This is a genomic window from Pseudomonas sp. SMN11 (assembly GCF_052041945.1).
In the GTDB taxonomy this organism is placed as follows: Bacteria; Pseudomonadota; Gammaproteobacteria; order Pseudomonadales; family Pseudomonadaceae; genus Aquipseudomonas.
On the sequence record NZ_JBKGGW010000008.1, the window covers coordinates 1 to 57,671 of the forward strand.

The window sequence follows — 57,671 nt, forward strand, 5'->3', positions numbered from 1 at the left end:
GATATTTCGATCAAAGCGCCTCCGACCTCATCTTAACTACCTAACTCATTGAATCTCAAGGAGTTTGTCGTTCCGATGTCGCTGGAAGTGGGGCGCATTATAAGGGGATTCGAAAGCGCGTCAACCCCTTTCTTTCAAAAACATTTCAAACCGCCCTCCCCTGCCTCCGGGCAATCCGCGGCAGCACCCGTGAAACCACTGGAACCCGCATCAACATGAGCAGAGCACCAATGGATGCATAAATAGCCCATTCCCTCAGATCCGAGCGAACGATCCACAGGAAGTGCAGCAACCCCAGGCCAAGCACCCCATACACCAGCTTGTGCAACTTCTTCCACCGCGCCCCCAGTCGCCGCTGGCTATACCGATTCGAGGTGACCGCCAGCACCAGCAACCCAAGGAACCCCAGCGCCCCCACAATAATGTAAGGCCGCTTGCGCAGCTCGACCGTCAACTGCCCCCAATCCAGACCAAGAATAAAGAACAGATAGGCCAGGATGTGCAGCACGATATAGACAAACACCCACAACCCCAGCTGCCGCCGCACAACGATCCAGCCCGGCCACCCCGTCAGCTTCTGCAGCGGCGTCATGCCAAGGGTGACAAGTAGAAAGGTCAATGCCCCAAGGCCCAGCCGATCCATGATGATCTTCCCGGGGTCCGGCCCCAGCAGATTCATCGCCGCCTCATACAGCCACCATGCAGGGAACAGACTCCCCACTACAAAGACGGCAAGCCGAAACCAGGGATAGCGCATCAATAGTTCTTCCGCAGATCGAGCCCGGTATACAACGACGCCACTTCATCGGCGTAGCCATTGAACATCTGTGTCTGTCGCACATTGGGGCTGAACAGCCCACTGGGCAAACGCCGTTCGCGAGCCTGAGTCCAACGCGGATGGTCAACAGTCGGATTCACATTGGCGTAGAAGCCATACTCATCCGGAGCCAGCCCTTGCCAGGTGGTCCCTGGCTGCTCCGCCACCAGGCTGATTCGCACGATCGACTTGATGCTTTTGAAGCCGTATTTCCAAGGCACCACCAGACGTAACGGTGCACCATTCTGGTTGGGCAGCTCTCGGCCATACATCCCTACGGCCAGTATCGCCAGCGGATGCATCGCCTCATCCAGGCGCAAGCCTTCTCTATACGGCCAGTCGATCAGGGCAAAGCCCGATCGCTGCCCGGGCATGTGCTGCGGATCCTTCAATGTCTCGAAGCGTACATAGCGCGCTTTCGAAGTCGGCTCGACCTGCTTGAGCACCTGCGCCAAGGGAAAACCCAACCACGGAATGACCATCGACCACGCCTCGACACAACGCAGTCGGTAGATGCGCTCTTCAAGCTGATGAGGTTTGACGAAGTCTTCCAGCGCATAGCGCCCCGGCTTGCCCACCTCGCCATCCACCACGACCGACCAGGGCGCTGTCTTCAGGCTGTCACCATTGGCAACCGGGTCACCCTTGTCGGGCCCGAACTCGTAGAAGTTGTTGTAGTGGGTGGCGTCCTTGAACGGCGTGATCGGCTCATCCTTGACTGTCACCGCCTGCCAGCGTGCAGCAGCGAGCTTGTCGGTGAACCAGCCTGGCGCTGCGCCGGGCGCCACATCGGCATAGCGCGACTCATCAGCCGCACTCGCCCCACCCGGCAGCGCGCCCAGGGCCAGGCCGGCCAGTGAGCTACCGAGCAGGGTACGACGGGAAAGGTAGATGCCTTCGGGGGTGATCTCCGCTGCCTTGCAGTCGGAAGACCTGGGAAGCTTGATGAGCATGGTCGGCTCCACAGCACTGGATAACGGATGTACCAGTAAGACTATGGAGCCGGAGGGTTATTCCAGCATTAAGTGATTTTCACGCTTTGCGCCGGCGAGCCCGCAGCAGGAACTGGATCGGCCCGGATGCCGCGTAGGCGAGGAAGATCAGCAGCAAGATGCGCGGCGGGTCGCTGAACACCACGGCAAACACCAGCACCACCGCGAGGATCGCCACGAACGGCACACGCCCCTTGAGGTCCAGCTCCTTGAAGCTGTTGTACTTGATGTTACTGACCATCAGCATGCCGGCAGCTGCAACCAGCAGGGCCACCAGGAACGATAGCTTGGAGCCCTGGATGCCGTAGTCGCTGAAGGCCCAGACGGTACCGGCGACCACACCGGCGGCGGCCGGGCTGGCCAGGCCGATGAAGTAGCGTTTGTCGGCAGTGCCGACCTGGGTATTGAACCGCGCCAGACGCAACGCAGCACCGGCAACATAGATGAAGGCGACCATCCAGCCGACCTTGCCCATGTCACCCAGCGCCCAGCCAAAGGCCAGCAAGGCCGGGGCCACGCCGAAGGCAACCATGTCCGACAGCGAGTCGTACTCGGCACCGAAGGCACTCTGGGTATTGGTCATGCGCGCCACGCGGCCATCGAGGCCGTCGAGCACCATGGCCACGAAAATCGCAATGGCAGCGAAGGCGAAATACTTGCTCGCCTCGCGTGGGTCGCCAGCGCTCTGCGCACTCATCGAGCTGATGATGGAATAGAAGCCGGCAAACAGGTTGGCGGTAGTGAACAGGTTGGGCAGCAGATAGATGCCGCGATGGCGCACCTTGCGCCCTTCGGCGTCATGCCCTTCTTCAACGTGCTCATCGACAGGTAGCAGGCTTTCGGCGTCGGAGGGCTTGTTCGGCTCTTCGGGACGTTCGCTCATGGAGGGTACCTTGCAACAGGATGGAAAATGTTCGACACGGGCCCGCGAAACAGGTTCTGACGGCGAGCCACTGGTCTGCTTTATACCAGAAGCTGACTGCCAGAACGAAAAAACGCGGCCGAAGCCGCGTTTTTCATCTTTCGATAAGACTTAGTTCTTGGTCTTGTCGACGATTTTGTTAGCCGAGATCCACGGCATCATCGAACGCAGTTGCTCGCCGATGATTTCGATGCCGTGAGCGGCGTTGTTGCGGCGCTTGGCGGTCATCGATGGGTAGTTGGTAGCACCTTCGGAGATGAACATCTTCGCGTACTCGCCGTCCTGGATGCGCTTCAGAGCATTGCGCATGGCCTTGCGGGATTCTTCGTTGATGACTTCCGGACCGGTAACGTACTCACCGTACTCGGCGTTGTTGGAGATCGAGTAGTTCATGTTGGCGATGCCGCCTTCGTACATGAGGTCAACGATCAGCTTCAACTCGTGCAGGCACTCGAAGTAGGCCATTTCTGGCGCGTAGCCAGCTTCGACCAGGGTTTCGAAACCGGCTTTGACCAACTCGACGGTACCACCGCACAGAACAGCCTGCTCACCGAACAGGTCGGTTTCGGTCTCGTCCTTGAAGGTGGTTTCGATGATGCCGGTACGGCCGCCACCGACGCCAGCGGCGTAGGACAGGGCGACGTTCTTGGCATTGCCCGAGGCGTCCTGGTAGATAGCGATCAGGTCAGGGATGCCGCCGCCTTTGACGAACTCGGAGCGAACGGTGTGGCCCGGGGCCTTCGGCGCGATCATGATCACGTCAAGGTCGGCACGCGGAACAACCTGGTTGTAGTGAATCGAGAAGCCGTGGGAGAAGGCCAGGGTGGCGCCCTTCTTGATGTTCGGCTCGATCTCGTTCTTGTACAGCTGGCCCTGGAACTCGTCCGGGGTCAGGATCATCACCAGGTCGGCAGCAGCGACGGCGGAAGCCACGTCGGCAACTTTCAGGCCGTGGGCTTCGGCCTTGGCAACGGTAGCCGAACCTTTACGCAGACCGACGGTAACGTCTACACCGGAGTCCTTCAGGTTGCACGCCTGAGCGTGGCCCTGGGAACCGTAACCGATGATGGCGACTTTCTTACCTTGGATGATGGAAAGGTCGCAGTCTTTATCGTAGAAAACTTTCATGAAAATACCCCTGGTTATATCTCGGCCCCTGCGGAGCCATCGCTAATTTTTGAATTTAGATGCTGAGCACTTTGTCGCCACGGGCAATGCCGGTAACGCCGCTGCGCACGGTTTCGAGAATCGATGCAGTGCCGATCGCCTGGATGAAGCTGTCCAGTTTGTCGCTAGTGCCGCTCAGTTGCACGGTGTACACGCTGGCGGTCACATCGACGATCTGGCCACGGAAGATATCCGTGGTGCGCTTGATCTCGGCGCGTTGGGCACCGGTGGCCTTGACCTTGACCAGCATCAGTTCACGCTCGATGTGAGCGCTTTCCGACAGGTCGACGAGTTTCACCACTTCGACCAGCTTGTTCAGGTTCTTGGTGATCTGTTCGATCACTTCGTCATGGCCAACGGTGGTCAGCGTCAGACGCGACAGGGTCGGGTCTTCGGTCGGCGCCACGGTCAGGCTTTCAATGTTGTAGTTGCGCTGGGAGAACAGGCCGACCACGCGGGACAGAGCACCGGGTTCGTTTTCCAGCAGCAGGGAAATGATGTGCCGCATATCAGGTACGCTCCGTCTTGCTCAGCCACATGTCACGCATCGAGCCATCCTTGATCTGCATCGGATAGACGTGCTCGCTGCGGTCAACCGCGATGTCGATGAACACCAGGCGGTCCTTCATCGCAAACGCTTCTTCCAGCTTCGGCTTGAGGTCCTTCAGGCTGGTGATGCGGATACCCACATGGCCATAAGCCTCGGCCAGCTTGATGAAGTCAGGCAGCGACTCGACGTACGAGTGCGAGTGACGACCGTTGTAGGCCATGTCCTGCCATTGGCGGACCATGCCCAGCACACCGTTGTTCAGGTTGACGATCTTCACCGGCAAGCCGTACTGCATGCAGGTGGACAGTTCCTGGATGTTCATCTGGATGCTGCCTTCGCCCGTCACGCAGGCCACGTCCTGATCCGGGAAGTTGAGCTTGACGCCCATTGCCGCCGGGAAGCCGAAGCCCATGGTGCCCAGGCCACCGGAGTTGATCCAGCGGTTCGGCTTGTTGAAGCGGTAGTACTGCGCCGCGAACATCTGGTGCTGGCCAACGTCGGAGGTGACGAAGGCATCGCCATGGGTCACTTCGCACAGCGTCTCGATGACTTTCTGCGGCTTGATGACGTTGCCGTCGCCCTTGTCGTAAGGGAACAGTTCGCCATCGCCACGCCACTCGTCGATCTGCTTCCACCAGGCATCCAGCGCCGCCTTGTCAGGCTGCTCGCCGATTTCCTTGAGGATGCCGAGCATTTCGCTGAGCACGCTGTCTACCGGGCCGACGATAGGCACGTCAGCCTTGATCATCTTGGAGATCGACGCAGGGTCGATGTCGACATGGATGATCTTGGCGTTCGGGCAGAACTTGGCCGGGCCGTTGACCACGCGGTCATCGAAACGCGCACCAACCGCGAAGATCACGTCGGCATTGTGCATGGCCATGTTGGCGGTGAAGCTACCGTGCATGCCGAGCATGCCGAGGAACTGACGGTCGGTACCCGGAAAGCCACCCAGCCCCATCAGGGTGTTGGTGACGGGCAGGTTCAGCGACTTGGCGATTTCGGTCAGCGCTTCGGAGCCACCGCCGAGGATCACACCACCACCGGCGTAGACGATCGGCCGTTTGGCGGCCAGGAGCATCTCGGCAGCCTTGCGGATCTGGCCGGAGTGACCACGCACAGCCGGGCTGTACGAGCGCAGCTTGACCTTCTTCGGATAGACGTATTCGAACTTCTCGGCCGGATTGGTCATATCTTTTGGAATGTCGACCACGACCGGGCCTGGGCGACCGGATTGCGCCAGGTAGAAGGCTTTCTTGAGTACCTCAGGGATCTCGGTCGGATTCTTGATCATGAAGCTGTGCTTCACGATCGGCCGCGAGATACCGATCATGTCGGTTTCCTGGAAGGCATCGGTACCCACCATGGTGCTAGGCACCTGGCCGGACAGAATGACCATCGGAATCGAATCCATGTAGGCGGTGGCAATACCGGTAATGGCATTGGTCGCGCCCGGGCCGGAGGTTACCAGCACCACACCGGCCTTGCCGGTGGCGCGGGCGTAGCCGTCCGCCATATGGGTTGCCGCTTGTTCGTGGCGAACCAGGATGTGTTCCACTTCCGGCTCTTTGAACAGCGCGTCGTAAACATGAAGGAGAGCACCACCAGGGTACCCGTAGATGTGCTTAACGCCTTCGTCACGCAAGAAGCGGACGACCATTTCAGCGCCAGATAAAAGCTCCACGTTGTTCACCTCTAAAACGCCAGAATACCGCCCCTAGTGGACGGGTCTTAATAGGTTTACTGCCAAGCAGAGCATGAGCGAACGTCAGCACTGACTGAGCAAGTATTGGGAGCTCCCCAGAGTGTTGCGGGGGGTTCCCACCCAGCGCGAGGTAACGCGTTGCGGGGTGTAACAGGCGGCGCGGGTATGCGCCTCATGATCTGCTTAGCGGGTCTGCTTCTGGCAGTCCCTCTACAGCGGAATCTGGATTCTTGTGATTTGGCGCCTACAAGTCAAGAAAAATTATTGCCAATTTTTCCCCAAGATGAATTCCTGCCACCACTAAAAACCGAGTCAGCAGCAGAAAAAATAAGATTTCCACAAAAAAGGGCCACAATCTGCGGCCCTTGAAGGAAAAACTGAAGAAATCAGGCGGAAGGAGCAATCAATTGATCGAATGCTGCCAACAGCCGGCGCAGCTCGCGACTTTCTTCCGGACGATTGGTAAACACGGTTTCTGCCATCACCAAGATGCTCGAGGCATTTGGCAGCGGGTGGCCGAGCTCGATGATGATCTTCATTCGCGGCAGGAAGATCCACTGTAGCCACTGCTCGAAGCTGAGCGTGTCGACCGCGAACGGCACGGTACTGGCCAGCGCTTCGTCGCTGGGCGGCTCGCTATCCCACCAGCCCTGCACCTGCAGCTCACGCTCGATGAGCAGCAGATGGTCGGCGATATCGAGAATGCGTTGTTCGACCATCACGAGTTGACCCGTGCTTTCTGCCGCGCCAGCGCGGCACCGGCGCTGTCACCCTGCTTCTCGCGGGCCTGGGCGATGGTGTTCCACAGTTCGGACTGCAGGTCCGGGCGACCATTGGCGTAAGTCAGCGCACGGCGGGCCAGTTGCTCGGCCTGGGGCGCGTCGCCTTGGGACAGGCGCACCTGGGCCAGGCGGAACAGTACCTGCGGCTCGCGCGGGGCGATGCGCTGGGCGCGCTCCAAGCTCGAGGCGGCACCATTGTAATCACCGCTACCCTGCTGCGACTGGGCAGTGGTGAGCAGTGCCAGCACCGGGCCATCGAGCTGTTCATCGGCTGAGAGGCCACCGGAAGTCGGGTTGCTGCGCGGAATGCCGGTTGGTGCACTGGAAGCCGCTGGAGCGCTGTTCATCGAAGCGATATCGAACGGTTCGTCAGCGATCGGGTTGGGGTTGGTGGTCATCGGTGCCGAACTGACCGGGCCCGAAGTGACAGGGCCCGGCGTAATAGGGCCGGTGCTGATAGGCGCCGCGCCGTTGCCTGCCGGGAAGGTCTGGATGCCAGCGGCACCGGCGCCTTGCGGAATCATCACGGTCACGCCGGAGTCTTCGGGCAGCGACTGCGCCTGCGCGGTGCCGTTGCTCATGCCCGCTGCCGAACGATTGGCCTGGACACGCTCACTATTGGACACCCGGGTGCTCGAGTCCACCACCGGGATGTTGCCACGCTGCACGCTGGAGCAACCCTGGAGCACTACCAACGCCGTCACGGCAGGAAACAGCCACTTATTCAATTCACACCTCATCAATACTGCTCAGGGCTTAGTTCATCCAGCCCTTGACCCAGTCCATGACCGATTCTGCCGGATTCTGCTCGCCGCCGCAGGTTGCACCGGCAGGCGGTTCGCTGCCGCGAATATACGGCATCTGTACGGCCCCCGGACAGCTACTGTCGGAACCTTTGCCGCTGTATGGATCGATCCACGCCTGCACCACGTTGTCTGGCTGCGGCATGTCCAACGGCAGCGGGTCGGCCTTCTTCATGAAGCTGGTCCAGACCTGCAAGGCGCCAGTGGCACCGGTAAATGGCGTTTTGCCGTTATCGTCACGGCCCATCCACACCACGGCCAGCAGGTCCTGGCTGAAGCCGGAGAACCAGCTGTCGCGCGAGTCGTTACTGGTACCGGTCTTGCCCGCCAGGGTCAGCGAGCTTGGCAGCACGTTGTAGACCGAGCGGCCGGTACCCTCACGCATCACCCGCTGCATGGCGTTCTGCACCAGGTAGATGGAACCTGGGTCGAAGGTCTGCTGGATCTGGAACGGGTAGCGCTTGAGCGGTTCGCCTTCGGCGGTGAGCACGCTGCGAATGCCACGCATCGGCGTATTGAAGCCACCGTTGGCGATGGTCTGGTACATGGTCGCGACCTGCATTGGCGACATGCCGCCAGCGCCCAGCAGCATTGCCGGGAAGGCTGGCCAGTCGACATTGACGCCGAGGCGGCCGATGGTCTTGATCACGTTCGGCACACCCACTTCCAGGCCGAGTTTCGCGGTTGACAGGTTCAGCGAGTTGGCCAGGCCCTGGTACAGGTAGATCGTACCGTGCGAGCGCCGGTCATAGTTTTGCGGGCGCCACACCTGGCCGTCGGCGCCCTTCACCGAGAACGCCTCATCCTGCACCCAGGTGGTCAGGGTGTACTTGCTTGGCTGTTCCAACGCGGTCAGGTAGACCGCCGGCTTGACCAACGAGCCAATTGGCCGCACCGCATCAATGGCACGGTTGAAACCGGCAAAGCCAGACTGACGGCTACCGATCAGTGCCTGCACTTCGCCGGTTTCCGGGTTGGTCACGACCATCGCCGATTCCACCTCGTCGGCCCCCTTGCGCCCGGCCAGGCGCTTGAAGGTTTCGGCCATGGAGGTTTCGGCTTTCATTTGCAGGATCGGGTCGAAGCTGGTGAAGATGCGCAGGCCTTCTTCGGTCAAGTCTTCGTCGCGGTAGTCCTGGCGCAGCTGACGCTTGACCAGGTCAAGGAAAGCCGGGAACGAGCTGTCGGCGAGGCTGCCGCGTTTGGTCACGCCCAGCGGCATCTTCTTCGCCGCATCGACTTCCGCCTGGCTGGCCACGCCCTGCTCGGCCACCAGGTCGAGCACCAGGTTGCGCCGCGCCAGAGCGCGGTCAGGGTAGCGCCGCGGGTTGTAATAGGACGGCCCTTTGACCATGCCTACCAGCAAGGCGATCTGGTGCAGTTTCAGTTCCGACAGCGGCTGGCTGAAGAAGAACTGGCTGGCCAGGCCGAAGCCATGCACCGCGCGCTGACCATCCTGGCCGACGAACACTTCGTTCAGGTAGGCCTCGAGGATCTCGCGCTTGTCGTAGTGCATCTCCAGGAGCACGGCCATCATCGCTTCGGTCAGCTTGCGGCTGAGGCTACGCTCGCTGGTCAGGTAGAAGTTCTTCACCAGCTGCTGGGTAAGGGTGCTGCCGCCCTGGCGCATGGAGCCTGCCGAGGTGTTGACCCACATGGCTCGGGCGATGGACTTGGGTGACACACCGAAGTGGCTGTAGAAGTCCCGGTCCTCGGTGGCGACCAAGGTCTCGAGCAGGTACGGCGGCACCTGGTCGATCTTGATCAGGATGCGGTCTTCGAGGTTCTTCGGGTAGATACCGCCGATCATCAGCGGTTCGAGGCGTACCACATCGAGCTTCTTGCCGTTCGCACCGGCAAGGTTCGCCACGTAGTCGCCGGAGAAGCGTACACGCACGAACTGCGCAGGTTCCATGCCCTCGTAGAACTGGAATCCGCGAGTGTTGAGGTCGACGGTATTGCCGTTGACCGCCGCCGCACCCGGGCCGTTGGCCGCGCTTTCACGCCGGTAGCCGAGGGCGTCGAGCTCGGTGAGGAAGTCGCTCTTGCTCAGTTTCTGGCCGCTGAAGAGCTCCAGCGGCCGGGCATACACCTTGGCCGGGATGGTCCAGCGCTTGCCGGAGAACTTCTCCTGAACGACAGCATCGAGGTAAACCGCGAAGCCAGCGACGATCACCAGGCCGACCAGGCTGAGCTTCAAGGCCCAGCCCAGCCAGGCGCGCGAGCGGCCGGTCGGGCGTTTCTGAGGGGTACGAGGATTTCGGGTTCGAGTCATGGCGGCGGATTATACGCACTTTATAAAGGGTAGGCAGGCGCCCTCTGGCGGTAGGCAGGGACGGCACCATTGACCATAATGGCGCTTTCGAATTCCCTGCCCCCGGAAGGATTTCTAGTGAGCCAAGCCTTGATCAACGCGTTGCAGAACCCAGCCCTATACCCTCACCCCGTGGACGGGTTCCAGCTCATTGAGACGCACATCTCCTGGGTCTTGCTCACCGGCGAGTACGCCTACAAGATCAAGAAGCCGATGAACTTCGGTTTCCTCGACTTCACCAGCCTGGACCAGCGCCAGCATTTCTGTAACGAAGAGTTGCGCCTGAACCAGCGCTTGACCGAGGGCCTGTACCTTGAAGTCCTGCCGATCACCGGCAGTGCCGAAGCGCCACAGATCGGTGGTGAAGGCGATGCGATCGAATATGCACTGAAAATGCGCCAGTTCCCCCAGGGCCAGATGCTCAGCACCCTGCAGGCCAATGGCGAGCTGCATACCGGCCACATCGATCAGATGGCCCAGCAGATTGCCGAATTCCACCTGCAGGCACCGAAAGTGTCGCCGGAGCATCCGCTGGGCACCCCGGAAAGCGTGATGGCACCGGTCGAGCAGAACTTCGAGCAGATCCGCCCGTTCCTCAGCGAAAAAGCCGACCTGCTGCAGCTGGACAACCTCCAGGCCTGGGCGCGCAGCAGCTTCGAGCGCCTGCATGGCCTGCTGCAGGCGCGCAAGGCCGATGGCTTCATCCGTGAATGCCACGGTGACATTCACCTGGGCAACGCCACCCTGATCGACGGCAAGGTGGTGATCTTCGATTGCATCGAGTTCAACGAGCCGTTCCGCCTGACGGACGTCTACGCCGACGTCGGCTTCCTGGCCATGGACCTGGAAGACCGCGGCCTCAAGTGCCTGGCCCGGCGCTTCATCAGCCAGTACCTGGAGCTGACCGGCGACTACGCCGGCCTGGAACTGCTGAACTTCTACAAGGCCTACCGCGCTCTGGTACGGGCCAAGGTCGCCCTGTTCAGCCTGTCGGCCGATGCCGACGCCGTGCAGCGCGCCACCACCCTGCGCACCTACCGCAACTACGCCAACCTGGCGGAAAGCTACAGCGCCATCCCTTCCCGCCTGCTGGCGATCACCCATGGTGTCTCAGCAGTGGGCAAGAGCCACGTGGCCATGCGCCTGGTCGAAGCGCTGGGCGCGGTTCGCGTGCGTTCGGATGTGGAACGCAAGCGCCTGTTCGGTGAGCAGCAAGCGCCAAACGCCGGTCAACTGGCTGCCGGCATCTATGACCAGGACGCCAGCGTGGCAACCTACCAGCGCCTGCACGAGCTGGCGGCGACGATCTTGCGTGCCGGTTTCCCGGTGGTGCTCGATGCCACATACCTCAAGGCTGAACAGCGCCAGGACGCTGCAGCCGTGGCCAACGACACCGGCGTACCGTTCCTGATCCTCGACTGCCACGCCCCGGAAGCGGTGATCGCCAGCTGGCTGGAACAGCGCCAGGCCGAGAATAGCGACCCGTCGGATGCCACCCTGGAGGTGGTCAAGGCCCAACAGGCCAGCCGTGAGCCACTGGATGCCCAAGAGCTGGCACTCAGCACCCGCATCGATACCCAGGAAGCCAGCGGCATGGACCAGGTGATCGACCAGATTCGCCAGCGTCTGCCAGGCCTGTAAGTTCGCTTTACACCTGTTCCGGCCTGTTGCCGGAGCAGGTGCTCCGCCGGCCAGGACAGCTCGTCGTCCCCGATGGCAAAAGGCCGCGCATTTCCCAACCCCCGCTACACTCCTCTCAGACCTGCTCGCGATTTATCCCCTAGACCCGTTCAGCCATCGCAAGGAGGCTCGATGAACGATGAATTGCAGCACCTGAAAAATCTTGGCAAGACCTCTGCGCAGTGGTTGCATGCGGCCGGTATCCACAGCGCATCGGACTTGCGCCGGTTGGGCGCGGTGGGTGCCTATCAGGCTGTGAAAACCCGAGGTTTCCGGGCGTCGAAGGTGCTGTTGTACGCCATTGAAGGTGCATTGCTGGATATGCACTGGAACGATTTGCCAGCCGAACGCAAGGAAGCGCTCAATCAACAACTCGATGCCAAATGCCCAATCCCCAAAAAAATCTGAAATAAACACACGAAGGGGATTGACGCTGTAATGAGAATCGTTATGATTATCACAACTGGTCGCGAGACTGGTTGGATAAGCTAAGAGCCCCTGGTTCGGACTCTCAGATTATCTCCTCATCAGGCTAATCACGGTTATTGACCCGGCATTTTGCCGGGTCTTTTTTTGGCCGCCGATTTACCCCGCCCGGGCTTGTAACCGTTATTGGCGCAATTGTGCGCAGTAGTCCTGCTCCGGCATCGCCGCCGTGTACCAGACATAGTCGGCCATCCCAGGCTCTATCTGCTCGCCCACCTCGGCCAGCAGCACAACCTTGCTCTCGCCTGTCGCACCCAGATCGGCAAGGTGCAAAGGCACCCCCAGGTCCTTGCGCGCATGGTACGCACCGGCGAACAGCAATGCCGGCTGCGGCGCCGCCAGCAGCCGTTCGGCCATACGCCGATCCCGCTGCTGTTGCACGGCCAGCATCGCTGGCAGCTGGCTTTCCGGCAGCAGGCCACAATGCCCCTGCTTCACTTGTTCGAGCAGTGCCGCCCTCACCGCAGGCGCATTTGACCGTGTTCCCGACAGCGCCGCCGGATGCCGATAGACCTGGCGCATTTCGCTGGGTGACAGGTTGGCCGCCAGCAGCGGCACATGCTGTTTCACGGCCTCTCGCACGATGGGCCCGTAAAGCTGCCAGTCCCAGCCATCTTCCCAGGCCAGGGCCTTGGGCAGGTCCTGCGGCAACTGCGCCTGACCCGCGAGCGCATCGACGCGGGCCTGCTGCTCGGGTTGCAGCATTTCCAGCAGCAGGCTGCCCTGCGGCCGACGTTGCTGCAGCGCACGCATCAACCACAGCTGCAAGGCGTGATGATCCGGGTTGTCATGCTTCTCGCCGATCAACACCCGCGACGCACCGGCCAGGCCCTCAATCAGCTGTTCAGGGCTGATCACTCGTCCGCTGGCCAGATCGTGAATCTGCCCCAGCTCGGCGCTATCGCGCCCTTCGCTGCTCTGCCAGGCAGGCAACGGCGGCAAGCTGGCCTGGCAGCCACCCAGTGCCAGCGCCAGGCACAGCAATGAACCGCGGAGCGAAGGGTGAGCCATGGGCAGTGCCTCCTAGCGGGTGATGATCAGCGGGTGGCCCCGCTCCGGGTGCGCCTGCACCAGCACGTCGATACCGAAAACGGCCTTGAGTGATGCAGGGGTCAGTACGGCTTGCGGCGTGGCCAGGGCATGGCAGCGCCCGTCCTGCAGCAACAGGATGCGATCACAGTAACGCGCCGCGAGGTTGAGGTCATGCAGGATCACCAGCACTGCCGCGCCGCGATCGGCAAAACTGCGCACAGCCTGCAGCGTCGTGTGCTGGTGCAAAGGGTCGAGCATCGAGGTTGGCTCGTCGAGCAACAACGTCGCGCCCTGCTCACCCGGCCACAACTGGGCGAGCACCCGGGCCAGGTGCACGCGCTGGCGCTCGCCGCCCGACAGCGCCAGGTAGCTGCGCTCGACCAGATGCCAGGCATCTGCCGCACGCAACGCCGCCTCGACAATCTCCCGGTCACGCAGCTGACCACTACCATGAGGCAGTCGGCCCATGCCGACCACTTCCTCGACGCGAAAGGCGAAGCCCAGGCTGGAAACCTGTGGCAACACTGCCAAGCGCTGTGCCCGCGCCTGCCCCGGCCAATCGGCCAAAGCTTTGCCCTGCAGGGTCACCTGCCCGTGGTTTGGCGTGAGCTCACCGCACAATGCGCCCAGCAGGCTGCTCTTGCCCGCGCCATTGGGCCCCAGCACACCCAGCACCTGGCCAGGTAACAGCTGCAGATTAATGTCATGCAGCACCTCGTTGCTGCCGCGGCGCAGATGCAGGCCTTGGACTTCAAGCATCAGTTGCGCCCTCGAACCAGCAAGAACAGAAAGAACGGTGCACCAATGAAAGCGGTCACGATACCAATGGGCAGCTCGGCCGGCGCCAGCGCCAGGCGCGCCACCAGGTCGGCGAACAAAAGCAACGCCCCGCCAGTCAGCAACGAGGCTGGCAACAAGACCCTATGGTCGGGGCCAGCCAACAACCGCACCAGATGCGGCACCACCAGGCCAACGAAGCCGATGAGCCCTGCTGCGGCAACGGCGGCGCCAACCCCCAATGCCGTACAGAACACCAGTTCACGCTTGAGCCGCTCCACCTCGATACCCAAGTGCCGCGCTTCCGACTCACCAAGCAGCAACGCGTTGAGCGCCTGGGCCCGGCGCGGCAGCCACAGCGCCACACCTGCCGCCACCAGCAACAGTGGCCAGAGCCGCTCGTAGCTTGCACCATTGAGACTGCCCAGGTTCCAGAACGTCAGCGTGCGCAACGTCGCGTCATCGGCGAGGTAGGTGAACAACCCCACTGCCGAGCCGCCCAACGCCGTCAGTGCGATACCCGCCAGCAGCATGGTGGCGACGTTGGTCTGGCCATCGCGCCGTCCCAGGCGGTACACCAGCGCCGTCACCCCCAGCCCGCCGATGAACGCACAGGCCGACAGCAGGTACGGGCCAAACCATTCCGGAATGCCGCCAAGCCAGCTGCCACCGACAATCGCCACCGCCGCTCCCAACGCCGCGCCGCTGGCGACGCCGACCAGGCCCGGATCGGCCAGCGGATTGCGAAACAGGCCCTGCATTGCCACGCCGGACAACGCCAGCACAGCCCCCACAGCCAACCCCAGCAACGTGCGTGGCAGGCGGATCTGGCCAAGGATCATTTCAGCCTGCTCCAGGCCATCAGGGGCAATCGGCAGCCCGAGCAAACGCAGGCCGACGCGCAAGGTATCCCACAGCGGCAGGCTGACCGGCCCAAGAGCCAGCGACAGCCACACCGCCAGCAGGCACAGCAATGTCAGGCAAACAAACAGTGTTCGCGGCTGAATCCGTTGTTTCATTTAGCGGCGCTTGCCGGGTAGAACGCAGTCGCCAATTCCTGCAGGGCGGTTGGCAGGCGCGGGCCAAGGCCCCCCACCAGCAATGTCGGGTCGAGCGACACCAGGCGCTTGTCGCGCACGGCACGGGAAGCAGCCAGGGCCGGGTTTTCCTTGAGCAACGCCTGCAAGGCCTGCTCGCCGCTCAGCGCACGATCAGAGAACACCACGACATCCGGGTCGAGCGCCGCCAGTGCCTCGATGGAAAAGTTCTTGTAGCCTTGGTGCTCAGCCAGGTTGCGAGCCCCCGCCTGGCGCAACACCCAGTCACCCGCGGTGCCCTGCCCGGCAATCAATGGCTTGGCGCCAGCATGTCCGACCAGCAGCAACACACCCGGGACCTGATGGCTTTGCTGAGCCTGCTTGACCTTCAACTGCAGCGCTTCGAGTTGCTGGTGATAGCCCGCCGCCAACTGAGCGGCTTTTTCCTCGGCCCCCAGCAAGGTACCCAGGTGCTTGAGGTTCTCGTCCACGGCAGCCAGCTCGGCCTGGCTGGAGAACAATTCGACCCGCACACCTGCCTTGCGCACCTGCGCCAGCACGGGTGGCGGCCCCATCTCATCGGTGCCCACCAGCACATCCGGGCGCAGGCTGAGAATGCCCTCGGCCGACAACTGCCGCTGATAACCGATACTCGGCAAGGCCTTCAGCGAGTCAGGGTGCTGGCTGGTGGTATCTACACCCACCAGGTGTCGCTCCCCGCCCAGCTCAGTGATCCACTCGCTCAACGCCCCGCCAGCGCTGACCCAGCGCTGCGGCAATTCGGCGGCCAGTGCCTGGGTTGAAGCAACGAAAGCTGCGCACAGGGCGAGCAAGGCAGCGGGACGGCGCATCATCGGATTCCTTCTGAAGGCGGGCCACACGCCTTGTGGCGAGCGGCGGAACTGCGCACCATAGGCGGCCGGCGCAGCAAATGCGGGCAATTTGATAATTATTCGCATTGACGCGTCAAGCCATCACTTGTTTCACGAGCCTTCCCTGCAATGCATTTTCTCTGTCCTTCCGCAGCCTTGTCCGAGGGCCACAGCCGCGCCTTCAGCGTAGACGGCATCGACCTGTTCGGTGTGCGCCGACAGGGCCAGGTGTACCTGTACCGCAACCGTTGCCCACACCGTGGCATCCCGCTGAACTGGGCGCAAGACGCCTTTCTCGACGACAGCGCCAGCCTGATCCACTGCGCCCATCATGGTGCGCTGTTTCTCATAGACAGTGGTGAATGCGTGGCCGGCCCCTGCGAAGGCGAGATACTGCAGGCCCTGGACTGCCATGAGGACAGCCAGGGCATCTGGTTCAAGGGGTAAGCAATACCGGCAGCGGGCGATCAATGACGATTTGCTGGTCATCCAGGCGCACGCCGTAGGCCAGCACCTCGACCCCGTCCACCGCTGCTGCGCGCAGGGCGTTGGCATAGGCGAAGTCGATCTCCTCAGCAGGGCGTACCGCCTCGATGTCGGTGAGGTTCACGCAGTACAGCTGCACCGCACGAATGCCCTGGCGGGCCAAGGCCGCCAACTCGCGCAGGTGCTTGGCGCCACGCTGGGTCACCGCATCCGGGAATGCCGCGACGGCAGTCTCCGGATAACCCAGGGTCACGCTCTTGACCTCGACATAGGCCGGCCCGTCGGCGAACTCCAGACGAAAATCCACCCGACTGCGCTCTTCGCCGTAAGCCACTTCACGCTTCAGTGCGGTGAAACCGGCCAGTTCGTGGATCAACCCGGCGTGCAGCGCCTCTTCAACCAGTGCATTGGCGCGCCCGGTATTGATGCAGGCCAGGCGGCCCTGGGGCGTTTCGCTGATCTCCCAGGTACCTGGCAGCTTGCGCTTGGGGTCGTTGGAACGGCTGAACCACACCTGCCCGCCCTCGCGCATGCAATTGAGCATGGAGCCGGTATTCGGGCAGTGGATGGTCAGCTGCTCGCCATTGGCCAGTTCGATGTCGGCCAGGAAGCGCTTGTAGCGGCGCAGCAGGCGCCCTTGTTCAAGTTGAGGAAAAAACACCCTTTACCCCTGCCAGCTTTTCAGGCCACGAGCGATGCGCTCGACTGCCTGTTCCAGGCGCGGCAAGCTCTGGGTATAGGCAAAACGCACATGGTGACCGGCCAGATGGCGGCCGAAGTCCAGGCCTGGGGTGAAGGCCAGGTGCTCGGTTTCGAGGAAATGCTGGCAGAAGGCAAAGGCATCGCCACCGAACGCGCTGATGTCGGCATACAGGTAGAACGCCCCCTGCGGCTCTACGGCGATGCGGAAGCCCAGTTCACGCAGGGCTGGCAGCAGGTAGTCGCGGCGACGGGCGAATTCGGCACGGCGCTCTTCGAAAATCGCCAGCGTTTCCGGCTGGAAACAGGCCAGCGCCGCATGCTGGGCCATGCTCGGCGCACTGATGTAGAGATTCTGCGCCAGCTTCTCCAGGTCAGCCACGGCATTGGGGGGCGCCACCAGCCAGCCGAGCCGCCAGCCGGTCATGCCGAAATACTTGGAAAAACTATTAAGGACGAACGCTGAGTCGTCCACTTCCAGCACACTCGGTGCATCCATTCCGTAGGTCAGGCCGTGGTAGATCTCGTCCACCACCAAGTGGCCATGGTGCTCACGGGTGGCCTTGGACAGGCTGGCCAGCTCGTCGCGGCCCAGCACGGTGCCCGTCGGGTTGGCCGGCGAAGCGACCAGGGCGCCGACGCTGTCCTTGTCCCAGTAACGTTCGACCAGCTCGGCGGTCAGCTGGTAGTTGACCTCCGGCTCCACCGGCACCAGCTGCGCGCCGCCCTCGACCAGGCGCAGGAAGTGGCGGTTGCACGGGTAACCTGGGTCAGCCAGCAGCCAGTGCTTGCCGGGGTCGACCAACAGGCTGCTGGCCAGCAGCAACGCCCCGGAGCCGCCCGGGGTGACGAGAATCCGCTCAGGGTCGATCTGCAGGCCGTAACGCTGGCCATAGAAGCCGGCGATAGCCTCGCGCAGCGCTGGCAGCCCGCGGGCGGCTGTGTAGCGGGTATGCCCGGCGGCCAGTGCGGCCTGGCCGGCAGCGACGATCGGTGCAGCGGTGGTGAAATCCGGCTCGCCGATTTCCAGGTGGATCACATCATGGCCAGCCGCTTGCAGCTCGTTGGCCCGCGCCAGCAACGCCATGACGTGGAAGGGTTCGATGGCGCGGCTGCGCGCACTGTAGGGGTGGGCCATGACCTTCTCTCAATTGGGTCTAAACTGTTGATTCTACCTTTGCACGGCACCGAACGTGCGCCGCGCGCTGCGGTCAACACCTAGGATCGGGCGGGGTAGCGCACCCCCGATCTATCTGGTAAGTTCGGCGGCTCGCAGTCGCAGGGCCGGCGGGTGCCGGAGATGGAGCATCCTGCGCATTGGATCAGATGAGTGAGAGGCGGTCTATTCATGTCCACCGTAGAAAAGCAAAAAACCGGTCAGACCATGTACGGTGTCGAGCCCTATAAAGAGACCAAGGGCGAGGAGTACATGGGCGAGCCCATGCGCAAGCACTTCACCAAACTCCTCAATGCCTGGAAAGGCGAGCTGATGGTCAGTGTGGACCGTACCGTGGACCACATGAAGGACGAAGCAGCCAACTTCCCCGACCCGGCCGACCGTGCCAGCCAGGAAGAAGAATTCGCACTGGAGCTGCGCAACCGCGACCGCGAGCGCAAGCTGATCAAGAAGATCGACAAGACCCTGCAGAAGATCCAGGACCAGGATTACGGCTGGTGCGATTCCTGCGGTATCGAGATCGGCCTGCGCCGCCTGGAAGCCCGCCCGACCGCCGACCTGTGCTTCGACTGCAAGGAAATCTCGGAGAAAAAGGAAAAGACCGTCGGCAAAGGCTGACACTTCTTCCATCCGAACGGGGCGCATCATGCGCCCCGTTTCATTTATATGCTTGGCAATGCCATGAAAGACTCCCGCTACATCGGACGTTTCGCCCCCACCCCGAGCGGTTTCCTGCACTTCGGCTCGCTGGTCGCCGCCCTCGCCTCCTGGCTCGATGCCCGCGCCGTAGACGGCCGCTGGCTGTTGCGCATGGAAGACACCGACCCGCCCCGGGAAATGCCAGGGGCCCGCGACGCGATCCTGCAGACCCTCGAACGCTACGGCCTGGAATGGGATGGCGAGGTGGTGTATCAGAGCCAGCGCCATGAAGCCTATACGGCCGTGGTCGACCGCCTGTTCAACATGGGCCTGGCCTACGCCTGTACTTGCTCGCGCAAGCAGCTGGAGGGGCACAACGGCATCTACCCAGGCTTTTGCCGTAACGCCGGGCATGCCCGTGAGGGCGCGGCGATCCGGCTGCGGGTGCCAGAACTGATCTACCGCTTTACCGACCGGGTGCAGGGCGAGTTCCAGCAGCACTTGGGGCGTGAGGTGGGCGATTTCGTCATCCAGCGCCGTGACGGGCTGTATGCCTATCAACTGGCGGTGGTGCTGGACGATGCCTGGCAGGGCGTCACCGACATCGTGCGCGGCGCCGACCTGCTCGACAACACCCCGCGCCAGCTCTACCTGCAGGAGTTGCTGGGCTTTTCGCAGCCGCGTTACCTGCATATTCCATTGATCGTCCAGCCGGATGGGCACAAGCTCGGCAAGTCCTATCGCTCACCGCCGTTGCAGGCCGAGCATGCGACGCCATTGTTGTTACGGGCGTTGCGGGCCTTGGGCCAGGAAGCAGGCCCAGAATTGCTGCTGGCGAAGCCGGCTGAAGTGCTGGCAGTGGCGCGCACACGCTGGCGACCGGAAGCGATTGCCCGGCAGGCTACTGTCCCAGAGGCTGATTTGCACTAACGCAGGCCAGGCCTCTTCGCGGGGCAAGCCCGCTCCTACAGGTTTTCGCGATCCCTTGTAGGAGCGGCGGTGCGGCGATCCGACTTGTCCCGCGAAGAGGCCAGTCCAGGCGAAATACTTCTCGAAATCAAAAGCCCAATAAATTCAAACCCTTGGCGAACCCTATGGATTCCCGCTAGCATCCCCCCAGCCATTTGCGCCAATAATAAGTCCAAGCCCGCAGCGCCCAACCATCGAGGCCAGCATGTACATCTATCGTTTGGTCCTGCTTCTGGTCGTGGGGATCTACCTGTTCTCCCCGGCCATCATGGACTGGTGGATCGAACCGACCGGTGCCTGGTACCGCCCCTACCTGCTCTGGCTGATCCTGATCGTCGTCACCTTCATCCTGCAGAGCCAACGAGATGCCGATGAGCTTTAGCCTGACCCAGATGATCCTGATCAGCGCCGCGTACCTCATGGTGCTGTTCGGTGTGGCCTGGATCAGCGAGCGTGGGCTGATTCCGCGCTCCATCATTCGCCACCCGCTGACCTACACCCTGTCGCTGGGCGTCTACGCTAGCGCCTGGGCCTTCTATGGCTCGGTGGGCCTGGCCTACCAGTACGGCTACGGTTTCCTCGCCTGTTACCTGGGGGTGTCCGGTGCATTCCTGCTGGCACCGGTGCTGCTGTATCCGATCCTCAAGATCACCCGCACCTACCAGTTGTCGTCGCTGGCCGACCTGCTGGCGTTCCGCTTTCGCAGCACTTGGGCCGGCGCGCTGACCACGATCATCATGCTGATCGGCGTGCTGCCCTTGCTGGCCCTGCAGATCCAGGCGGTGGCCGACTCGATCAGCATCCTCACCGGCGAGCCGGTCAAGGCCCGGGTGGCCTTTGCCTTCTGTACGCTGATCATCCTGTTCACCATCTTCTTCGGCTCACGGCACATCGCCACGCGTGAAAAACACGAAGGCCTGGTGTTCGCCATCGCCTTCGAGTCGGTGATCAAGCTGCTGGCCCTGGGCGGCATCGGCCTGTATGCGCTGTATGGCGTGTTCGGTGGCCCCCATGAGCTGGAAGTATGGCTGCTGCAGAACCAGACCGCCCTGGCGGCGCTGCATACGCCGCTGCAGGAAGGCCCTTGGCGCACCCTGTTGCTGGTGTTCTTCGCCTCGGCCATCGTCATGCCGCACATGTACCACATGGCCTTCACCGAAAACCTCAACCCGCGCGCGCTGGTCAGCGCCAGCTGGGGCCTGCCGCTGTTCCTGCTGCTGATGAGCCTGGCGGTGCCGCTGGTACTGTGGGCAGGCCTGCGCCTGGGGGCGAGCACCAACCCTGAGTACTTCACCCTGGGCCTGGGGATTGCCGCCAACAACCAGGCACTGACGTTGCTCGCCTACGTTGGCGGCCTTGCATCCGCCAGTGGGCTGATCATCGTCACTACGCTTGCCTTGTCGGGCATGGCCCTCAACCACTTGGTGCTGCCGCTGTACCAGCCACCGGCCGAGGGCAATATCTACCGCTGGCTGAAATGGACGCGCCGCGCGCTGATCGTCGCCATCATCACTGCCGGGTTCGTCTTCTACCTGACCCAGAACAACCACCAGAGCCTGGCCAACCTGGGTATCGTCGCCTTCGTCGCCACTCTGCAGTTCTTGCCTGGCGTGCTGTCGGTGCTGTACTGGCCGACCGCCAACCGCCGCGGTTTCATCGCCGGCTTGCTGGCCGGGACCCTGGTGTGGATGGTGACCATGCTGCTGCCGCTGTTGGGCAACCTGCAGGGCTTCTATATCCCGTTGCTGGACATGATCTATGTGCTCGACGACACCAGCTGGCACATGGCGGCCATTGCCTCGCTGGCGGCCAACGTCCTGCTGTTCACCCTGATTTCGCTGTTCACCAATGCCAGCAGTGAAGAAGTCAGCGCCGCCGAAGCCTGCGCCGTGGACAACGTACGCCGGCCACAGCGCCGCGAGCTGCATGCCGCCTCGCCGCAGGAATTCGCCACCCAGCTGGCCAAACCGCTGGGCGCCAAGGCGGCGCAGAAGGAGGTCGAACAGGCCCTGCGCGACCTCTACCTGCCGTTCGACGAGCGCCGCCCCTATGCCCTGCGCCGCCTGCGTGACCGTATCGAGGCCAACCTCTCCGGGCTGATGGGGCCGAGTGTGGCCCAGGACATGGTCGAGACCTTCCTGCCGTACAAGTCCGGTAACGAGAACTACGTCACCGAGGACATCCACTTCATCGAAAGCCGCCTGGAAGACTACCACTCGCGCCTTACCGGCCTTGCCGCCGAACTCGACGCGCTGCGCCGCTACCACCGCCAGACCCTCCAAGAGCTACCCATGGGCGTCTGCTCGCTGGCCAAGGATCAGGAAATCCTGATGTGGAACAAGGCCATGGAAGAGCTGACCGGCATTGCCGCCAAGCACGTCGTCGGCTCACGGCTGGTGACCATCAGCGAGCCCTGGCGCGGCCTGCTGCAGGGCTTCATCAACGTGCCCGACGAACACCTGCACAAGCAGCGCCTGGCACTGGACGGCCAGCCGCGCTGGCTGAACCTGCACAAGGCAGCCATCGACGAGCCCCTGGCGCCGGGTAACAGCGGCCTGGTGCTGCTGGTAGAGGACCTTACCGAAACCCAGGCACTGGAAGACAAGCTGGTGCACTCCGAGCGCCTGGCCAGCATCGGCCGCCTGGCTGCCGGTGTCGCCCACGAAATCGGCAACCCGATCACCGGCATCGCCTGCCTGGCGCAGAACCTGCGCGAGGAGCGCGAAGGCGATGGCGAAATCATCGAGCTGTCCAGCCAGATCCTCGAACAGACCAAGCGCGTGTCGCGCATCGTCCAGTCGTTGATGAGCTTCGCCCACGCCGGTGGTAGTCATCAGAACAGCGAAGAACCGGTGTGCCTGGCCGAGGTGGCGCAAGACGCCATCGGTCTGCTGGCATTGAACCGGCGCAACTTCGAAGTCCAGTTCTTCAACCTCTGCGACCCGGACCATTGGGCCGAGGGGGATCCGCAGCGCCTCGCCCAGGTGCTGATCAACCTGCTCTCCAACGCCCGCGATGCCTCGCCGCCCGGCAGTGCCGTGCGTGTGCGCAGTGAAGTCAGCGAGCACACCGTCGACCTGATCGTCGAGGACGAAGGCAGCGGGATCCCGAAGAACATCATGGACCGCCTGTTCGAGCCATTCTTCACCACCAAGGACCCGGGCGAAGGAACCGGACTGGGGCTCGCTCTGGTCTATTCCATCGTGGAAGAGCATTATGGGCAAATCACCATCGACAGCCCGGCCGACATCGAACGGCAACGTGGCACCCGGATCCGCGTGACCCTGCCCCGGCATGTCGTAGCGACGTCCCCTGAAATTCGAGACCGTCGAGAGAATTGAATCAATGCCGCACATTCTGATCGTCGAAGACGAAACCATCATCCGCTCGGCCCTGCGCCGGCTGCTCGAACGGAACCAGTACCAGGTCAGCGAAGCCGGCTCGGTGCAGGAAGCCCAGGAACGCTTCAGCATTGCCACCTTCGACCTGATCGTCAGCGACCTGCGCCTGCCGGGCGCCCCGGGTACCGAGCTGATCAAGCTTGGCCAGGGCACACCGGTGCTGATCATGACCAGCTACGCCAGCCTGCGCTCGGCGGTGGACTCGATGAAGATGGGCGCGGTGGACTACATCGCCAAGCCATTCGACCACGATGAAATGCTCCAGGCCGTGGCGCGCATTCTGCGCGACCGCCAGAATGCCCCTGCTGCCGCGCCAGCCCCGGCCGCTGAGCCGCGGACCAACGGCAAGGCCGCGCCAGCCGACAAGACTGCCAGTGCCGCCAATGGCGAAATCGGCATCATCGGTTCGTGCCCGCCGATGCAGGACATGTACAGCAAGATCCGCAAGGTTGCACCCACCGACTCCAACGTGCTGATCCAGGGTGAGTCGGGCACTGGCAAGGAGCTGGTCGCCCGCGCGCTGCACAATCTTTCGCGTCGTGCCAAGGCGCCGATGATTTCGGTGAACTGCGCGGCGATTCCGGAAACCCTGATCGAATCGGAACTGTTCGGCCACGAAAAAGGTGCATTCACCGGCGCCAGCGCCGGCCGTGCTGGCTTGGTGGAAGCCGCCGACGGTGGCACCCTGTTCCTCGACGAAATCGGCGAACTGCCGCTCGAAGCCCAGGCGCGCCTGCTGCGTGTGCTGCAGGAAGGCGAGATTCGCCGGGTCGGTTCGGTACAGTCGCAGAAAGTCGACGTGCGCCTGATCGCCGCGACCCACCGCGACCTGAAGAACCTGGCCAAGGCCGGGCAGTTCCGCGAAGACCTTTATTACCGCCTGCACGTGATCGCCCTGAAGTTGCCGGCCCTGCGCGAGCGCGGCAGTGACGTCAACGAGATCGCCAACGCCTTCCTCGCCCGCCAGAGCGCGCGCATCGGCCGTGACGACCTGCACTTCTCGGCCGAGGCCGAGCAAGCCATTCGTCACTACAGCTGGCCGGGTAACGTGCGCGAGCTGGAAAACGCCGTGGAGCGTGCGGTGATCCTCAGCGAGAGCGCGGAAATTTCCGCCGACATGCTGGGCATCGACATCGAGCTGAGCGACCTTGAAGAGGATGACATCCTCGACAATGCCCTGGTCGCGGCCAGCGCCAGCAGTGCAAGCCATGAGCCGACCGAGGACCTGTCGCTGGAAGACTACTTCCAGCACTTCGTGCTCGAGCACCAGGACCACATGACCGAGACCGAGCTCGCACGCAAGCTCGGTGTCAGCCGCAAGTGCCTGTGGGAGCGGCGCCAGCGCCTGGGCATCCCGCGGCGCAAGAGCAATGCGACCAGCGACAACTGATTCAGATCTCCGTTGGCCTTACCGGCCTCTTCGCGAGGAAGCCCGCGAAGAGGCCGGTAGGGCCACAGCTCCTCCCCCAGGTAACACCTCAGTCCCGCACAAAATCTGTTACCCAACCTTTCCGGCGTAACAGTTCCCGAGGTGTACGGTAACGAAAAATCTACATTTTCGACCTGCCGAAATCTTCCAAAACGCCTCAACCCCTTGATTTTACTGGACTTCGAAAAGTTGGCACGGCACCTGCTATGTATCTAGTACAAGAACAATAACAAGCACAGCAACTCAGAATAAGAACAAGACGAAACGGCTCACGCACAATAAAAACAAGACGGCGGAGGCGCAGCTAACTGATTCTTTTGGAGAGGATGCGTGTTTGGGGCTTGCCCCACGACCAGGCAGAGAACAACAAAAACTGCACTTAAAAGCAGCGCCTGAACTGGTTGGATCGAAGGATCAACGTGACATCAGCGGCCAAAGCAATCCGTTTGCTCTTTACCCCCGGATTGGGGGTCGTCCACAAGCTTCGAGATTTGTGGACAGGGCACTCAACAAAAACAAGAAGCCCAGTAAAAAAACAATAAGAGCACGCAACGACTTCTTGGGGAGCTTAGGCTCCCCTTGTCGTTTCTCCCCTTCGGCAGGCTCTCCTGCTACCGCCTACACCATTCCCCGAGTAAATGCTAGAATCCCCGCCCATCATGCGGCCATTCTCCTATTCTTGGCCGAACATTCCTTCAAACAGTGCATCCCATGCTGAAGAAGCTGTTCCAGTCGTTCCGCCCTCCCGTACCGGGCCAGCACCACAGGCGTACCACGCCTGAGGTGATCAACAAGAGCCAACACTCGCTGCAGCGCCACCAGTTCAGCCGCCACGCGGTGAACATCGTCGAGCGCCTGCAGAGTGCGGGCTACCAGGCATACCTGGTCGGTGGCTGCGTCCGCGACCTGATGCTGGGCATCACGCCCAAGGACTTCGACGTCGCCACCAGCGCCACGCCCGAGCAGGTCCGTGCCGAGTTCCGCAACGCGCGCATCATCGGTCGGCGCTTCAAGCTGGTCCACGTGCATTTCGGCCGTGAGATCATCGAAGTCGCTACCTTCCGCGCGCCCCACTCGGAAGACGACCAGGGCGACAGCCACCGTTCGTCGCACAACGCCAGTGGTCGTATCCTGCGTGACAACGTGTACGGCACCTTGGAAGAAGACGCGCAGCGCCGCGACTTCACCATCAACGCCCTTTATTACGATCCGGTCAGCGAGCGCATCCTCGACTACGCCAACGGTGTGCACGACATCCGCAACCGCTTGTTGCGTCTGATCGGCGACCCGACCCACCGCTACCAGGAAGACCCGGTGCGCATGCTGCGTGCCGTGCGTTTCGCCGCCAAGCTCGACTTCGGCATCGAGAAGCACACCTTCCAGCCGATCCGCAAACTGGCCCCGCTGCTGCGCGAGATCCCGCCAGCACGCCTGTTCGAGGAATGCCTCAAGCTGTTCCTCTCCGGCCAGGGGGCCATCGCCTTCGAAATGCTGGTCGACCTGGAGCTGTTCGAGCCGCTGTTCCCGGCCAGTGCCCATGCCCTGGACGAGCGCCCGACTTACACTCATACCCTGATCAGCCAGGCGCTGAACAACACCGACCTGCGCGTCAAGCAAGGCAAGCCGGTCACCCCGGCGTTCCTGTTCGCCGCCCTGCTCTGGCCAGCCCTGCCAGGCCGCGTGCTGCACCTGCAGAGCCAAGGCGTGCCGCCGATTCCGGCCATGAACGGTGCGGCCCACGACCTGATTGCCGAACAGTGCGCGCGCATCGCTATCCCCAAGCGTTTCACCCTGCCGATCCGCGAGATCTGGGACATGCAGGAACGCCTGCCGCGCCGCAGTGGCAAGCGTGCCGACCTGCTGCTCGACAACCCACGCTTCCGTGCCGGTTACGACTTCCTGCTGCTGCGCGAAAGCGCCGGCGAGGAAACCGACGACCTCGGCCAGTGGTGGACCGACTACCAGGATGCCAACGACAGCGAGCGCCGCGAGATGATCCGCGAGCTTGGCAGCCGTGACGAAGGTACCGGTGCCGGCCCGCGCAAACGCAAGCGCAGTGGCAGCAAGCGCAAGCGCAGTGGCGGCGACGAGGCGTTCGAGTGACCACGCGCGCCTTCATCGGCCTGGGCAGCAATCTGGACGCGCCCGCAGAACAACTGCGCAGCGCCCTGCAGGCGCTCGACCAGATTGCCGACAGCCGCCTGGCGGGCGCATCGGCGCTGTACACCAGCGACTCGCTGCTGCCCGGCCAACCGCGTTACACCAACGCGGTAGCAGCCCTAGACACCGCCCTGGCACCGCTGGACCTGCTCGACGCGCTGCAGGCCATCGAGAACGATCAGGGCCGTGTGCGCCAGGAACGCTGGGGCCCGCGCACCCTCGACCTGGATATCCTGCTGTTCGGTGACCAGGTGATCGACGTGCCACGCCTGCAGGTGCCGCACTACCACATGCATGCGCGCCCCTTCGTTCTGTACCCGTTGGCCGAACTGGTGGCGGATGACTTCTGCCTGGCCGATGGCCGCGCCCTCACCCAGTTGCTCGAAGCGTGCCCGTTCGTCGGTCTGGAACGCCTGTAAACCGGGCGTTTGAGACATTATTCAGAACACGGTAACGCCAGTAACACCCTGTTAGTAACATTGCGGTAACAGGGTGATTGACTTCCCCCACCTCGCTCACGACTATAGGCGTCCCGTGTGACACCAAAGTGCCGCACACCCGTATTTAGGCCCGGACGGACCTGTGCCCGAACATCACGCGCGATGATGTGCCGCTCCGGAAGATGACTACACGCGTTGTATGCAGTCGTTTTTCACAGCGCCTGAACGAGGATTTTCCTACATGCCTGAAGTAACCCTGACCACCCTGCATAGCCTCAAGGCCAAGGGTGAAAAGATCACCATGCTGACCTGCTACGATGCAACCTTCGCCAAGGCCTGCAGCCAGGCCGGCGTCGACGTGTTGCTGGTGGGCGACTCCCTGGGCATGGTCCTGCAGGGCCATGACAGCACGCTGCCCGTCACCACTGCCGAGATGGCCTACCACACGGCCTGCGTCAAACGCGGCAACGACGGTGCGCTGATCCTCGCCGACCTGCCGTTCATGGCCCACGCCACACCCGAGCAGGCCTTTGCCAACTGCGCCACGCTGATGCAGGCCGGTGCCCAGATGATCAAGCTCGAAGGCGCCGCCTGGCTGGCCGAAACCATCCGCCTGCTGGCCGAACGCGGTGTGCCGGTGTGTGCGCACATGGGCCTGACCCCGCAGACCGTCAACGTGCTGGGCGGTTACAAGGTCCAGGGCCGCCAGGAAGCGCAGGCGCGGCAGATGCGCGCTGACGCTATTGCCCTGGAGCAAGCCGGCGCGGCGATGCTGCTGCTCGAATGCGTACCAAGCGAACTGGCTGCGGAAATCACCCAGGCGGTGAGCATTCCGGTGATCGGCATCGGTGCCGGTAGTGCCACCGATGGCCAGGTACTGGTCCTCCACGACATGCTCGGCCTGTCACTGAGCGGCCGGGTACCGAAGTTCGTGAAGAACTTCATGGCAGGCCAACCCGACATTCAGAGCGCCCTCACCGCCTACGTCAAGGCCGTCAAGGACGTTACCTTCCCCGCTGCCGAGCACGGATTCAGCGCATGAACACAGTCAAGACCGTCCGCGAACTGCGTGCCGCCGTCGCCCGTGCGCGCGGCGAAGGCAAGCGCATCGGCTTCGTGCCGACCATGGGCAACCTGCACAGCGGCCACGCCGCGCTGGTGACCAAGGCCGCCCAACGTGCCGATTTCGTGGTCGCCAGCATCTTCGTCAACCCACTGCAGTTCGGTGCCAACGAAGACCTCGATAAATACCCGCGTACCCTTGCCGCCGATCAGGAGCGCCTGCTGCAGGCAGGTTGCAACCTGCTGTTCGCGCCCACCGTGGAAGAGATGTACCCCGACGGCATGAGCGTGCAAACCCGCGTCAGCGTGCCCAACCTGTCCGAAGGCTTGTGCGGTGCCAGCCGCCCTGGTCATTTCGAGGGCGTGGCGACCGTGGTCAGCAAGCTGTTCAACATGGTTCAGCCGGATCTGGCCGTGTTTGGCGAAAAGGATTACCAGCAGCTGGCGGTGATCCGCGCCATGGTGCGTGACCTGAACATGCCGATTCAGATCATCGGCGAGCCGACCGTGCGGGCCGAAGATGGCTTGGCGCTGTCGTCGCGCAATGGTTACCTGACAACTGAGCAACGGGCTACGGCGCCGGTGGTGTATCGCACGTTGCAGCAGATCGGCGAGGCGCTGGGTCGCGGCCAGGTGGATTTCGCGGCACTGATCGAGCAAGGCAAGGCGCAGCTGAGCGCTGCCGGCCTGCGTCCGGATTATCTGGACGTGCGCCATGCACTGACTCTACGCCCGGCGACCTTTGGCGACCGGGACCTGGTGATCCTGGTTGCGGCGTATCTGGGTAACACCCGATTGATCGACAACCTGTATCTGCACCTGGACGATAAGACCGCATAACCCTCCTGGGGCCGCTTGGCGGCCCCAAAATCCTCCCTTCATACCCATTCCCTGCGCGCGGCCTTTGCCTATAATGATGGCCAGCCTGAACCCGGCAATGACTGCCATGTCCAAGACACACCTCGCATCAAGGAATTCCGCGCAATGGCGTATTACCGCACCCCCCACGATGTTACGGCCCTGCCTGCCTGGCAGGCCCTGCAACAACACCGCGACGCCATGCAAGGCTTCAGCATGCGCGAAGCCTTTGCCGCCGACGCCAAGCGCTTCGACCAGTTCTCCCTGAGCAGCTGTGGGCTGTTCCTCGACTATTCGAAAAACCTGATCACCGATGAAACCCAAGATCTTCTGGTGAACCTGGCCGAACAAGTCGGCCTGCAGGACGCGATCAAGTCGATGTTCAGCGGCGAGATCATCAATGCCTCGGAAGGTCGCCCGGTGCTGCACACCGCGCTGCGCCGCCCGGTAGGCGACAAGCTCAGCGTCAATGGCGTCAACGTGATGCCGGAAGTACACAAGGTACTCAACCAGATCACCGAGCTGGTCGGCCGTATTCATGACGGCCTGTGGCGTGGCTACAGCGAAAAGCCGATCACCGATGTGGTCAACATCGGCATCGGTGGCTCGTTCCTCGGCCCCGAGCTGGTCTCCGAAGCCCTGCTGCCTTATGCCCAGCGCGGCGTGCGCTGCCACTACCTGGCCAATATCGACGGTAGCGAGTTCCATGAACTGTCGGCGAACCTGCGCGCCGAAACCACGCTGTTCATCGTCTCGTCTAAGTCGTTCAACACCCTCGAGACCTTGAAAAACGCCATGGCCGCGCGCACCTGGTACCTCGCCCAGGGCGGCTCGGAAGCCGAGCTGTACCGCCACTTCATCGCAGTCTCAAGCAACAAGGCCGCTGCCGTGGCCTTCGGTATCCGCGAAGAAAACATCTTCCCGATGTGGGACTGGGTAGGTGGGCGCTATTCGCTGTGGTCGGCCATCGGCCTGCCGATCGCCCTGGCCATCGGCACCGCCAACTTCAAGGAGCTGCTGTCGGGCGCCTACACCATGGACCAGCACTTCCAGACCGCGCCGTTCGACAAGAACATGCCGGTGTTGCTGGCCCTGCTGGGGGTCTGGTATGGCAACTTCTGGGGCGCCAGCAGCCACGCGATCCTGCCGTACGACCATTACCTGCGCAACATCACCAAGCACCTGCAACAGCTGGACATGGAGTCCAACGGCAAGAGTGTGCTGCAGGATGGTACCCCGGTGAAGACCGATACCGGCCCGGTGATCTGGGGCGGCGTCGGCTGCAACGGCCAACATGCCTACCACCAGTTGCTGCACCAGGGCACCCAGCTGATCCCGGCCGACTTCATCGTGCCAGTAGTCAGCTTCAACCCGGTGGCTGACCACCATCAGTGGCTGTACGCCAACTGCCTGTCGCAGAGCCAGGCGCTGATGCTCGGCAAGACCCGCGAAGAAGCCGAAGCCGAACTGCGCCAGAAGGGCCTGAACGAAGCGGACATCGAGAAGCTCGCGCCGCACAAGGTGATCCCGGGCAACCGCCCGAGCAACACCCTGGTGGTCGAGCGGATCAGCCCGCGCCGCTTGGGCGCTCTGGTGGCGATGTACGAACACAAGGTGTTCGTGCAGAGCGTGATCTGGGGCATCAACGCCTTCGACCAGTGGGGCGTGGAGCTGGGCAAGGAGCTGGGCAAAGGTGTTTACCAGCGCCTGGTCGGCAGCCTGGAAGACAGCGCCGAAGATGGCTCCACCCAAGGCCTCATCAACTACTTCCGCGGCCGTCACCGCGGTTGACCTGATCGAGCAGGACCGCTTTTTGTAGGAGCGGCCTTGTGTCGCGAAAGGGCCGCAAAGCGGCCCTGGCGATATCAGTTGCGAAGCTCAGATCCTGGGGGCGCTACCCACCCCTTTCGCGACACAAGGCCGCTCCTACAACCATGCCCCCGCCCTCAAGGAACATCACCACTAGCTACACTGTCCATCGAATAGCCGTTGCCGTCCCTCCGACAAGAGCAGGACCACCCGCCATGATCGATATCAAGCAGTATCCCCAAGCCCTGGCCGTCAGCCAGTCCGCCAGCCTCTCCCCCGACGACTACCAGCGCCTCTACCGCCAGTCGGTCGATGACCCCGACACATTCTGGGCCGAACAGGCCAAACGCCTGGACTGGGTCAAGCCTTGGTCGAGCGTGCAGCAATGCGACCTGAAGACCGGCGAGGCCCGCTGGTTCGACGGCGCCCAACTGAACGTCAGCTACAACTGCATCGATCGTCACCTGGCCCGGCGCGGCGAGCAGACTGCCCTGCTGTGGGAAGGCGACGACCCCAAGGATTCCACGGCCATCAGCTACCGCGAACTGCACCGCCAGGTCTGTCGGCTGGCCAATGCCCTGAAGACACGCGGCGTGCACAAAGGCGACCGGGTGTGCATCTACATGCCGATGATTCCCGAAGCCGCCTATGCCATGCTCGCCTGCACGCGGATCGGTGCGATTCATTCGGTGGTGTTCGGCGGTTTTTCCCCGGATGCGCTGCGTGACCGAATTCTCGATGCCGACTGCCGCACCGTAATCACCGCCGATGAAGGTGTGCGCGGCGGCAAACGCATCCCGCTCAAGCAGAACGTCGACAAGGCCCTTAGCAGCTGCCCGGCGGTCAGCAGCGTGTTCGTGGTGCGCCGAACCGGCGGCGACGTCGCCTGGAGCGAAGGCCGTGACCTCTGGTATCACGAAGTGACCGAAAAGGCCGGCGACGACTGCCAGCCCGAACCGATGGACGCCGAAGCCCCACTGTTCATCCTGTATACCTCCGGCAGTACCGGCAAGCCCAAGGGTGTACTGCACACCACCGCGGGCTACTTGCTGCAGGCGACGATGACCTTCAAGGTGGTGTTCGACTACCGCGACGGCGAGGTGTTCTGGTGCACGGCCGACGTCGGCTGGGTCACGGGCCACAGTTATATCGTCTACGGGCCATTGGCCAACGGCGCGATTTCACTGATGTTCGAAGGCGTCCCCAATTACCCGGACACCTCGCGCTTCTGGCAGGTGGTGGACAAACACCAGGTGAACATCTTCTACACCGCGCCCACTGCACTGCGTGCGTTGATGCGTGAAGGTTCGGCACCGCTGCAGGGCACCTCGCGCAAGAGCCTGCGCCTGCTCGGTAGCGTGGGCGAGCCGATCAACCCTGAAGCCTGGGAGTGGTATTTCGAAGAGGTCGGACAAAAGCGTTGCCCCATCGTCGACACCTGGTGGCAGACCGAAACCGGCGGTATCATGCTCACGCCGCTGCCGGGGGCGCAAAGGCTCAAGCCCGGCTGCGCCACCCAGCCGATGTTCGGCGTGCAACCGGCGCTGCTGGACGAAAAAGGCCAGCTGATCGAAGGCCCAGGCGCCGGCCTGCTGGTGATCAAGGCCAGCTGGCCCGGGCAGATCCGTAGCGTCTACGGCGACCACCAGCGCATGGTCGACACCTACTTCAAACCCATGCCTGGCTACTACTTCACCGGTGACGGCGCCCGCCGCGATGCCGACGGCGACTACTGGATCACCGGGCGCATCGATGATGTGATCAACGTCTCCGGCCACCGAATCGGCACCGCCGAGGTGGAAAGCGCGCTGGTGCTGCACGACAGCGTCGCCGAGGCGGCCGTGGTCGGCTACCCGCACGACCTCAAGGGCCAGGGCGTGTATGCCTTCGTTACCCCCATGAACGGCATCACGCCGGACGACACACTCAAGGCCGAGTTGCTGGCGCTGGTCAGCAAAGAGATCGGCAGCTTCGCCAAGCCAGAGTTGATTCAGTGGGCGCCGGCCTTGCCCAAGACCCGCTCGGGCAAGATCATGCGGCGTATACTGCGCAAGATCGCCTGCAACGAACTGGACAACCTCGGCGACACGTCGACCCTGGCCGACCCGAGCGTGGTTCAGGGCCTGATCGACAAACGCCTCAATCAATAGTGGGCGGCCACGTTCCATGGCCGCCCTGAAACACAGGACGCCATGGAAGCCCTACGCCGACGCATCGAAACCCAGGTCATGAGCCTCACCGGGCTGGCTCTCGGCCAGCTCGACCTCGAATCCCCCAAGGGCGACCCCGGCTTGTTTGGCCCGCACAGTATCAGCTGGCGGGTACATGGCGACTTCCCGAGCATGTTGGTAGGCGGCATCAGCGCCCTGATGCTACAGCTGCTGCACCCGCTGGCCCTGGCCGGGGTGTGGGACCACTCCAACTTCCGCGAAGACCTGCTCGGGCGCCTGCGTCGTACCAGTCAGTTCATCTCCGGCACCACATTCGGTTCCACCCGTGACGCGGAATGGTTGATCGACAAGGTGCGCACCATCCACCTGCAGGTAACCGGTACAGCACCAGACGGCCGCCCCTATGCGGCCAGCGACCCGGACCTGCTGACCTGGGTGCATGTGGCCGAAGTCAGCAGTTTTCTCGCTGCCCATTTGCGCTACCGCGATCCTCAACTCTCACGTGCCGATCAGGACGCCTATTACGCCGAGATCGCCCTGATCGCCGAACGCCTCGGTGCCCGTGGAGTGCCACGCTCATGCCAGCAGGTCGAGGATTATCTGCTGCAGATGCGCCCGCACCTGCAATGCAGCCCGCAGAGTCTGGAAGTGGTCAGGATCCTGCTTGAAGCCCCTGCCCCGAGCCGCCTTGCCGAGCCGGTCGGCAAGCTGATGCTGCATGCCGGCATCGACCTGCTGCCGGATTGGGCCCAGGCCATGCTCGGCCTACAGCAAGGGCCGCTGCAACGGCGCATGATCCGCCTTGGCCTGCGCCGCACGGCACCGATCCTGCGCTGGGCCATGCGTGACGGTTCGGCGCATCGGGCCAAGCGACGCATGGGCATCGAGTGACGGGAAATGGTCGCCTCAGCGGAACCGATTTAACGTGCCATACTCCAAGCACTCCTGCTTAGACAGACGAAGCGACACATGTACAAAGGATTGACTCGCGCCCTCGGCGCCCTGTTGGCTCTCGTGGCCCTCTACAGCCTGCTCGGTTTCCTCATTCTCCCTGGTGTCGCCTTGCGTATCGCCAACCAGCAGCTGGCGCAATACGCCACCGTGCCGGCGCACCTTCAACGCATCGAGCTCAATCCCTTCAGCCTCGAGCTGACAGTGTGGGGCCTGCAACTCGGCGAGCCCGGCAAGGAGCAGGTCGGCTTCGAACGCCTGTACGCCAACCTGGCGCTCGACAGCCTGTGGAAACGTGCACTGCATCTGCAGGCGATCGAGCTCGACAAGCCACGCAACGAGGTGCTGTTCGCCAAGGACGGCACGCTCAACCTGACCCAACTTTTCAAGTTGCCCGCCAGCGAACCCAAGCCGGACCAGCCGCCAAGCGACCCGTTCCCACTGCGTATCGACAGTATCAAGCTGAGCGGCGGCTACTTGCATTTTCAGGATCAGCGCCCGAGCGAGCCGATCGAGTTCGTCTACGACGACATGAACCTGGAGCTGAAGAACCTCAGCACCCTGCCGGACGACAACGCCGACATGACCCTGGTGGCGCTTGGCCCCAACGGTGGGCGGGTCGACTGGAACGGTACCCTCAGCCTGGCGCCGATTGCCTCGGAAGGCACACTGAAGGTCACCGATGGCAAGATGAAGCTGTTCTGGCCCTATGTGCGTGATGCAGTGCCTCTTGTGCTCGAGGACGGCGTATTCAGCCTGGACACCCACTACAAGCTCAACCTGTCCAAGGAAACCGAGCTGTTGCTGGACAACACCGCGCTCAAGATCGCGCCGTTCGCCATCAAGGCCCCGGATGGCCGGCCGTTGGCACGCCTGGCCAGCCTGGAAGTGAGCGAGACATCCATCGACCTGGCCAAGCAGCTGGTCACCGTCGGCAAGGTGCGCAGCGAAAAACTGGAAACCTGGGCAGCCCTGGAAAAGGACGGTCAACTCGACTGGCAGCAGCTGTTCGCCAGCCAGCCGGCCAAGGCCACGCCGAAAGAAAAGGCCGAGCCAGCTGCTGCCGAACCCACCGCAGAAGAAAAAGCTGCGAAAACGCCGAGCAAACCCTGGCAGGTACTGCTCAAGGACGTGCAACTGCGCAACTATCAGGTCCACCTTGCCGACCGCAGCCAGAAGGAGCCGGTGGCACTGGATGTTGGCCCGTTGAACCTCGACATGCAGGGTTTCGACAGCCTCAACCAGTCGCCTTTCACGCTCAAGCTCGACACTGGCATTGGCAAGCAAGGCAAGCTGCAGGCGGCCGGCGAAGTGAACCTGGCACCCGTCACGGCCAAGCTCGATGTCAGCACCCGTGATATCGACCTGCGTGTCGCCCAGGCCTACATCAGCCCGTTCATTCGCCTCGAACTGCGCAGTGGCATGCTCGCCAGCGACCTCAAGGTCGACCTCAAGAGTACCGAGCCACTGGCCTTCAGCGTCGCCGGCAAGGCACAGGTCAACCAGCTGCACACCCTGGACACCATCAAGGGCCGAGACTTCGTCAAATGGCAGCAAGTCAACGTCGATGGCCTGTCGTATGTGCACGGTGATGCCCTGTCGATCGACAAGGTGACCCTGCTGCAGCCCTACGCGCGCTTCATCATCAACGAAGACCGCACCACCAGTGTCGACGACCTGCTCATCCCGCAACCGGCCGGCGCCCCGGCCCGCGGCCCCGCCAAGCCAGCCAGCGCCGCGACCAGCAAACCTTTGGGCATCCACATCGGCCAGATCGACATCAATGATGGCTCGGCCAACTTCGCCGACCTGACCCTGACACCGAACTTCGCCACCGCCATCCAGCAGCTCAATGGCCAGATCGGCACCATCGACAACCGCAAGCCGGCACCGGCCAAGGTCGACGTCAAAGGCAAGGTCGACCGATATGCCCCGGTCACCATCAAGGGCGCACTCAACCCGTTCAACCCGCTGGCCAGCCTGGATATCGCCACCAGCTTCAAGCGCGTCGAACTGACCACCCTGACGCCCTACTCCGGCAAGTTCGCCGGCTTCCGCATCCGCAAGGGGCGGTTGAACCTCGACCTGCATTATCTGATCACCAACGGCCAGCTCAAGGCCGAAAACAAGGTGGTGGTCGAGCAGCTGCAGCTGGGGGAAAAGGTCGATAGCCCCGATGCAGTGGATCTGCCGATCCGCTTGGCTATCGCCCTGCTCAAAGACACCGAAGGCCGGATCTCCATCGAACTGCCGGTTTCGGGTGACCTGAACAATCCCCAGTTCAGCGTCATGCCAATCGTCTGGCAGACCTTGCGCAACCTGGTGCTGCGCGCGGCCCAGGCGCCGTTCAAGTTCATTGGCGGGCTGATTGCCGGGGGTGGCTCGGAAGACCTCGGCACCGTGGCCTTCGCCCCAGGCTCCAGCGAGCTCACTGGCGATGCACAATCGGCCCTGGACAAGCTGGCATCAGCACTGAAGGAGCGCCCGGAATTGCGCCTGGAAATCGAAGGCACCAGCGCCCAGAGCAGCGACGGCCCATTGATTGCCCAGCAGCGTCTGGAGCGCGAATACCAGGCGACCTGGTACAAGATTCTGCAACGCCGTGGCGACAAGGTACCGGCCAATGCCTCGATGCTGCTGGTCGATGACAGCGACAAACCGGCGATGCTCGAAGGCATCTACCGCACCCGCCTGAAGCAGCAGCCGCCGGCCGAATGGGAGCAGTTGAGCCGTGACGAGCGCACCGCCAAGCTGCGCGAGGCAGTGATCAAGTCCTGGGCTGAAAGCACTGCATTGCTGCGTACTCTTGGCCAGGAGCGGGCCAGCAGCATCAAGGATTACCTGGTCGACAAGGGCAAGCTCGAGGATGACCGGGTGTACTTCATCGATACCAACCTGGGGCAGGCCGAGAGTGATGGGCGAGTGATTACGCCGATGCATCTGGATGCCGAATAGTCAAAAGCCCGTACGCGTTCCTGTAGGAGCCGCCTTGTGTCGCGAAAGGGCCGCACAGCGGCCCCTGGTATTCAATGTTGGTGCAGAGATCGCGGGGCCGCGTTGCGGCCCTTTCGCGACACAAGGCCGCTCCTACACCAGCCGCTGCCCTGACACTGATGGGTGATACAGCGGCTGCACCTTGTTCCCCGCCGGGTCCAGCAGGTGGAAGCTGCGCGCACCGTCACCATGGTTGAACGGCCGGTCGAGCAAGGTCACCCCGCGCGCCTTGAAGTACTGGTACCAGGCCTCCAACTCCTCAACGCTGTCCACGATGAATCCGTAGTGATCCAGGGTCTGCAGCCCATTGGCCGCCCCTGCCCCACGCCCCAGCGACAGGTTGTCGTTACCGCAGGTCAGGTAAACCAGGTCTTCGTTGGCCCGGTTCAGCACCTCCATGCCCATGACATCGACATAGAAGCGCTCGCACTCCTCCAGGTTGGGCACCAGCAGGGCGATGTGGCGCAGACCATTCAGGCGACCGGGACGAGCAGGTAATTCGGACATTGGCGGAACTCCATTTTTGTATACAATTCATAATAGAATTTAAAACAAAAGGACCGCCCTGTGTATAGCCTGTTTATCAAGACCCGCGTCAAACCCGGCTGCGCCGACGACTTTCTCACCGCCATCAAGGTCAATGCCGCTGCCTCCGTCGCCACCGAGCCAGGCTGCGTGGTGTTCGACGTCTCCCAGGACCGGATCGACTCGGAGGTCATCTACCTGTACGAGATCTACCGTGACGATGATGCGTACGAAGCGCACACCCAGACTGCCCATTTTCGCGACAGCCGCCCGCTGGTCGAACCGCTGATCGTCGAACAGGAATGCTTCGAGAGCGATGTGATCGCCCGCAATCCGCTTGACTGAGCGGTAAATGAAAAGCCCCGGCACAGGCCGGGGCTCTTGGTTGAAAGGGGCCAAGTCCGTTTGGCCGACGGGACAATCCTTATTCGGCTTTCAGGCCGTCAGACATCACGCTTTTGACGCCTTTGATGTTCTTGGTGATGCGCACGGCTTCAGCTTTCTGCGACTCAGTCACTTTTACGTCCGAAGACAGCGATACCACGCCTTGGCTGGTTTCTACTTTGATATCGCTACCCGGCACGCCTTTCTCGGTCATCAGGTCAGCTTTGACTTTGGTGGTGATCCAGGTGTCAGAGCCTTCCTGTTTGGCGTTGTCCACGGTATTGGCAGCCAGCATGACTGGAGCCTGAGCTGACTCGGCAGCAAAGGCACCATTGGCCATGGTCAGGGTCAGGGCGGTAGCAGTAGCGGCAGCAATGGCGAACTTCTTCATTTGGGTCACTCCTGTTTTTCGAAAGGTCTGCGCCGTAAGTCCTGGCGGCAGGTACATGAGTAGTTGCATGTGCTGTGCCAGTTTTTTCGCTTCGCTTGTTTCCTTGAAAATCAACAAGTTATGGAAGTTTAACGGCGATGCCTGTCGTGCATTTTGCAATCAGGACGAAAAACCTGCATGCAAGATGCAAGTCCGCAAAAGGTTCCCAACTGCCACAAAAAAAGGGCCCCGAAGGGCCCTTTTCCTGTTACGCGTCAGTCGCTTAGACGCCCGAGGCCTTGGCCGCAGCAACGTCCTTGATCGACAGCTTGATACGGCCGCGGTTGTCCACGTCCAGTACCAGCACTTCGACTTCCTGACCTTCTTTCAGCACGTCGGTCACTTTCTCTACGCGAGCGTCGCTCAGCATCGAGATGTGCACCAGGCCGTCCTTGCCAGGCAGGATGTTGACGAAGGCGCCGAAGTCGACGATGCGCTCGACCTTGCCGACGTAAATCTTGCCGATCTCGGCTTCGGCGGTGATGCCCAGGATGCGCTGCTTGGCAGCGTCTGCAGCTTCCTTGGTTTCGCCGAAGATCTTGATCGAGCCGTCGTCTTCGATATCGATCGAAGCTTTGGTCTCTTCGCAGATGGCGCGAATGGTGGCGCCGCCTTTACCGATGACGTCACGGATCTTGTCGGTGTCGATCTTCATCGCGATCATGGTCGGGGCGTTGGCCGACAGCTCGGTACGCGATTCGCCAATGATCTGGTTCATCTGGCCGAGGATGTTCAGGCGCGCTTCCAGGGCCTGGCCCAGGGCGATTTCCATGATCTCTTCGGTGATGCCGTTGATCTTGATGTCCATCTGCAGTGCGGTAACGCCTTTGGCGGTACCCGCAACCTTGAAGTCCATGTCGCCGAGGTGGTCTTCGTCACCGAGTATGTCCGTCAGGACTGCGAACTTCTCGCCTTCCTTGACCAAGCCCATGGCGATACCGGCAACTGGAGCCTTCATCGGTACACCAGCGTCCATCAGTGCCAGGGAAGCACCGCAGACCGAAGCCATGGAGCTGGAACCGTTGGATTCGGTGATTTCCGAAACCACGCGGATGGTGTACGGGAACACGTCAGCGGCTGGCAGCATGGCCTGAACCGAACGACGGGCCAGACGGCCGTGGCCGATTTCGCGGCGGCCGGCACCACCCATGCGACCACACTCGCCCACCGAGAACGGCGGGAAGTTGTAGTGCAGCATGAACGGATCTTTCTTCTCGCCTTCGAGGGTGTCCAACAGCTGGGCGTCGCGCGCAGTACCCAGGGTCGCAACGACCAGGGCCTGGGTTTCGCCACGGGTGAACAGCGCCGACCCGTGGGTCTTCGGCAGCACACCGACTTCGATGTTCAGCGGACGTACGGTTTTGGTGTCGCGGCCGTCGATACGTGGCTTGCCGTTGACGATGTTCTCGCGAACGGTGCGGTATTCGATTTCGCCGAAGATATCTTTGACTTCGCCAGCCGAAGGCTGACCTTCTTCACCGGAGAACTTGGCAACCGCCTGGTCGCGCAGCTCGGCCAGGCGCGCGTAGCGGTCGGCCTTGACGGTGATGGTGTAGCCCTGCGAAACGGCTTCGCCGAATTCAGCGCGGATGGCGTTGAACAGTTCGGTGTTGGCAACGGCCGGTTTCCAGTCCCAGGTCGGCTTGGCAGCTTCTGCAGCCAGCTCTTTGACTGCCTGGATAACAGCCTGGAACTCGTCGTGGGCGAACAGTACGGCGCCCAGCATCTGGTCTTCGGTCAGCTCTTGAGCTTCCGATTCAACCATCAGCACGGCATCGGAAGTACCGGCAACAACCATGTCCAGGCTCGAGGCAGCCAGTTGCTCGTAGGTCGGGTTAAGCAGGTAGCCGGTGCTTTCGTGGAAGGCAACGCGGGCAGCGCCGATCGGGCCTTCGAACGGAATACCGGAGATCGCCAGGGCAGCCGAGGTACCGATCATCGCAGCGATGTCCGGATCGGTCTTCTTGCTGGTGGAAACCACGGTGCAGACAACCTGCACTTCGTTCATGAAACCTTCTGGGAACAGCGGGCGGATCGGACGGTCGATCAGGCGCGAGGTCAGCGTCTCTTTCTCGGAAGGACGGCCTTCACGCTTGAAGAAGCCACCCGGGATCTTGCCGGCGGCGTAGGTCTTTTCCTGGTAGTGGACCGACAGCGGGAAGAAACCCTTGCCTGGATCGGCCTGCTTGGCACCGACTACGGTTACCAGCACGGTGACGTCGTTGTCGACGGTCACCAGCACGGCGCCGGTTGCCTGACGGGCGATACGGCCCGTTTCGAGAGTAACGGTCGATTGACCGAACTGGAATTTCTTGATTACCGGGTTCACGGTTTCCTACCTTTTTCAGTGGCTCTGGGGGAACTGGTTTCTTGCGAATTCTTGGGCAGAACGGGGAATCGGCCCCATTGACCGTCCAGATACAACACGAGGTTGGGAGCCTGGTTGCTGCGCGGTAAACCGCTCAGCAAAACCAGGCTGCCAACCTCGGAGATACGCGCGGCGTGTCCGACGGCGATGCTGCAAAGCAGCATAGCCGAAGCCTGCGACACGCCATGCACACCACTGACCAGGCCGCTATTAGCGACGCAGGCCCAGGCGACCGATCAGGGCGCTGTAACGGGTGGTGTCTTTGCCCTTCAGGTAGTCCAGCAGCTTACGACGCTGGTTAACCATACGGATCAGACCACGACGGGAGTGGTGGTCTTTATCGTTGGCCTTGAAGTGGCCTTGCAGCTTGTTGATGTTGGCGGTCAGCAGAGCAACCTGCACTTCCGGGCTACCGGTATCGCCGGCGGCTTGCTGGTATTCGGCAACGATCTGAGCTTTTTCTTCAACGCTGAGGGCCATGAGGCTTCTCCAAATTAAACGGATCCCGCAAACGGGGTCCAATAGGCCAGGGACAAAACCCTGTATTAATAAAATGAGCTGTGACCGTGCCTACTGACAGCCACCCTCGGTCCGCCGGTTTCAGCCAAAGCCTCGGCCGGTGGTTTCGGTCATTCCGACCGAATCAGTCGACGCGGCGCAATGCGCCCGTCTTCGCTCACTTCACCGATACCGATGAAGCGGCCATTGTGATCCTGTACGCGGACCATGCCGAATTGTGGTGCATCCGGCGCACGCACTGCCTGGCCATGCAGCCAGTAGAAAGCGCTGTGCTCGGACAGGCACACCAGTGGCCAATCCTGCAGCCCGCTGTCGGACGGCATCAGGAAGCGATCCAGCGCTTCGTTGCCACCTTCGGCATGGACCTGCTCGAGTTCCTCGAGGGTTACCGTCTGGGCCAGGGCGAAAGGCCCGGCCTGGGTCCGGCGCAACTCGGCGACATAGGCACCACAGCCCAGGGCCTCGCCGATATCCTCCACCAGGGTACGAATATAGGTGCCTTTGCTGCAGCCAACCGACAACCGCGCACGGGTGCCTTCGCACTCGAGCAATTCCAAGCGGCCAATGGTAACAGAACGCGCCTCGCGCTCCACTACCTCTCCTGCACGCGCCAGTTTGTAAAGCGGCTGGCCATCGCGCTTGAGCGCCGAGTACATCGGCGGTACTTGAAGGATTTCACCGCGAAAACGCGGAATCACCGCTTCGAGATCGGCGCGACCAACGGTTACCTCGCGGGTCTGCAGGACTTCGCCTTCAGCGTCCGCGGTGCTGGTAGTCTGCCCCATCTGCATGACCGTTTCGTAGCCCTTGTCGGAATCGAGCAGGTACTGCGAAAACTTGGTCGCCTCACCGAAGCACAGCGGCAGCACGCCGGTGGCCAGCGGGTCGAGGCTGCCGGTGTGGCCGGCCTTCTCGGCATTGAGCAGCCAGCGCACCTTCTGCAGTGCAGCGTTGGAGGTGAAGCCCAGCGGCTTGTCGAGCAGGATGATGCCGCTGACGTTGCGGCGGATACGTTTGACCTGGGCCACCGCTTACTCCTTGGCGTCCGGCTCGTCGGCATCCTTGTGCAGGCGGTCTTCGGCCACTGCACGTTCGATCAGCGCCGACAGGTGGACACCGCGGCTGACACTTTCATCGAAGTGGAAGTGCAACTGCGGCACACTGCGCAGCTGCATTGAGCGGCCCAGGTGAAGGCGCAGGAAGCTTGCGGCGCTGTTCAGGGCCTTGAGCGACTGCTGCACGGCGTCTGGCGTCTCTTCGCCCATGACGGTGATGAAGACCTTGGCGTGGCCCAGGTCGCGACTGACATCCACGGCAGTGATGGTCACCAGACCGACGCGTGGATCCTTGACTTCACGGCGGATCAGCTCGGCCAGCTCGCGCTGCATCTGATCACCGATACGTTGGGTACGGCTGTATTCTTTGGCCATTCTTGCTACCTGTAACTTAAAGCGGCAAACGCCCGGTGAGGCTGAAGCCTGACCGGGCGCTACCTACTGAGGCGCTGCCCACCGCCCTGCGGCGGGGGCTGGCGCCCTGCTCACCCTTAAAGGGTACGAGCAACCTGGACTTTCTCGAAGACTTCGATCTTGTCGCCGACCTTGACGTCGTTGTAGCTCTTGACGCCAATACCGCACTCCATGCCCGAACGCACTTCGGAAGCGTCGTCCTTGAAGCGACGCAGCGATTCCAGCTCGCCTTCGAAGATCACAACGTCGTCGCGCAGTACGCGGATCGGACGGTTGCGGTAAACGGTACCTTCGATGACCATACAGCCAGCGATGGCGCCGAACTTCGGCGAACGGAATACGTCACGGACTTCTGCAACGCCCAGGATGTTCTCGCGAACATCGCTGCCGAGCATACCGGTCAGGGCCTTCTTGACGTCTTCGATGATGTCGTAGATCACGTTGTAGTAACGCATATCCAGACCTTCCTGCTCGACGATCTTGCGCGCGCCGGCATCGGCACGCACGTTGAAGCCGAACAGTACTGCATTCGAAGCCAGTGCCAGGTTGGCGTCGCTTTCGGTGATACCACCGACGCCGCCACCAATGACACGTACCTGAACTTCGTCGTTGCCCAGACCGCCCAGCGAGCCCTGCAGTGCTTCCAGGGAACCGCGCACGTCGGTCTTGAGGACGATGTTGAGGGTCTTCTTCTCTTCCTGACCCATGGTCTCGAAGATGTTTTCCAGCTTGCCGGCGTGAGCACGGGCCAGCTTGACCTCGCGGTACTTGCCTTGACGGAACAGGGCAACTTCGCGGGCCTTCTTCTCGTCGGCAACCACGGACAGCTCGTCACCAGCTTCCGGGGTACCGTCCAGGCCGAGAATCTCGACCGGGATCGACGGGCCGGCTTCCTTCACAGGCTTGCCGTTCTCATCGAGCATGGCACGCACGCGGCCATAGTTGGAGCCGCACAGGACCATGTCGCCCTGACGCAGGGTACCGTCCTGAACCAGGATGGTCGCCACCGGGCCACGGCCCTTGTCCAGGCGCGATTCGACCACGACGCCACGACCTGGAGCGGTCGGGGTGGCGGTCAGCTCGAGGATCTCGGCCTGCAGCAGGACGGCTTCGAGCAGTTCGTCGACACCGGTACCCATCTTCGCCGAAACCTTGACGAATGGCGTGTCACCACCCCAGTCCTCGGAGGTCACGCCTTCGACGGCCAGTTCGTTGCGGATGCGATCGAGGTCGGCACCCGGCTTGTCGATCTTGTTCACTGCAACCACCAGCGGAACGCCAGCTGCCTTGGCATGCTGAACGGCTTCGCGGGTTTGCGGCATCACACCGTCGTCCGCCGCCACCACCAGGATGACGATGTCGGTTGCCTTGGCACCACGAGCACGCATCTGAGTAAACGCAGCGTGGCCCGGGGTATCGAGGAAGGTGACCATGCCGCGGTCGGTTTCCACGTGGTAGGCACCGATGTGCTGGGTAATACCACCGGCTTCGCCAGCAGCAACCTTGGCACGACGGATGTAGTCGAGCAGCGAGGTCTTACCATGGTCAACGTGACCCATGACGGTAACGACCGGCGCACGCGACTCGGTCTGACCTTCGAACTTCAGCGATTCGGCCAGGGAATCTTCCAGGGCGGTATCGCTGACCAGGGTGACCTTGTGGCCCAGCTCTTCTGCGATCAGCTGAGCGGTTTCCTGGTCGAGCACCTGGTTGATGGTAACCGGGGTACCCATCTTGAACATGAACTTGACCACTTCGGCGCCCTTGACGGACATCTGGTTGGCAAGCTCCGAGACGGTGATGGTCTCGCCGATGGTCACGTCACGAATGACGGGGCCAGTCGGGTTCTGGAAGCCGTGCTGGTTACGCTTCTTCAGCTTGCTCTTGCCACCACGGCCACGACGAGCGCCATCGCTCTCTTCGTCGGTGGTACGCGGAGCGGCACGAGGCGTCGGAGCCTTTTCCTTCTCCTTGACCTTGACCTTGATCGACACACGCGGCGCTTCGCCACGACGCTCGCCACCACGACGGTCTTCGTCACGGGTGCGGCCTTCGTTGCGACGGGCTTCGTCCTTCTTGCGCTCGGCAGCACGCGCTGCGGCGTCTTCGGACGCTGGTACGTCGGCGACTACCGGGGCCGGAGCGGCGGCAGGCGCCGGCTCGGCCTTGGCGGCAGGTGCCGGGGCTGGCGCAGCGGCAACGGCGTCGGCCGCCTGACGGCGAGCCTGCTCTTCGTTGCGCTGGCGAACTTCGGCCTCGACCTTGTCGCGTGCGGCATTTTCAGCCGCGCGGCGCTCATCCAGCTCACGCTTCTGCTCAGCCTGGACTTCTTCCGGGCTGCGCTGAACGAAAACTTTCTTCTTGCGTACTTCTACGCTGATGCTCTTGCTACCGGCGACACGCAGGGTGCTGGTGGTCTTGCGCTGCAAGGTAATCTTGCGCGGCTCTTCCGCCTTGCTCTTGTGGCTGCTCTTCAAATGGGTCAGCAGAGTCTGCTTCTCATTGTCGGTCACTACCTGACCGGCGTCGGTGTGCGGCAGACCTGCCTCACGCATCTGCTGCAGCAGGCGCTCTACCGGTGCCTCGACCTCTTGGGCCAGTTCTTTCACCGTGACTTGCGTCATGCACTTCTCTCCTCAGGCCGCGCCTAATTACTCGAACCAGTGGGCTCGGGCGGCCATGATCAACTTGCCGGCACGCTCTTCGTCGATGCCGTCGATGTCGAGCAGGTCGTCAATCGACTGCTCGGCCAGGTCTTCGCGGTTAACCACGCCGCGCACCGCCAGTTCCGCTGCCAGGTCCTTGTCCATGCCCTCAAGGGAGAGCAGGTCGTCGGACGGATGGGCGTCTGCCAGTTTTTCTTCGGTAGCGATGGCCTTGGTCAACAAACGGTCCTTGGCACGAGCGCGCAGCTCATTGACGATATCTTCGTCAAAGCCATCGATGTTGAGCATTTCTTCCAACGGTACGTAGGCAATTTCTTCGAGGCTGGTGAAGCCTTCGTCGACCAGCACTTGGGCCAGCTCCTCGTCGACTTCCAGCTCTTCGATGAAATTGCGCAGGATGTCGCCGGTTTCAGCCTGCTGCTTGGCCTGGATGTCCTTCTCGGTCATCACGTTCAGGGTCCAGCCGGTCAGCTGACTGGCCAGGCGAACGTTCTGACCACCACGGCCAATGGCTTGCGCCAGGTTGTCTTCGGCAACGGCAATGTCCATTGCATGGGCATCTTCATCAACGATGATCGCCGCGACTTCAGCCGGCGACATGGCGTTGATGACGAATTGCGCCGGGTTCTCGTCCCACAGGACGATATCCACACGCTCACCACCCAGCTCGCCGGATACGGCCTGGACGCGCGAACCGCGCATGCCGATGCAAGCACCTTGCGGGTCGATGCGCTTGTCCTTGGAGCGGACGGCGATCTTGGCACGCGATCCCGGATCACGGGAAGCAGCCATGACTTCGATGAGGCCTTCGGCGATTTCCGGCACTTCGATGCGGAACAGTTCGATCAGCATCTGCGGCGCAGTGCGCGACAGGATCAGCTGAGGACCGCGGTTCTCGGTGCGGATTTCCTTGAGCAGCGCACGCAGGCGCACGCCAACACGGAAAGTCTCACGTGGAATGATGTCTTCGCGGGCCAGCAGGGCCTCGGCGTTGTTACCCAGGTCAACGATGACGTTGTCGCGGGTGACCTTCTTGACGGTGCCGGAGATGATCTCGTTGACCCGCTCGCGGTAGGCGTCGACCACCTGGGCGCGCTCGGCTTCACGGACCTTCTGCACGATGACCTGCTTGGCGGTCTGCGCGGCGATACGGCCGAATTCGATGGACTCGATCTTTTCTTCGATCACGTCACCGACTTTAGCTTCCGGGTGAGTGTCCTTGATCTTGTCCAGCCAGGTTTCGATCGCCGGGTCGTCCAGGTCGTTCTCGTCGACCACGGTCCAGCGACGGAAAGTCTCGTAGCTACCGGTGTGGCGGTTGATTTCCACACGCAGATCGACTTCGTCCTCAAAACGTTTTTTGGTTGCAGTAGCCAGGGCCACTTCCAGCGCTTCGAAAATGACGCCGGGCGGTACACCTTTTTCGTTGGATACCGATTCAACAACCAGCAGTACTTCTTTGCTCATCGTACGCCTCGCCTTGCGCAAGCCATTGGGCCCGGATAGTCCGCCGGGCCCGGCACGTCTCAGTCAAAACTGGGAATAATATTGGCCTTGTCGATCGAGTCGATCGGCAGCAGGAACTCCTGGTTGTCCACCTGGACCACCACGTCCTGATCCTCCACACCGCGGAGAAGGCCCTGGAAGTTACGACGACCCTCGAAGGGTGAACGCAGCTTGATCTTCACTTGTTCGCCGGCATGCGAGGCAAACTGTTCCAGAGTGAACAGTGGGCGATCCATGCCTGGAGAGGAGACCTCAAGGGTATATTCGCTGCTGATCGGATCTTCCACATCGAGGATCGCGCTGGCCTGACGGCTGACCGCTTCGCAGTCGTCCACCAGGATGCCGTCTTCCTTGTCGATATAGATGCGCAGTACCGAATGCTTACCCTGGGATACGAATTCGATCCCCCAGCACTGATAGCCCAGACCCTCGACCACCGGGGCCAACAAGGCCTGCAACTGTTCTAGCTTGCTCGACACCTGAACCCCCTCGTGCATGCTGTGCAAATAAAAAATGGGCGAAGCGCCCATCCCTGAAAGCGCCGTAGGACAACGACGCCGTAAATTTTGTTCGGCTAGCAAAAAGCCCCTGAAAAGGGGCTCCGCTGAAGCTGGTTGCGGGGGCTGGATTTGAACCAACGACCTTCGGGTTATGAGCCCGACGAGCTACCAAGCTGCTCCACCCCGCGACAAAGCTGGGGCGAAAGTATAAGACTTAACCTGCTTATGGGTCAAACCCAAACCTTCACCTGCAAGAAAGCCCGCTAAAGCGGGCTCTCAAGCTTCAATTGGTACCGAGAAGGGGACTCGAACCCCTACACCCTATGGGCACAACCACCTCAAGGTTGCGTGTCTACCAATTCCACCACCTCGGCAATACTACATTTGAAACCCGTTACTTCTGCTCTTCGGCTGGAGGAGGAACATCACCTTTAGGGGTGGTGTCGCTCTTCTGTTCCTGGAGCACCGGTACATCATCATTAACTGCCGGTTTCTGCGGCTCTTTCACTTCTAGCACCGCTGGATCTGGAAGACCTGCTTGGCTAAGCTGGTGAGCTTGTTGCTTCGCGAAGTATCCTAACCCAAGTGCTGTCAAAAAGAAAGTGGCAGCGAGTATAGCAGTCAATTTACTCAGGAAGGTAGCAGAACCTTGGCTTCCGAACACAGTGTTTGAGGCACCTGCGCCGAAAGATGCACCTGCTTCCGCACCTTTACCCTGTTGCAACAGAACCAGCACTACAAGCGACAGCGCTGCCAACAGATGAAAAACAACGATAACTGTTTCCAGCATTTGTTCAGTTTCCTGCGGCGCGACAAATTGCACCGAATTCGTCTGCGTTCAGGGACGCTCCACCAATGAGCCCCCCATCGATATCCGGCATGCCGAACAGTTCGGCCGCATTGGCCGCCTTCACGCTGCCGCCGTAGAGAAGCTGCACGTTTGCGGCAACTTCGGCGTCTTCGGCCGCCAACTGAGCACGGATGGCTGCATGCACATCCTGAGCTTGCTGAGGCGAAGCCGTCAAACCTGTGCCAATGGCCCAAACCGGCTCATAGGCGATTACTGCATTGGCGAAAGCCTTAACACCGAACGCGTCGATGATACTGCTTAGTTGACCCCCGACAACTTCAAGGGTCTTGCCTGCCTCACGCTCTTCTAGAGTTTCCCCTACACAGAGCACCGGCATTAAACCACTAAGTTGAGCGGCTGCAAACTTCTCTTTCAGCACTTCTTCACTTTCGCCGATAATCTGGCGACGTTCGGAGTGGCCAATCAAGACCAACTTGCAACCTGCTTCAACCAACTGACTCGGTGCAACTTCACCGGTCAGCGCGCCCTGCTCGGGCTTTACCGCAGAATTCTGTGCTCCGACAGTGATTCCCTTGCCCTGCAGCCCATCAACAACCTGATTGATGAACAACGCCGGTGGGAATACCGCGACTTCGACACCGCTTGGCACGGACATATTGCCCAGGCCCAGGATCAGCTCAGCGACGCTGGCGCGGGTACCGTGCATCTTCCAGTTACCAGCTACCATGGGGCGACGCATGCTTTACCTCGTCGGTCAAAGTGGGCGCAGATCTTACCCAACCCGATCTGCGCTGGCAAGCCTCTTTCAGGCACAAACTTCTGCGACCAGCTTGGCCAGGGCTTCGGCATGGCCACGCACCTGGTTTTCGTCGTCGCCTTCGACCATCACCCGCACCAAAGGCTCGGTGCCGGACTTGCGCAGCAGCACACGCCCGCGCCCGGCCATGGCCTCGGTGGCCTTGGCACTGGCTTCCTTGACGGCGGGATGTTCCAGCGGGTCGACCTTGCTCGCGCCAAAACGCACGTTGATCAGGACCTGCGGGCATTTACGCAGGGCCTGACGCGCATGCGCCAGGGTTTCGTCACGGCGCTTGAGCGCCAGCAGCACCTGCAGGGCAGCGATGATCGCGTCACCGGTAGTGGTGTGGTTACAGCACACCACGTGCCCGGAATTCTCGCCCCCGAGCAGCCAATCGCGCTCAAGTAGTTCTGCCATCACGTAGCGATCGCCGACCTTGGCCCGCACGAACGGAATATCCAGCTCCTTGAGCGCAAGTTCCAGGCCCAGGTTGCTCATTAGCGTACCGACCACGCCACCTTGCAGCTTGCCACGCTCCTGAAGGTCGCGCGCAATGATGAACAGCAGTTCATCGCCATCGACGATGGCCCCGGTGTGGTCGACCATCAATACCCGGTCACCATCGCCGTCGAAGGCAATGCCCAGGTCGGCATGGCCCACCAGCACAGCGGCCTGCAGCGACTCGATGTGAGTGGAACCGCACCCTTCGTTGATGTTCAGGCCATCAGGCTGCGCATGCAGTACGGTGACATCGGCACCCAGCTCACGGAACACGCTCGGGGCGACCTTGTAGGTGGCGCCGTGGGCGCAATCGATCACCAGCTTCAGGCCTTCGAAGCTCGTACTGGTCGGTACGCTGCTTTTGCAGAACTCGATGTAGCGGCCAGCGGCGTCGTTGATCCGGGAAACCTTGCCCAGTTTGCCCGACTCGACCACGGTCATCGGCTGATCGAGCAACTCTTCGATCATCAGTTCGACTTCGTCAGGCAGCTTGGTGCCCTGGCCGGAGAAGAACTTGATGCCGTTGTCGTCATGCGGGTTGTGCGAGGCACTGATGACGATACCAGCCTCGGCATGGAAGGTGCGGGTCAGGTAAGCGATGGCGGGTGTCGGCATCGGCCCGAGCAGCATCACGTCGGCACCCGCTGCAGACAAACCGGCTTCGAGCGCGGACTCGAACATGTAACCGGAAATACGCGTGTCCTTGCCCACCAGCACACGGCAATTGCCTTGCTTGCGGAAGGCCATGCCAGCCGCCCAGCCCAGCTTCAGCATGAAGTCCGGCGTGATCGGGTATTCGCCGACGCGGCCACGGATGCCATCGGTACCAAAATATTTTCTGCTCATAAGGACTCCAACATTCTTATTCGGCGTTCTGTACCGCGGCAATCATGCGCACCACATCGACGGTCTCGGCCACATCATGGACGCGCAGGATGCTGGCCCCCTTGGTCATGGCCAAAGCCGCCAGCGCAAGGCTGCCGTACAGTCGCTCACCGACCGGACGATCGAGCGTCAGGCCGATCATGCTCTTGCGCGAAACGCCCACCAGCAGCGGGCGCCCAAGGCGATAGAGCGCTTCCATATGCTTGAACAGGCTGAGGTTGTGCGCCAGTGTCTTGGCGAAGCCGAAGCCTGGATCAAGAATGATTCGTTCGGCGGGGATGCCTGCCGCTGCGCAGGCGGCCATCCGTTGTTCAAGATAGCGCGTTACGTCAGCAGTCACATCTTCGTAATGCGGATCGTCCTGCATGTTCCCGGGCTCGCCGCGCATATGCATCAAGCAGACCGGCAAGCCGGTGTTCGCTGCCGCATCAAGCGCGCCATCGCGCTCCAAGGCACGCACGTCGTTGATCAGGCCGGCGCCCAGCCGGGCCGACTCGCGAATGACCGCAGGCGTGGAGGTATCAACCGAAATGACAACGTCGAAGCGACTGTTGATGGCCTCGACCATCGGCGCCACGCGCTCGATCTCTTCAGTGACCGAAACCGCACGCGCGCCAGGGCGGGTCGACTCGCCACCGATGTCGATCAGCGTGGCGCCTGCCGCGATCATCGCCTCGGCATGGCGCAACGCCTCGTCGCGCTGACTGAAACGCCCACCATCGGAGAAGGAATCGGGAGTGATATTGAGAATACCCATGACATGGGTGCGGGAAAGATCAAGAACCCGGTTGCCGCAAGGCAACCGGGTCGGGTACTGCACTGAGCTCATAGATGCCCTTAGTGTTGAGCTGCCGGGCCGCCGATCGGCGATTCCGGGCGATCATTCTGGGCAGTCGGCGTGCCCGAATCCTTGTCGTCATCCCAATCACGGGGCTCACGCGGAGTACGGCCAGCCATGATGTCGTCGATCTGATCGGCATCGATGGTCTCGTACTTCATCAAAGCTTCGGTCATTGCCTCGAGCTTGTCGCGGTTGTCGATCAGCAGCTGCTTGGCAGTGGCATAGCACTGGTCGATGATGCTTCGCACTTCAGAGTCGATCAGCTTTGCAGTCTCGCCGGATACGCTGGCGTGCTGGCTACCAGCGCTACGACCGAGGAACACCTCGCCCTCCTCTTCGGCGTACATCAGCGGACCGAGCTTCTCGGACAGGCCCCACTTGGTCACCATGTTGCGAGCGATCTGACTGGCTCGCATGATGTCGTTGGAAGCACCGGTGGTGACGCCATCGAAGCCCAAGGTCATTTCCTCGGCGATACGGCCGCCATAGAGCGAGCAGATCTGGCTGATCAGCGCACGCTTGGACAGGCTGTAACGGTCTTCTTCCGGCAGGAACATGGTGACACCCAAGGCGCGACCACGCGGAATGATCGATACCTTGTAGACCGGATCGTGCTCTGGCACCAGGCGACCGACAATAGCGTGACCGGCCTCGTGATAGGCGGTGTTCTTCTTTTCCTTCTCGGACATGACCATGGTCTTGCGCTCGGCGCCCATCATGATCTTGTCCTTGGCCAGTTCGAACTCTTTCATTTCGACCAGGCGCTTGTTGGAGCGGGCGGCGAACAGCGAAGCCTCGTTGACCAGGTTGGCCAGGTCGGCACCGGAGAAGCCTGGAGTGCCACGGGCAATGACCGCCGGGTTGACGTTTTCGCCGACCGGCACCTTGCGCATGTGCACCTTGAGGATCTGCTCACGGCCACGGATATCCGGCAGGCCGACCACGACCTGACGGTCGAAGCGACCCGGGCGCAGCAGCGCAGGGTCGAGCACGTCCGGGCGGTTGGTGGCGGCAATGACGATGATGCCATCGTTCATTTCGAAGCCGTCCATTTCCACCAGCAACTGGTTGAGGGTCTGCTCACGCTCGTCGTGGCCACCGCCCATGCCGGCGCCACGGTGGCGACCAACAGCGTCGATCTCGTCGATGAAGATGATGCAAGGTGCGTGTTTCTTGGCCTGCTCGAACATGTCACGAACGCGGCTGGCACCAACACCGACAAACATCTCGACGAAGTCAGAACCGGAAATGGTGAAGAACGGCACCTTGGCTTCACCGGCAATGGCCTTGGCCAGCAGGGTCTTACCGGTACCGGGCGGGCCGACCATCAGCACACCACGCGGGATGCGGCCGCCCAGGCGCTGGAACTTGCCCGGATCGCGCAGGAACTCGACCAGCTCGCCAACCTCTTCCTTGGCCTCGTCGCAACCCGCGACGTCAGCCAGGGTAGTCTTGACCTGGTCTTCGGACAGCAGGCGCGCCTTGCTCTTGCCGAAGCTCATCGGCCCGCCCTTGCCACCCGCACCACCTTGCATCTGGCGCATGAAGAACATGAACACGGCGATGATCACCAGGATCGGGAAGCTCGCCACCAGCAGCTGAGTCCAGATGCTCTGCTGCTCAGGCTGCTTGCCTTCGACGACCACGTGGTTGTCGACCAGGTCGCCGATCAGGCCATTGTCGGTGATGGCCGGGCGCACAGTCTTGAAGTTGTCGCCGTCGGCGCGCTTGCCGGTAATGATGTAGCCGTCGACGGTCACACGCTCGACCTTGCCATCCTTGACCTGCTGGATGAAGTCGGAATAGTTGAGGGTCTGCGGCTCGTTAGGGCTGGAGAAGTTGTTCATCACTGTCACCAGGACAGCTGCGATGATCAACCACAGGATCAGATTCTTTGCCATGTCGTTCAATTCGCTACCCTCTGAGGCCGGCGCACGACGCAGCCGTGCCTCGCATGATATTCATCGCCCTAACTTACTACATTACCTACGCATCCGCAGGCACCGTCTGTAACCCTTTGTGAAACCTAGACTACACGAAGTTCGGACGATCCAGACGGGGCGGCCGATTGGAAATAACTATCAGCCACCCCGCAACACGCCTCACGCCCCTTTGAAACCCCTACCCAGCAGATACTGCTCACGGGAACGGTCCCGCGAAGATGACGGCTTGCGCATCTGCACCTTGTCGAACTTGCTGCGCACGTCCTTGAGGTACATGTCGAAACCTTCGCCCTGGAAGATCTTGATCAGGAAGTCCCCGCCCGGCTTGAGCACGCGGGTCGCCAGATCCAGGGCCAGCTCGCAGAGGAACATGGCTCGCGGCATATCCACCGCAGGCGTACCACTCATATTGGGGGCCATGTCGGAAATCACAAGGTCTACATGCGAATCACCGACAGCCTGAAGGATCTGCTGCAGCACTTCGTCCTGGGTGAAGTCACCCTGAATGAAGGTCACGTCAGGGATCGAGTCCATTTCCAGGATATCGGAAGCGATCAGACGACCCTGCCCACCAATCAGACGACTGGTCACCTGCGACCAGCCTCCTGGGGCCGCGCCGAGGTCGATCACGCTCATGCCGGGACGGATCAGGCGGTCTTTTTCCTGGATCTCCAGCAGTTTGTAGCTCGCACGCGAGCGGTAGCCATCCTTCTGTGCCTGTTTCACAAAAGGATCGTTGAAATGCTCTCGCAGCCAGTTTGCGCTGCTTTTGGAACGTTGTACCACGGGGCACCTCGATGATATGCGTCGTGATTGACTGGGCGGAGCCGGTGGCCCTCGGGTAAAATGCCGGTCAATTTTACAGAATCAGACGGAAAGGGTCAGATTATGCCGCTCAATAACGAGCAGAAGAAGCAATACAAGTCCATTGGTCATGACCTGAAGCCGGTCCTGATCGTTGCTGGCAACGGTTTGAACGAAGGCGTGATCGCCGAACTGGAGCGTGCGCTGGCCGATCACGAACTGATCAAGGTCGAAATTCGCTCGGAAGATCGCGAAGAGCGCGCCGCCGCCATTGCCGAACTGTGCAAGGTCGGCCGTGCCGAGCTGGTACAGACCATCGGCAAGAAGGCACTGATCTATCGCAAGAATCCGCAGCCGAACAAGCAGCTGTCCAACATCCACCGTTACAAGTAACGGTGGCTCCGCTCAGTGGCGCGCCTGGCGCGCCCTGACCGGGACCGGTTGGGCCACCAGCACGATGCCGGAGAAGCCCAACACAAGAAAACAGAACATCTGCCAGCGCTCGCCGACCGAGATGCCGTAGCGCAAGGTGTAGTACCCCACGCAGGCCGCAAAGCCCAATAACAGCATCTGGCCGCGAAACTGCCGCCACCAGGCCGCCAGGCCGTCTACCCTTGCCAGCACCGCCAGCTGGGTCAACAAGCCGAGCAAGGCCACGCCGATCAACCAGCGGTCGATCTGCCCGGCGACGTCCTGCACCAGCAAGGGTGCCAGGCCACTGACTTTCAGCGCCGGCACCAGCCCCACATGGAACACCCACAGGCCACCGACCCAGAAAACCTGGGCCAGCTGCCAGAGGATCCCCTCGAGGGATGGCGCCCGCAGGCGCCGGTCAGATGTGTTTGACTTCGACAATCTCGTACTCGACCGTACCGCTTGGTGTCTTGACCACCACGGTGTCACCTTCTTCCTTGCCAATGATGGCACGGGCGATCGGTGCGCTGCTCGAAAGCTTGCCTTGTTTCACGTCAGCTTCATCTTCACCGACGATCTGGTAGGTCACCTCGTCATCGGTCTCGGTGTTCGCCAGCACCACGGTGGTGCCGAAAATCACCTTGCCTGTATGGGCGATGGTGGTCACGTCGATCACCACCGAGTTCTGCAGACGGCCTTCGATATCGCGGATGCGCGCTTCGACCATGCCCTGCTCTTCACGAGCGGCATGGTATTCGGCGTTTTCCTTGAGGTCGCCCAGCTCACGCGCTTCGCCAATGGCTTGGCTCAGGCGCGGGCGCTCGGTCTTGCTCAGGAAGGTCAGCTCCTCTTCCAGGGCGCGAGCGCCCTGGACGGTCATCGGGTACTTGGTCATGCTCATGCTTTGAGTCCTGCATGCAGATCCTGCAGGCGACGAACAGTCTTCTCGGGACCGAATTTCAGCGCCTCGCAGATGGCTTCACCAGCCGCAATGGTAGTGGTGCAGTAGATCTTGTGCTGCAGCGCATTGCGACGAATCGAGTAGGAATCGGCGATCGACTGGCGGCCTTCGGTGGTGTTGATGATCAGCGACACTTCGTCGTTCTTGATCATGTCGACCACGTGCGGACGACCTTCGGTCACTTTGTTCACACGGCGCACTTTCAGGCCAGCCGCTTCGATGACCTTGGCAGTACCCGCCGTTGCAACCACTTCGAAGCCCAGGGCGATCAGGTCGCGGGCAACGCCAGCCACTTGCGGCTTGTCGTCGTCACGCACGCTGATGAACGCTGTACCGCCGGTCGGCAGCACTTCGCTGGCACCCATCTGGGCCTTGGCGAACGCTTCACCGAAGCTGTCACCGACGCCCATGACTTCACCGGTCGATTTCATCTCAGGGCCGAGGATCGGGTCAACCCCTGGGAACTTGGCGAACGGGAAGACGGCTTCCTTGACGCTGTAGAAGTTCGGAATGATTTCCTGAGTGAAGCCCAGCTCTTTCAGGGTTTTACCAGCCATGACGCGGGCAGCAATCATGGCCAGGGAGGTGCCGATGCACTTGGACACGAACGGCACGGTACGCGAAGCGCGCGGGTTGACTTCGATCACGTAGATCTTGTCGCCCTGCAGGGCCAGCTGCACGTTCATCAGCCCGACAACGCCCAGCTCCAGGGCCATTTTCTTGACCTGTACGCGGACTTCGTCCTGCACTTCCTGGCTCAGCGAGTACGGTGGCAGCGAGCACGCGGAGTCACCGGAGTGAACGCCGGCCTGCTCGATGTGCTGCATGATCGCGCCGATCACCACGTCGGTGCCGTCGCAAACCGCATCCACGTCCATCTCGATGGCGCAGTTGAGGAAGTGGTCGAGCAGTACCGGGCTGTCGTTGGAAACTTGTACGGCTTCACGCAGGTAGCGCTTGAGCTCGTCCAGCTCGTAGACGATCTCCATGGCACGGCCACCCAGTACGTAGGATGGGCGCACGACCAGCGGGTAACCGATGCTGCCAGCAGCGCGGATGGCTTCTTCTTCGCTGCGCACGGTAGCGTTTGGCGGCTGCAGCAGGTTCAGGCGCTGAACCATCTGCTGGAAGCGCTCACGGTCTTCGGCACGGTCAATGGCGTCCGGGCTGGTACCGATGATCGGTACGCCGGCCTCTTCCAGGGCGCGAGCCAGTTTCAGCGGGGTCTGGCCGCCGTAGTGAACGATGACGCCCTTCGGCTTCTCGACGCGGCAGACTTCCAGCACGTCTTCCAGGGTCAGCGGCTCGAAGTACAGGCGGTCGGAGGTGTCGTAGTCGGTGGAGACGGTTTCCGGGTTGCAGTTGACCATGATGGTCTCGTAACCGTCTTCACGCAGCGCCAGTGCGGCGTGTACGCAGCAGTAGTCGAACTCGATACCTTGGCCGATACGGTTCGGGCCGCCACCCAGGATCATGATCTTGTCGCGGGTCGACGGGTTGGCCTCGCACTCTTCCTCATAGGTCGAGTACAGGTAGGCGGTGTCGGTGGCGAACTCTGCGGCGCAGGTGTCGACGCGCTTGTACACCGGGAACACTTCCAGCTTGTGGCGGTGACGGCGCAGGTTCTTGTCGGTGATACCGAGCAGCTTGGCCAGGCGCTGGTCCGAGAAGCCCTTGCGCTTGAGGCGCAGCATGTAGTCCTTGTCGATCGCCGACAGGGCCAAGGTCTTGACCTTCTCTTCTTCCTTGATCAGGTCTTCCATCTGAACCAGGAACCACATGTCGATGCCGGTCAGCGCGAAGATTTCTTCACAGGTCATGCCCGAACGCATGGCGTCGGCGACATACCAGATACGCTCGGCACCCGGCACGGTCAGCTCGCGCTTGAGGATGCTGGCAGCTTCCGGGCTGGCCAGGTCGACTTTCGGGTCGAGGCCGCAGGCACCGACTTCCAGGCCGCGCAGGGCTTTCTGCAGGGACTCCTGGAAGGTACGGCCGATGGCCATGACTTCACCCACGGATTTCATCTGGGTGGTCAGGCGGGCGTCGGCTTTCGGGAATTTCTCGAAGGCGAAGCGTGGCAGCTTGGTCACGACGTAGTCGATCGACGGCTCGAAGGACGCCGGGGTGCGACCGCCGGTGATGTCGTTCTGCAGCTCGTCGA

The 57,671-nt window shown here is 61.8% G+C and carries 51 protein-coding genes and 2 tRNA genes (1 of these 53 running past the window's edge); 18 read left to right on the top strand and 35 right to left on the bottom strand.

The annotated features are described in order from the left end of the window. Window positions 1-145: 145 nt before the first annotated feature. The 9 genes from msrQ to mrcB form a co-directional block, all read right to left on the bottom strand. Entirely contained in the window at window positions 146-757 is a 612-nt protein-coding gene (msrQ, locus tag ACLEJU_RS09880; RefSeq protein WP_435423072.1) for a protein-methionine-sulfoxide reductase heme-binding subunit MsrQ, read from the bottom strand. Beyond that, window positions 757-1,770 carry a protein-methionine-sulfoxide reductase catalytic subunit MsrP gene (gene msrP / locus ACLEJU_RS09885; protein WP_435423073.1) on the bottom strand — a complete coding sequence of 338 codons (1,014 nt, stop codon included), beginning with the start codon at window positions 1,768-1,770 and terminating at the stop codon, window positions 757-759. The genes msrQ and msrP overlap by 1 nt, the downstream gene beginning before the upstream one ends. 79 nt (window positions 1,771-1,849) lie before the next feature. Next, window positions 1,850-2,692 (bottom strand): CDP-diacylglycerol--serine O-phosphatidyltransferase, encoded by an 843-nt coding sequence (pssA, locus tag ACLEJU_RS09890; RefSeq protein ID WP_085677241.1) that lies wholly within the window; start codon window positions 2,690-2,692, stop codon window positions 1,850-1,852. Window positions 2,693-2,842: 150 nt separating this feature from the next. Beyond that, window positions 2,843-3,859: a ketol-acid reductoisomerase gene (gene ilvC, locus ACLEJU_RS09895; protein WP_038706849.1), complete on the bottom strand. Its 1,017-nt coding sequence runs from the start codon at window positions 3,857-3,859 to the stop codon at window positions 2,843-2,845. Window positions 3,860-3,914: 55 nt separating this feature from the next. Then, complete coding sequence (ilvN, locus tag ACLEJU_RS09900; protein ID WP_003250040.1) at window positions 3,915-4,406, bottom strand: acetolactate synthase small subunit; 492 nt, start codon at window positions 4,404-4,406, stop codon at window positions 3,915-3,917. 1 nt (window position 4,407) lies between these two features. Beyond that, window positions 4,408-6,132 (bottom strand): acetolactate synthase 3 large subunit, encoded by a 1,725-nt coding sequence (locus ACLEJU_RS09905; protein ID WP_159408831.1) that lies wholly within the window; start codon window positions 6,130-6,132, stop codon window positions 4,408-4,410. Window positions 6,133-6,539: 407 nt separating this feature from the next. Further along, complete coding sequence (locus ACLEJU_RS09910) at window positions 6,540-6,872, bottom strand: YqcC family protein (protein ID WP_159408830.1); 333 nt, start codon at window positions 6,870-6,872, stop codon at window positions 6,540-6,542. Then, entirely contained in the window at window positions 6,872-7,675 is an 804-nt protein-coding gene (locus ACLEJU_RS09915; RefSeq protein ID WP_435423074.1) for a tetratricopeptide repeat protein, read from the bottom strand. The genes ACLEJU_RS09910 and ACLEJU_RS09915 overlap by 1 nt, the downstream gene beginning before the upstream one ends. A 16-nt stretch (window positions 7,676-7,691) precedes the next feature. Beyond that, window positions 7,692-10,013 carry a penicillin-binding protein 1B gene (gene mrcB / locus ACLEJU_RS09920; RefSeq protein ID WP_435423075.1) on the bottom strand — a complete coding sequence of 774 codons (2,322 nt, stop codon included), beginning with the start codon at window positions 10,011-10,013 and terminating at the stop codon, window positions 7,692-7,694. Window positions 10,014-10,130: 117 nt separating this feature from the next. Here mrcB and ACLEJU_RS09925 point away from each other — a divergent pair, with 117 nt between their 5' ends. Beyond that, the gene (locus tag ACLEJU_RS09925) at window positions 10,131-11,693 is read left to right on the top strand and encodes an AAA family ATPase (RefSeq protein WP_435423076.1); all 1,563 of its coding nucleotides are present in this window, start codon (window positions 10,131-10,133) and stop codon (window positions 11,691-11,693) included. Window positions 11,694-11,864: 171 nt separating this feature from the next. Next, window positions 11,865-12,140, top strand: coding sequence for a TfoX/Sxy family protein (locus tag ACLEJU_RS09930; RefSeq protein ID WP_103448953.1), 276 nt, complete (start codon window positions 11,865-11,867; stop codon window positions 12,138-12,140). A 201-nt stretch (window positions 12,141-12,341) separates the two neighbouring features. On the opposite strand, the gene ACLEJU_RS09935 is transcribed toward ACLEJU_RS09930, so the two are convergent. Genes ACLEJU_RS09935 through ACLEJU_RS09950 form a run of 4 tightly spaced genes read right to left on the bottom strand, consistent with a single transcriptional unit; the run spans window position 12,342 to window position 15,918 of the window. Continuing rightward, a complete protein-coding gene (locus ACLEJU_RS09935; protein WP_435423077.1) occupies window positions 12,342-13,229 on the bottom strand; it encodes a ChaN family lipoprotein in 888 nt (295 codons plus the stop codon). A gap of 12 nt (window positions 13,230-13,241) precedes the next feature. Continuing rightward, window positions 13,242-14,009: a heme ABC transporter ATP-binding protein gene (locus tag ACLEJU_RS09940; RefSeq protein ID WP_435423078.1), complete on the bottom strand. Its 768-nt coding sequence runs from the start codon at window positions 14,007-14,009 to the stop codon at window positions 13,242-13,244. Continuing rightward, window positions 14,009-14,992, bottom strand: a complete 984-nt coding sequence (locus ACLEJU_RS09945) for a FecCD family ABC transporter permease (RefSeq protein WP_435423112.1) — start codon at window positions 14,990-14,992, stop codon at window positions 14,009-14,011. The genes ACLEJU_RS09940 and ACLEJU_RS09945 overlap by 1 nt, the downstream gene beginning before the upstream one ends. Before the next feature lie 50 nt (window positions 14,993-15,042). Next, window positions 15,043-15,918 carry a heme/hemin ABC transporter substrate-binding protein gene (locus ACLEJU_RS09950; protein ID WP_435423079.1) on the bottom strand — a complete coding sequence of 292 codons (876 nt, stop codon included), beginning with the start codon at window positions 15,916-15,918 and terminating at the stop codon, window positions 15,043-15,045. Window positions 15,919-16,065: 147 nt separating this feature from the next. On the opposite strand from ACLEJU_RS09950, the gene ACLEJU_RS09955 reads away from it, so the two are divergent. Beyond that, entirely contained in the window at window positions 16,066-16,383 is a 318-nt protein-coding gene (locus tag ACLEJU_RS09955) for a Rieske (2Fe-2S) protein (protein ID WP_435423080.1), read from the top strand. Here ACLEJU_RS09955 and sfsA read toward each other — a convergent pair. Next, the gene (gene sfsA / locus ACLEJU_RS09960) at window positions 16,373-17,083 is read right to left on the bottom strand and encodes a DNA/RNA nuclease SfsA (RefSeq protein ID WP_435423081.1); all 711 of its coding nucleotides are present in this window, start codon (window positions 17,081-17,083) and stop codon (window positions 16,373-16,375) included. The genes ACLEJU_RS09955 and sfsA overlap by 11 nt on opposite strands. A gap of 3 nt (window positions 17,084-17,086) precedes the next feature. Beyond that, entirely contained in the window at window positions 17,087-18,259 is a 1,173-nt protein-coding gene (locus ACLEJU_RS09965; RefSeq protein ID WP_435423082.1) for a pyridoxal phosphate-dependent aminotransferase, read from the bottom strand. A 210-nt stretch (window positions 18,260-18,469) separates the two neighbouring features. Between ACLEJU_RS09965 and dksA the strand changes: the two genes are divergently transcribed. From dksA to ACLEJU_RS10030, 13 genes are all read left to right on the top strand, one after another. Next, entirely contained in the window at window positions 18,470-18,916 is a 447-nt protein-coding gene (gene dksA, locus ACLEJU_RS09970) for an RNA polymerase-binding protein DksA (RefSeq protein ID WP_103448934.1), read from the top strand. A gap of 63 nt (window positions 18,917-18,979) precedes the next feature. Next, the gene (gene gluQRS / locus ACLEJU_RS09975; RefSeq protein WP_435423083.1) at window positions 18,980-19,867 is read left to right on the top strand and encodes a tRNA glutamyl-Q(34) synthetase GluQRS; all 888 of its coding nucleotides are present in this window, start codon (window positions 18,980-18,982) and stop codon (window positions 19,865-19,867) included. Window positions 19,868-20,111: 244 nt separating this feature from the next. Beyond that, window positions 20,112-20,288: a hypothetical protein gene (locus ACLEJU_RS09980; protein WP_003250005.1), complete on the top strand. Its 177-nt coding sequence runs from the start codon at window positions 20,112-20,114 to the stop codon at window positions 20,286-20,288. Then, window positions 20,272-23,247: a sensor histidine kinase gene (locus ACLEJU_RS09985; RefSeq protein ID WP_163985974.1), complete on the top strand. Its 2,976-nt coding sequence runs from the start codon at window positions 20,272-20,274 to the stop codon at window positions 23,245-23,247. The genes ACLEJU_RS09980 and ACLEJU_RS09985 overlap by 17 nt, the downstream gene beginning before the upstream one ends. 4 nt (window positions 23,248-23,251) lie before the next feature. Continuing rightward, window positions 23,252-24,697 (top strand): sigma-54-dependent transcriptional regulator, encoded by a 1,446-nt coding sequence (locus ACLEJU_RS09990; RefSeq protein WP_435423084.1) that lies wholly within the window; start codon window positions 23,252-23,254, stop codon window positions 24,695-24,697. Between the two features lie 750 nt (window positions 24,698-25,447). Continuing rightward, window positions 25,448-26,839 (top strand): polynucleotide adenylyltransferase PcnB, encoded by a 1,392-nt coding sequence (locus ACLEJU_RS09995; RefSeq protein WP_159408815.1) that lies wholly within the window; start codon window positions 25,448-25,450, stop codon window positions 26,837-26,839. Then, entirely contained in the window at window positions 26,836-27,315 is a 480-nt protein-coding gene (folK, locus tag ACLEJU_RS10000; protein WP_435423085.1) for a 2-amino-4-hydroxy-6-hydroxymethyldihydropteridine diphosphokinase, read from the top strand. Before ACLEJU_RS09995 ends, folK begins: the two co-directional genes overlap by 4 nt. A gap of 262 nt (window positions 27,316-27,577) precedes the next feature. Further along, window positions 27,578-28,378 carry a 3-methyl-2-oxobutanoate hydroxymethyltransferase gene (panB, locus tag ACLEJU_RS10005; RefSeq protein WP_435423086.1) on the top strand — a complete coding sequence of 267 codons (801 nt, stop codon included), beginning with the start codon at window positions 27,578-27,580 and terminating at the stop codon, window positions 28,376-28,378. Then, on the top strand, window positions 28,375-29,238 hold the full coding sequence (panC, locus tag ACLEJU_RS10010; protein WP_435423087.1) for a pantoate--beta-alanine ligase: 864 nt from the start codon (window positions 28,375-28,377) through the stop codon (window positions 29,236-29,238). The genes panB and panC overlap by 4 nt, the downstream gene beginning before the upstream one ends. A 144-nt stretch (window positions 29,239-29,382) precedes the next feature. Beyond that, window positions 29,383-31,047, top strand: coding sequence for a glucose-6-phosphate isomerase (pgi, locus tag ACLEJU_RS10015; protein WP_435423088.1), 1,665 nt, complete (start codon window positions 29,383-29,385; stop codon window positions 31,045-31,047). Between the two features lie 233 nt (window positions 31,048-31,280). Beyond that, window positions 31,281-33,215: an acetate--CoA ligase gene (gene acs / locus ACLEJU_RS10020; RefSeq protein ID WP_435423089.1), complete on the top strand. Its 1,935-nt coding sequence runs from the start codon at window positions 31,281-31,283 to the stop codon at window positions 33,213-33,215. 42 nt (window positions 33,216-33,257) lie between these two features. Continuing rightward, complete coding sequence (locus ACLEJU_RS10025) at window positions 33,258-34,127, top strand: oxygenase MpaB family protein (RefSeq protein ID WP_435423090.1); 870 nt, start codon at window positions 33,258-33,260, stop codon at window positions 34,125-34,127. A 78-nt stretch (window positions 34,128-34,205) separates the two neighbouring features. Then, window positions 34,206-37,142, top strand: a complete 2,937-nt coding sequence (locus ACLEJU_RS10030; RefSeq protein WP_435423091.1) for a DUF748 domain-containing protein — start codon at window positions 34,206-34,208, stop codon at window positions 37,140-37,142. Window positions 37,143-37,274: 132 nt separating this feature from the next. Here the strand turns inward: ACLEJU_RS10030 and ACLEJU_RS10035 are convergent, their stop codons facing one another. Beyond that, window positions 37,275-37,688: a VOC family protein gene (locus ACLEJU_RS10035; protein ID WP_400726097.1), complete on the bottom strand. Its 414-nt coding sequence runs from the start codon at window positions 37,686-37,688 to the stop codon at window positions 37,275-37,277. A 60-nt stretch (window positions 37,689-37,748) separates the two neighbouring features. Between ACLEJU_RS10035 and ACLEJU_RS10040 the strand changes: the two genes are divergently transcribed. After that, window positions 37,749-38,051 carry a putative quinol monooxygenase gene (locus ACLEJU_RS10040; protein ID WP_435423092.1) on the top strand — a complete coding sequence of 101 codons (303 nt, stop codon included), beginning with the start codon at window positions 37,749-37,751 and terminating at the stop codon, window positions 38,049-38,051. Between the two features lie 79 nt (window positions 38,052-38,130). Here ACLEJU_RS10040 and ACLEJU_RS10045 read toward each other — a convergent pair whose 3' ends face one another. The 16 genes from ACLEJU_RS10045 to rlmE all read right to left on the bottom strand — a co-directional run bounded on the left by ACLEJU_RS10045 (window position 38,131) and on the right by rlmE (window position 54,114). Continuing rightward, window positions 38,131-38,481 carry a BON domain-containing protein gene (locus ACLEJU_RS10045; RefSeq protein ID WP_435423093.1) on the bottom strand — a complete coding sequence of 117 codons (351 nt, stop codon included), beginning with the start codon at window positions 38,479-38,481 and terminating at the stop codon, window positions 38,131-38,133. Between the two features lie 262 nt (window positions 38,482-38,743). After that, a complete protein-coding gene (gene pnp / locus ACLEJU_RS10050; RefSeq protein ID WP_435423094.1) occupies window positions 38,744-40,849 on the bottom strand; it encodes a polyribonucleotide nucleotidyltransferase in 2,106 nt (701 codons plus the stop codon). 249 nt (window positions 40,850-41,098) lie between these two features. Continuing rightward, complete coding sequence (gene rpsO, locus ACLEJU_RS10055; RefSeq protein WP_003249971.1) at window positions 41,099-41,368, bottom strand: 30S ribosomal protein S15; 270 nt, start codon at window positions 41,366-41,368, stop codon at window positions 41,099-41,101. A 149-nt stretch (window positions 41,369-41,517) separates the two neighbouring features. Further along, a complete protein-coding gene (gene truB, locus ACLEJU_RS10060) occupies window positions 41,518-42,435 on the bottom strand; it encodes a tRNA pseudouridine(55) synthase TruB (RefSeq protein WP_435423095.1) in 918 nt (305 codons plus the stop codon). A 3-nt stretch (window positions 42,436-42,438) separates the two neighbouring features. Continuing rightward, window positions 42,439-42,837, bottom strand: a complete 399-nt coding sequence (gene rbfA, locus ACLEJU_RS10065; RefSeq protein ID WP_085677211.1) for a 30S ribosome-binding factor RbfA — start codon at window positions 42,835-42,837, stop codon at window positions 42,439-42,441. A 116-nt stretch (window positions 42,838-42,953) separates the two neighbouring features. After that, complete coding sequence (gene infB, locus ACLEJU_RS10070) at window positions 42,954-45,500, bottom strand: translation initiation factor IF-2 (RefSeq protein ID WP_435423096.1); 2,547 nt, start codon at window positions 45,498-45,500, stop codon at window positions 42,954-42,956. 27 nt (window positions 45,501-45,527) lie between these two features. Then, entirely contained in the window at window positions 45,528-47,009 is a 1,482-nt protein-coding gene (gene nusA / locus ACLEJU_RS10075; protein WP_110639657.1) for a transcription termination factor NusA, read from the bottom strand. Between the two features lie 59 nt (window positions 47,010-47,068). After that, window positions 47,069-47,527: a ribosome maturation factor RimP gene (rimP, locus tag ACLEJU_RS10080; RefSeq protein ID WP_054885662.1), complete on the bottom strand. Its 459-nt coding sequence runs from the start codon at window positions 47,525-47,527 to the stop codon at window positions 47,069-47,071. A 132-nt stretch (window positions 47,528-47,659) separates the two neighbouring features. Continuing rightward, a tRNA-Met gene (locus ACLEJU_RS10085) sits at window positions 47,660-47,736 on the bottom strand. 100 nt (window positions 47,737-47,836) lie between these two features. Further along, window positions 47,837-47,922, bottom strand: a tRNA-Leu gene (locus ACLEJU_RS10090). A 20-nt stretch (window positions 47,923-47,942) separates the two neighbouring features. Next, window positions 47,943-48,338, bottom strand: a complete 396-nt coding sequence (gene secG / locus ACLEJU_RS10095) for a preprotein translocase subunit SecG (protein WP_176509699.1) — start codon at window positions 48,336-48,338, stop codon at window positions 47,943-47,945. 4 nt (window positions 48,339-48,342) lie between these two features. Further along, entirely contained in the window at window positions 48,343-49,098 is a 756-nt protein-coding gene (tpiA, locus tag ACLEJU_RS10100) for a triose-phosphate isomerase (RefSeq protein WP_435423097.1), read from the bottom strand. Window positions 49,099-49,164: 66 nt separating this feature from the next. Then, entirely contained in the window at window positions 49,165-50,505 is a 1,341-nt protein-coding gene (gene glmM / locus ACLEJU_RS10105; RefSeq protein WP_435423098.1) for a phosphoglucosamine mutase, read from the bottom strand. Window positions 50,506-50,521: 16 nt separating this feature from the next. Then, window positions 50,522-51,373, bottom strand: coding sequence for a dihydropteroate synthase (folP, locus tag ACLEJU_RS10110; protein ID WP_435423099.1), 852 nt, complete (start codon window positions 51,371-51,373; stop codon window positions 50,522-50,524). 8 nt (window positions 51,374-51,381) lie between these two features. Then, on the bottom strand, window positions 51,382-53,286 hold the full coding sequence (ftsH, locus tag ACLEJU_RS10115; RefSeq protein WP_435423100.1) for an ATP-dependent zinc metalloprotease FtsH: 1,905 nt from the start codon (window positions 53,284-53,286) through the stop codon (window positions 51,382-51,384). Between the two features lie 201 nt (window positions 53,287-53,487). After that, entirely contained in the window at window positions 53,488-54,114 is a 627-nt protein-coding gene (gene rlmE / locus ACLEJU_RS10120; protein ID WP_054885642.1) for a 23S rRNA (uridine(2552)-2'-O)-methyltransferase RlmE, read from the bottom strand. A 102-nt stretch (window positions 54,115-54,216) separates the two neighbouring features. On the opposite strand from rlmE, the gene ACLEJU_RS10125 reads away from it, so the two are divergent. Then, window positions 54,217-54,525: a YhbY family RNA-binding protein gene (locus ACLEJU_RS10125; RefSeq protein ID WP_085677204.1), complete on the top strand. Its 309-nt coding sequence runs from the start codon at window positions 54,217-54,219 to the stop codon at window positions 54,523-54,525. Window positions 54,526-54,537: 12 nt separating this feature from the next. On the opposite strand, the gene ACLEJU_RS10130 is transcribed toward ACLEJU_RS10125, so the two are convergent. The 3 genes in view from ACLEJU_RS10130 to carB are tightly spaced (each overlapping or abutting the next) and all read right to left on the bottom strand, a layout consistent with a single transcriptional unit that may run on beyond the window. Beyond that, window positions 54,538-54,987: an MFS transporter gene (locus ACLEJU_RS10130; protein ID WP_079226471.1), complete on the bottom strand. Its 450-nt coding sequence runs from the start codon at window positions 54,985-54,987 to the stop codon at window positions 54,538-54,540. After that, entirely contained in the window at window positions 54,965-55,447 is a 483-nt protein-coding gene (gene greA / locus ACLEJU_RS10135; RefSeq protein WP_177326679.1) for a transcription elongation factor GreA, read from the bottom strand. Before greA ends, ACLEJU_RS10130 begins: the two co-directional genes overlap by 23 nt. After that, window positions 55,444-57,671, bottom strand: the 3' portion of a protein-coding gene (gene carB, locus ACLEJU_RS10140) for a carbamoyl-phosphate synthase large subunit (RefSeq protein ID WP_435423101.1). Its footprint extends 994 nt past the window's final position; 2,228 of the gene's 3,222 nt are visible here — the last part of the coding sequence; its start codon lies beyond the right edge, outside the window — the gene reads right to left on this strand; its stop codon occupies window positions 55,444-55,446. Before carB ends, greA begins: the two co-directional genes overlap by 4 nt.

Excerpts from the sequence above, each read along its gene's own strand:
- ACLEJU_RS09985 (WP_163985974.1), top strand. The coding sequence starts at position 20,272 with ATGCCGATGAGCTTTAGCCTGACCCAGATGATCCTGATCAGCGCCGCG.
- ACLEJU_RS10035 (WP_400726097.1), bottom strand. The coding sequence starts at position 37,688 with ATGTCCGAATTACCTGCTCGTCCCGGTCGCCTGAATGGTCTGCGCCAC.
- ACLEJU_RS09995 (WP_159408815.1), top strand. The coding sequence starts at position 25,448 with ATGCTGAAGAAGCTGTTCCAGTCGTTCCGCCCTCCCGTACCGGGCCAG.
- ftsH (WP_435423100.1), bottom strand. The coding sequence starts at position 53,286 with ATGGCAAAGAATCTGATCCTGTGGTTGATCATCGCAGCTGTCCTGGTG.
- msrQ (WP_435423072.1), bottom strand. The coding sequence starts at position 757 with ATGCGCTATCCCTGGTTTCGGCTTGCCGTCTTTGTAGTGGGGAGTCTG.
- tpiA (WP_435423097.1), bottom strand. The coding sequence starts at position 49,098 with ATGCGTCGCCCCATGGTAGCTGGTAACTGGAAGATGCACGGTACCCGC.
- ilvC (WP_038706849.1), bottom strand. The coding sequence starts at position 3,859 with ATGAAAGTTTTCTACGATAAAGACTGCGACCTTTCCATCATCCAAGGT.
- ACLEJU_RS09940 (WP_435423078.1), bottom strand. The coding sequence starts at position 14,009 with ATGCTTGAAGTCCAAGGCCTGCATCTGCGCCGCGGCAGCAACGAGGTG.
- folP (WP_435423099.1), bottom strand. The coding sequence starts at position 51,373 with ATGAGCTCAGTGCAGTACCCGACCCGGTTGCCTTGCGGCAACCGGGTT.
- pssA (WP_085677241.1), bottom strand. The coding sequence starts at position 2,692 with ATGAGCGAACGTCCCGAAGAGCCGAACAAGCCCTCCGACGCCGAAAGC.
- panC (WP_435423087.1), top strand. The coding sequence starts at position 28,375 with ATGAACACAGTCAAGACCGTCCGCGAACTGCGTGCCGCCGTCGCCCGT.
- ACLEJU_RS09955 (WP_435423080.1), top strand. The coding sequence starts at position 16,066 with ATGCATTTTCTCTGTCCTTCCGCAGCCTTGTCCGAGGGCCACAGCCGC.
- ACLEJU_RS09935 (WP_435423077.1), bottom strand. The coding sequence starts at position 13,229 with ATGGCTCACCCTTCGCTCCGCGGTTCATTGCTGTGCCTGGCGCTGGCA.
- mrcB (WP_435423075.1), bottom strand. The coding sequence starts at position 10,013 with ATGACTCGAACCCGAAATCCTCGTACCCCTCAGAAACGCCCGACCGGC.
- ACLEJU_RS09915 (WP_435423074.1), bottom strand. The coding sequence starts at position 7,675 with ATGAGGTGTGAATTGAATAAGTGGCTGTTTCCTGCCGTGACGGCGTTG.
- ACLEJU_RS09950 (WP_435423079.1), bottom strand. The coding sequence starts at position 15,918 with ATGATGCGCCGTCCCGCTGCCTTGCTCGCCCTGTGCGCAGCTTTCGTT.
- ACLEJU_RS09965 (WP_435423082.1), bottom strand. The coding sequence starts at position 18,259 with ATGGCCCACCCCTACAGTGCGCGCAGCCGCGCCATCGAACCCTTCCAC.
- pgi (WP_435423088.1), top strand. The coding sequence starts at position 29,383 with ATGGCGTATTACCGCACCCCCCACGATGTTACGGCCCTGCCTGCCTGG.
- glmM (WP_435423098.1), bottom strand. The coding sequence starts at position 50,505 with ATGAGCAGAAAATATTTTGGTACCGATGGCATCCGTGGCCGCGTCGGC.
- ACLEJU_RS09990 (WP_435423084.1), top strand. The coding sequence starts at position 23,252 with ATGCCGCACATTCTGATCGTCGAAGACGAAACCATCATCCGCTCGGCC.
- infB (WP_435423096.1), bottom strand. The coding sequence starts at position 45,500 with ATGACGCAAGTCACGGTGAAAGAACTGGCCCAAGAGGTCGAGGCACCG.
- rbfA (WP_085677211.1), bottom strand. The coding sequence starts at position 42,837 with ATGGCCAAAGAATACAGCCGTACCCAACGTATCGGTGATCAGATGCAG.
- secG (WP_176509699.1), bottom strand. The coding sequence starts at position 48,338 with ATGCTGGAAACAGTTATCGTTGTTTTTCATCTGTTGGCAGCGCTGTCG.
- ACLEJU_RS10030 (WP_435423091.1), top strand. The coding sequence starts at position 34,206 with ATGTACAAAGGATTGACTCGCGCCCTCGGCGCCCTGTTGGCTCTCGTG.
- acs (WP_435423089.1), top strand. The coding sequence starts at position 31,281 with ATGATCGATATCAAGCAGTATCCCCAAGCCCTGGCCGTCAGCCAGTCC.
- msrP (WP_435423073.1), bottom strand. The coding sequence starts at position 1,770 with ATGCTCATCAAGCTTCCCAGGTCTTCCGACTGCAAGGCAGCGGAGATC.
- panB (WP_435423086.1), top strand. The coding sequence starts at position 27,578 with ATGCCTGAAGTAACCCTGACCACCCTGCATAGCCTCAAGGCCAAGGGT.
- ACLEJU_RS09910 (WP_159408830.1), bottom strand. The coding sequence starts at position 6,872 with ATGGTCGAACAACGCATTCTCGATATCGCCGACCATCTGCTGCTCATC.
- ACLEJU_RS09930 (WP_103448953.1), top strand. The coding sequence starts at position 11,865 with ATGAACGATGAATTGCAGCACCTGAAAAATCTTGGCAAGACCTCTGCG.
- dksA (WP_103448934.1), top strand. The coding sequence starts at position 18,470 with ATGTCCACCGTAGAAAAGCAAAAAACCGGTCAGACCATGTACGGTGTC.
- ACLEJU_RS10125 (WP_085677204.1), top strand. The coding sequence starts at position 54,217 with ATGCCGCTCAATAACGAGCAGAAGAAGCAATACAAGTCCATTGGTCAT.
- nusA (WP_110639657.1), bottom strand. The coding sequence starts at position 47,009 with ATGAGCAAAGAAGTACTGCTGGTTGTTGAATCGGTATCCAACGAAAAA.
- ACLEJU_RS10025 (WP_435423090.1), top strand. The coding sequence starts at position 33,258 with ATGGAAGCCCTACGCCGACGCATCGAAACCCAGGTCATGAGCCTCACC.
- rpsO (WP_003249971.1), bottom strand. The coding sequence starts at position 41,368 with ATGGCCCTCAGCGTTGAAGAAAAAGCTCAGATCGTTGCCGAATACCAG.
- greA (WP_177326679.1), bottom strand. The coding sequence starts at position 55,447 with ATGAGCATGACCAAGTACCCGATGACCGTCCAGGGCGCTCGCGCCCTG.
- ilvN (WP_003250040.1), bottom strand. The coding sequence starts at position 4,406 with ATGCGGCACATCATTTCCCTGCTGCTGGAAAACGAACCCGGTGCTCTG.
- gluQRS (WP_435423083.1), top strand. The coding sequence starts at position 18,980 with ATGAAAGACTCCCGCTACATCGGACGTTTCGCCCCCACCCCGAGCGGT.
- ACLEJU_RS10045 (WP_435423093.1), bottom strand. The coding sequence starts at position 38,481 with ATGAAGAAGTTCGCCATTGCTGCCGCTACTGCTACCGCCCTGACCCTG.
- ACLEJU_RS09980 (WP_003250005.1), top strand. The coding sequence starts at position 20,112 with ATGTACATCTATCGTTTGGTCCTGCTTCTGGTCGTGGGGATCTACCTG.